At 64.4% G+C, this 57,028-nt stretch carries 47 protein-coding genes and 1 pseudogene (1 of these 48 cut by a window edge); 31 read left to right on the forward strand and 17 right to left on the reverse strand.

Annotated features, from left to right (window positions below; translation table 11 throughout):
- Positions 1-472 precede the first annotated feature (472 nt).
- On the forward strand, positions 473-1,348 hold the full coding sequence (locus CAG22_RS03520) for an AEC family transporter (protein ID WP_085588595.1): 876 nt from the start codon (positions 473-475) through the stop codon (positions 1,346-1,348).
- 117 nt (positions 1,349-1,465) lie between these two features.
- On the opposite strand, the gene CAG22_RS03525 is transcribed toward CAG22_RS03520, so the two are convergent.
- The 4 genes from CAG22_RS03525 to CAG22_RS03540 form a co-directional block, all read right to left on the reverse strand.
- Positions 1,466-2,059: a hypothetical protein gene (locus CAG22_RS03525; protein WP_085588598.1), complete on the reverse strand. Its 594-nt coding sequence runs from the start codon at positions 2,057-2,059 to the stop codon at positions 1,466-1,468.
- Positions 2,060-2,334: 275 nt separating this feature from the next.
- Positions 2,335-3,468 (reverse strand): HlyD family secretion protein, encoded by a 1,134-nt coding sequence (locus tag CAG22_RS03530; protein ID WP_085588600.1) that lies wholly within the window; start codon positions 3,466-3,468, stop codon positions 2,335-2,337.
- Positions 3,465-5,114, reverse strand: a complete 1,650-nt coding sequence (locus tag CAG22_RS03535) for an MFS transporter (RefSeq protein ID WP_085615552.1) — start codon at positions 5,112-5,114, stop codon at positions 3,465-3,467. The genes CAG22_RS03530 and CAG22_RS03535 overlap by 4 nt, the downstream gene beginning before the upstream one ends.
- 158 nt (positions 5,115-5,272) lie before the next feature.
- Positions 5,273-7,789 carry an excinuclease ABC subunit UvrA gene (locus tag CAG22_RS03540; RefSeq protein ID WP_085704413.1) on the reverse strand — a complete coding sequence of 839 codons (2,517 nt, stop codon included), beginning with the start codon at positions 7,787-7,789 and terminating at the stop codon, positions 5,273-5,275.
- 202 nt (positions 7,790-7,991) lie between these two features.
- On the opposite strand from CAG22_RS03540, the gene CAG22_RS03545 reads away from it, so the two are divergent.
- The 4 genes from CAG22_RS03545 to CAG22_RS03560 all read left to right on the forward strand — a co-directional run bounded on the left by CAG22_RS03545 (position 7,992) and on the right by CAG22_RS03560 (position 12,853).
- On the forward strand, positions 7,992-9,167 hold the full coding sequence (locus CAG22_RS03545) for a M20 aminoacylase family protein (RefSeq protein WP_085704415.1): 1,176 nt from the start codon (positions 7,992-7,994) through the stop codon (positions 9,165-9,167).
- An 82-nt stretch (positions 9,168-9,249) separates the two neighbouring features.
- Positions 9,250-10,560 carry a citrate-proton symporter gene (locus CAG22_RS03550; RefSeq protein ID WP_015270478.1) on the forward strand — a complete coding sequence of 437 codons (1,311 nt, stop codon included), beginning with the start codon at positions 9,250-9,252 and terminating at the stop codon, positions 10,558-10,560.
- Positions 10,560-12,014 (forward strand): amidase, encoded by a 1,455-nt coding sequence (locus CAG22_RS03555; protein WP_170929272.1) that lies wholly within the window; start codon positions 10,560-10,562, stop codon positions 12,012-12,014. The genes CAG22_RS03550 and CAG22_RS03555 overlap by 1 nt, the downstream gene beginning before the upstream one ends.
- A 65-nt stretch (positions 12,015-12,079) precedes the next feature.
- The gene (locus CAG22_RS03560) at positions 12,080-12,853 is read left to right on the forward strand and encodes an IclR family transcriptional regulator (RefSeq protein ID WP_025339264.1); all 774 of its coding nucleotides are present in this window, start codon (positions 12,080-12,082) and stop codon (positions 12,851-12,853) included.
- 147 nt (positions 12,854-13,000) lie between these two features.
- Here CAG22_RS03560 and CAG22_RS03565 read toward each other — a convergent pair whose 3' ends face one another.
- The 3 genes from CAG22_RS03565 to CAG22_RS03575 all read right to left on the reverse strand — a co-directional run bounded on the left by CAG22_RS03565 (position 13,001) and on the right by CAG22_RS03575 (position 15,313).
- Positions 13,001-13,912: a LysR substrate-binding domain-containing protein gene (locus CAG22_RS03565; RefSeq protein ID WP_085704419.1), complete on the reverse strand. Its 912-nt coding sequence runs from the start codon at positions 13,910-13,912 to the stop codon at positions 13,001-13,003.
- Between the two features lie 274 nt (positions 13,913-14,186).
- A complete protein-coding gene (locus CAG22_RS03570; RefSeq protein ID WP_085704421.1) occupies positions 14,187-14,843 on the reverse strand; it encodes an HAD family phosphatase in 657 nt (218 codons plus the stop codon).
- Positions 14,844-15,067: 224 nt separating this feature from the next.
- Entirely contained in the window at positions 15,068-15,313 is a 246-nt protein-coding gene (locus CAG22_RS03575; RefSeq protein ID WP_015270475.1) for a DUF2790 domain-containing protein, read from the reverse strand.
- A 219-nt stretch (positions 15,314-15,532) separates the two neighbouring features.
- Here CAG22_RS03575 and CAG22_RS03580 point away from each other — a divergent pair, with 219 nt between their 5' ends.
- From CAG22_RS03580 to CAG22_RS03600, 5 genes are all read left to right on the forward strand, one after another.
- Complete coding sequence (locus tag CAG22_RS03580) at positions 15,533-16,582, forward strand: alpha/beta fold hydrolase (RefSeq protein WP_085704423.1); 1,050 nt, start codon at positions 15,533-15,535, stop codon at positions 16,580-16,582.
- A gap of 269 nt (positions 16,583-16,851) precedes the next feature.
- A complete protein-coding gene (gene lexA, locus CAG22_RS03585) occupies positions 16,852-17,469 on the forward strand; it encodes a transcriptional repressor LexA (RefSeq protein WP_085704425.1) in 618 nt (205 codons plus the stop codon).
- A complete protein-coding gene (gene imuA, locus CAG22_RS03590) occupies positions 17,469-18,089 on the forward strand; it encodes a translesion DNA synthesis-associated protein ImuA (protein ID WP_085588732.1) in 621 nt (206 codons plus the stop codon). Before lexA ends, imuA begins: the two co-directional genes overlap by 1 nt.
- A 6-nt stretch (positions 18,090-18,095) precedes the next feature.
- The gene (locus CAG22_RS03595) at positions 18,096-19,514 is read left to right on the forward strand and encodes a DNA polymerase Y family protein (protein WP_085704427.1); all 1,419 of its coding nucleotides are present in this window, start codon (positions 18,096-18,098) and stop codon (positions 19,512-19,514) included.
- Positions 19,511-22,591 carry an error-prone DNA polymerase gene (locus CAG22_RS03600; protein ID WP_085704429.1) on the forward strand — a complete coding sequence of 1,027 codons (3,081 nt, stop codon included), beginning with the start codon at positions 19,511-19,513 and terminating at the stop codon, positions 22,589-22,591. The genes CAG22_RS03595 and CAG22_RS03600 overlap by 4 nt, the downstream gene beginning before the upstream one ends.
- A gap of 609 nt (positions 22,592-23,200) precedes the next feature.
- On the opposite strand, the gene CAG22_RS03605 is transcribed toward CAG22_RS03600, so the two are convergent.
- Positions 23,201-24,022 (reverse strand): aldo/keto reductase, encoded by an 822-nt coding sequence (locus CAG22_RS03605; RefSeq protein WP_085593473.1) that lies wholly within the window; start codon positions 24,020-24,022, stop codon positions 23,201-23,203.
- On the reverse strand, positions 24,010-24,915 hold the full coding sequence (locus tag CAG22_RS03610; RefSeq protein WP_025339255.1) for a LysR family transcriptional regulator: 906 nt from the start codon (positions 24,913-24,915) through the stop codon (positions 24,010-24,012). Before CAG22_RS03610 ends, CAG22_RS03605 begins: the two co-directional genes overlap by 13 nt.
- A 140-nt stretch (positions 24,916-25,055) precedes the next feature.
- On the opposite strand from CAG22_RS03610, the gene CAG22_RS03615 reads away from it, so the two are divergent.
- From CAG22_RS03615 to CAG22_RS03650, 9 genes are all read left to right on the forward strand, one after another.
- Positions 25,056-25,754 carry a CoA transferase subunit A gene (locus CAG22_RS03615; protein ID WP_015270421.1) on the forward strand — a complete coding sequence of 233 codons (699 nt, stop codon included), beginning with the start codon at positions 25,056-25,058 and terminating at the stop codon, positions 25,752-25,754.
- A gap of 35 nt (positions 25,755-25,789) precedes the next feature.
- Positions 25,790-26,446, forward strand: a complete 657-nt coding sequence (locus tag CAG22_RS03620) for a CoA transferase subunit B (protein WP_085693483.1) — start codon at positions 25,790-25,792, stop codon at positions 26,444-26,446.
- A 154-nt stretch (positions 26,447-26,600) separates the two neighbouring features.
- On the forward strand, positions 26,601-28,019 hold the full coding sequence (locus CAG22_RS03625) for a short-chain fatty acid transporter (protein ID WP_075045303.1): 1,419 nt from the start codon (positions 26,601-26,603) through the stop codon (positions 28,017-28,019).
- A 187-nt stretch (positions 28,020-28,206) separates the two neighbouring features.
- Positions 28,207-28,749, forward strand: a complete 543-nt coding sequence (locus tag CAG22_RS03630; protein WP_085704431.1) for a helix-turn-helix domain-containing protein — start codon at positions 28,207-28,209, stop codon at positions 28,747-28,749.
- Positions 28,750-29,001: 252 nt separating this feature from the next.
- Positions 29,002-29,178: an EPS-associated small membrane protein EppA gene (eppA, locus tag CAG22_RS28445; protein ID WP_075045301.1), complete on the forward strand. Its 177-nt coding sequence runs from the start codon at positions 29,002-29,004 to the stop codon at positions 29,176-29,178.
- Between the two features lie 243 nt (positions 29,179-29,421).
- On the forward strand, positions 29,422-29,979 hold the full coding sequence (locus CAG22_RS03635) for a polysaccharide biosynthesis/export family protein (protein WP_025339251.1): 558 nt from the start codon (positions 29,422-29,424) through the stop codon (positions 29,977-29,979).
- A 24-nt stretch (positions 29,980-30,003) separates the two neighbouring features.
- Entirely contained in the window at positions 30,004-31,119 is a 1,116-nt protein-coding gene (locus CAG22_RS03640) for a hypothetical protein (RefSeq protein ID WP_025339250.1), read from the forward strand.
- A gap of 19 nt (positions 31,120-31,138) precedes the next feature.
- Positions 31,139-32,701: a Wzz/FepE/Etk N-terminal domain-containing protein gene (locus CAG22_RS03645; RefSeq protein ID WP_085704433.1), complete on the forward strand. Its 1,563-nt coding sequence runs from the start codon at positions 31,139-31,141 to the stop codon at positions 32,699-32,701.
- 10 nt (positions 32,702-32,711) lie between these two features.
- Positions 32,712-33,518 (forward strand): CpsD/CapB family tyrosine-protein kinase, encoded by an 807-nt coding sequence (locus CAG22_RS03650; RefSeq protein WP_085593459.1) that lies wholly within the window; start codon positions 32,712-32,714, stop codon positions 33,516-33,518.
- 338 nt (positions 33,519-33,856) lie between these two features.
- Here CAG22_RS03650 and galE read toward each other — a convergent pair whose 3' ends face one another.
- The 3 genes from galE to CAG22_RS03665 all read right to left on the reverse strand — a co-directional run bounded on the left by galE (position 33,857) and on the right by CAG22_RS03665 (position 39,058).
- On the reverse strand, positions 33,857-34,831 hold the full coding sequence (galE, locus tag CAG22_RS03655) for a UDP-glucose 4-epimerase GalE (protein WP_085589534.1): 975 nt from the start codon (positions 34,829-34,831) through the stop codon (positions 33,857-33,859).
- A gap of 79 nt (positions 34,832-34,910) precedes the next feature.
- On the reverse strand, positions 34,911-37,526 hold the full coding sequence (locus CAG22_RS03660; RefSeq protein ID WP_085693223.1) for a cellulase family glycosylhydrolase: 2,616 nt from the start codon (positions 37,524-37,526) through the stop codon (positions 34,911-34,913).
- 5 nt (positions 37,527-37,531) lie between these two features.
- Positions 37,532-39,058, reverse strand: a complete 1,527-nt coding sequence (locus CAG22_RS03665; RefSeq protein WP_085693222.1) for an O-antigen ligase family protein — start codon at positions 39,056-39,058, stop codon at positions 37,532-37,534.
- A 373-nt stretch (positions 39,059-39,431) separates the two neighbouring features.
- On the opposite strand from CAG22_RS03665, the gene CAG22_RS03675 reads away from it, so the two are divergent.
- From CAG22_RS03675 to CAG22_RS03715, 9 genes are all read left to right on the forward strand, one after another.
- Complete coding sequence (locus tag CAG22_RS03675; protein WP_085704435.1) at positions 39,432-40,898, forward strand: FAD-dependent oxidoreductase; 1,467 nt, start codon at positions 39,432-39,434, stop codon at positions 40,896-40,898.
- A 55-nt stretch (positions 40,899-40,953) separates the two neighbouring features.
- Entirely contained in the window at positions 40,954-41,910 is a 957-nt protein-coding gene (locus CAG22_RS03680; protein ID WP_085589547.1) for a glycosyltransferase family 2 protein, read from the forward strand.
- Positions 41,911-41,918: 8 nt separating this feature from the next.
- Positions 41,919-42,443 carry a serine O-acetyltransferase gene (locus CAG22_RS03685; protein ID WP_085704437.1) on the forward strand — a complete coding sequence of 175 codons (525 nt, stop codon included), beginning with the start codon at positions 41,919-41,921 and terminating at the stop codon, positions 42,441-42,443.
- 5 nt (positions 42,444-42,448) lie between these two features.
- Positions 42,449-43,426: a glycosyltransferase family 2 protein gene (locus CAG22_RS03690; protein WP_085704439.1), complete on the forward strand. Its 978-nt coding sequence runs from the start codon at positions 42,449-42,451 to the stop codon at positions 43,424-43,426.
- A 70-nt stretch (positions 43,427-43,496) separates the two neighbouring features.
- Positions 43,497-44,501, forward strand: a complete 1,005-nt coding sequence (locus CAG22_RS03695; protein WP_085704441.1) for a VirK/YbjX family protein — start codon at positions 43,497-43,499, stop codon at positions 44,499-44,501.
- Between the two features lie 53 nt (positions 44,502-44,554).
- Positions 44,555-45,757, forward strand: a complete 1,203-nt coding sequence (locus CAG22_RS03700; protein WP_085589553.1) for a glycosyltransferase — start codon at positions 44,555-44,557, stop codon at positions 45,755-45,757.
- The gene (locus tag CAG22_RS03705; RefSeq protein ID WP_085589555.1) at positions 45,754-46,941 is read left to right on the forward strand and encodes a glycosyltransferase family 2 protein; all 1,188 of its coding nucleotides are present in this window, start codon (positions 45,754-45,756) and stop codon (positions 46,939-46,941) included. Before CAG22_RS03700 ends, CAG22_RS03705 begins: the two co-directional genes overlap by 4 nt.
- Positions 46,941-47,693, forward strand: a complete 753-nt coding sequence (locus CAG22_RS03710; RefSeq protein WP_085589557.1) for a WecB/TagA/CpsF family glycosyltransferase — start codon at positions 46,941-46,943, stop codon at positions 47,691-47,693. Before CAG22_RS03705 ends, CAG22_RS03710 begins: the two co-directional genes overlap by 1 nt.
- 157 nt (positions 47,694-47,850) lie before the next feature.
- Positions 47,851-49,272, forward strand: coding sequence for an undecaprenyl-phosphate glucose phosphotransferase (locus tag CAG22_RS03715; RefSeq protein ID WP_085704443.1), 1,422 nt, complete (start codon positions 47,851-47,853; stop codon positions 49,270-49,272).
- 170 nt (positions 49,273-49,442) lie between these two features.
- Here the strand turns inward: CAG22_RS03715 and CAG22_RS03720 are convergent, their stop codons facing one another.
- The gene (locus CAG22_RS03720) at positions 49,443-50,384 is read right to left on the reverse strand and encodes a LysR substrate-binding domain-containing protein (RefSeq protein WP_075046970.1); all 942 of its coding nucleotides are present in this window, start codon (positions 50,382-50,384) and stop codon (positions 49,443-49,445) included.
- A gap of 146 nt (positions 50,385-50,530) precedes the next feature.
- Between CAG22_RS03720 and CAG22_RS03725 the strand changes: the two genes are divergently transcribed.
- Complete coding sequence (locus CAG22_RS03725) at positions 50,531-51,907, forward strand: L-serine ammonia-lyase (protein WP_085589562.1); 1,377 nt, start codon at positions 50,531-50,533, stop codon at positions 51,905-51,907.
- A gap of 140 nt (positions 51,908-52,047) precedes the next feature.
- On the opposite strand, the gene CAG22_RS03730 is transcribed toward CAG22_RS03725, so the two are convergent.
- The gene (locus tag CAG22_RS03730) at positions 52,048-52,725 is read right to left on the reverse strand and encodes a DUF3313 domain-containing protein (protein ID WP_085704445.1); all 678 of its coding nucleotides are present in this window, start codon (positions 52,723-52,725) and stop codon (positions 52,048-52,050) included.
- 211 nt (positions 52,726-52,936) lie between these two features.
- On the opposite strand from CAG22_RS03730, the pseudogene CAG22_RS03735 reads away from it, so the two are divergent.
- Together CAG22_RS03735 and CAG22_RS03740 are read left to right on the forward strand one after the other, a co-directional pair.
- Positions 52,937-53,314 (forward strand): annotated as a pseudogene (locus tag CAG22_RS03735) (type II toxin-antitoxin system RelE/ParE family toxin); the annotation flags it as partial.
- Entirely contained in the window at positions 53,301-53,606 is a 306-nt protein-coding gene (locus CAG22_RS03740) for a DNA-binding transcriptional regulator (protein WP_085704447.1), read from the forward strand. The pseudogene CAG22_RS03735 and the gene CAG22_RS03740, both read left to right, overlap by 14 nt.
- A gap of 102 nt (positions 53,607-53,708) precedes the next feature.
- Here CAG22_RS03740 and CAG22_RS03745 read toward each other — a convergent pair whose 3' ends face one another.
- From CAG22_RS03745 to CAG22_RS03755, 3 genes are all read right to left on the reverse strand, one after another.
- The gene (locus CAG22_RS03745; RefSeq protein ID WP_085704449.1) at positions 53,709-55,004 is read right to left on the reverse strand and encodes an FAD-binding oxidoreductase; all 1,296 of its coding nucleotides are present in this window, start codon (positions 55,002-55,004) and stop codon (positions 53,709-53,711) included.
- A gap of 13 nt (positions 55,005-55,017) precedes the next feature.
- Positions 55,018-56,106: a polyamine ABC transporter substrate-binding protein gene (locus tag CAG22_RS03750; RefSeq protein ID WP_085589567.1), complete on the reverse strand. Its 1,089-nt coding sequence runs from the start codon at positions 56,104-56,106 to the stop codon at positions 55,018-55,020.
- Between the two features lie 181 nt (positions 56,107-56,287).
- Positions 56,288-57,028: the 3' portion of a glutamine synthetase family protein gene (locus tag CAG22_RS03755; RefSeq protein WP_085589569.1), read on the reverse strand. 618 nt of this gene lie beyond the right edge of the window; the window shows 741 of its 1,359 coding nt (coding positions 619-1,359); its start codon lies off the right edge, out of view; its stop codon occupies positions 56,288-56,290.

Below are 57,028 nucleotides of genomic sequence, written 5' to 3' on the forward strand. Positions count from 1 at the left end.
GTGAAGGGGTGGGGCGAGTTCTCCCACGGTCTGTACTGCTGTGAACAGTCAGATTCGGCTTTTTCGTCCCACCACCCCTTCGAGTATCACCATACAAGCCGGCTTGCCGGCGATGGGGCCAGAACAGACAACACAAGACTGTTACTCCTGCATGGTGGTGATACCTCAAGGCTTGGCGCTGTACCTGTGGGAGCCGGCTTGCCGGCGATGGGGCCAGAACAGGCAACACAAGACAGTTACTCCCGCATGGTGGTGATACCTCAAGGCTTGGCGCTGTACCTGTGGGAGCCGGCTTGCCGGCGATGAGGCCAGAACAGGCAACACAAGACAGTTACTCCCGCATGGTGGTGATACCTCAAGGCTTGGCGCTGTACCTGTGGGAGCCGGCTTGCCGGCGATTGGGCTGCAAAGCAGCCCCGGCAATCCCGCAGACTGCGGCATAATGCGGGGCCCACCCCCAAGGAAGGCCCCCATGTTCGCTTCGCTGTTCGCAGTCCTGGCCCCGGTTTTCATCGTCGCCGGCATCGGCTATGCCTGGGCCCGCAAGGGCCTGGACTACCCCACCGAATTCATCGCCCGGGTGGTGATGACCGTCGGCACCCCGTCGCTGGTGCTTTCCACGCTCAGCCGCACCGAACTGGACCCGACCGCCTTCACCAGCATGGCCATGGCCTGCCTGCTGTGCACCCTGGGCATGGCCCTGGCCGGCTTGCTGGTGTGCCGCGCTTCGGGCATGCACTGGCGTGTGCTGTTGCCGGCGTTCATGTTCCCCAACACCGGCAACATGGGCCTGCCGATCAGCTTGTACGCCTTTGGCGAACACGGCCTGGCCCTGGCAGTGGCGTTCTTCCTGACCCTGTCGATCGTGCAGTTCACCCTCGGCATGGCCATTTCCGGTACTGCGGCTTCGCTCAAGGCATTGCTGCGTAACCCCATCGTGATCAGCCTGGCCGGCGCCATGCCGATCATCTTTCTCGATTTCGAGTTGCCGCGCTGGCTGGCCAATACCGCAAACCTGCTGGGCGGCATGACCATCCCGCTGATGTTGCTGACACTGGGCGTGTCGCTGGCCAGCATTCGCCTGCGCCATGTGGGCAGCGGCATGCTGCTGGGCGGTTTGCGCATTGGCCTGGGGGCTGCCGTGGGCTGGGCGGTAGGTGCGGCGCTGGGCATGGGCAGCTTGGAGCGTGCGGTGCTGGTGGTGCAGTCGGCGATGCCGGTGGCGGTGTTCAACTACCTGATGGCGGTGCGCGCCAACCGCGAACCGGAGCAGGTGGCGAACCTGGTGATGTGTTCCACGGTGCTGTCGTTTGCCTGGTTGCCGGTGGTGCTGGCTTGGTGGATGTAAGTCTGTACCGGCTCTTTCGCGGGTAAACCCGCTCCCACAGGTACTGCGCAGGTCTCAAGGCCTGTGATGGACCTGTGGGAGCGGGTTTACCCGCGAAGAGGCCGGCACGGCAAACGGCTATTTCTCCTGCAACCGCCACCCCTGGCTGGTCAGCACCATCGCCCGGGTTTCCTTGAGCGGCGTGTCATTGCTGGCCACCGCCTTGCCCAGTTCGGCAATGCTGGCCTTGACCCCATCATCCCCGGCCCACGCCGGTAACCCAGTGATCTTGTAGGCATAGGTCACATTCGACATCTTCTGCCCAGTCACCTCGCTCGGCTCACTGAACTGCTCGATGGCGGTGACCTGCGCCTTGCCGAAGCACAGCCCGTTATCCGCCTTGTAGTACTTGCGGCCTTCGTCGGTGAGGTCATAGGCGTAGTAGATGTCCGTGCGTGCCGCTTGCCACAGGCGGGCGGGCACCTCGGTGCGCGAGATCTCCTTTTCGCTGACCACACCTACCTGGGCCAGGGCATGCAACGCCTTGTTGGTGCCATGGAGGTCGAAGTCCTGGGTCTTGGTCGGGAATGAAGTGATGACGAAGCAGTGCGGGTACTGGGTATCGAGGTAGGCCTGGGCGGCCTTCTGGAAACTGGCCTCGCTGGTGTCCTCGCTGTTCGAGCAACCGGCCAGGGTTGCCAACAGCGCCAGCGGCACGATCTTCCTGTACATGGTGACACTTCCTTGAGTGACAAAGGCAAACGGGTCGTGCGCGATTAGAACCTACGGGCTAGAGCGGCGCAATCATGGCAAGACGGCATCTCTGCATGATCTTCGCTGGCCCAATCGCCGGCAAGCCAGCTCCCACAGGTACACCACAGGCCTGAGAGCTGCACCGTAACTTTGGGAGCCGGCTTGCCAGCTCCCACAGGTACACCACAGGCCTTGAGAGCTGCACCGTAACTGTGGGAGCCGGCTTGCCGGCGATTGGGTCGGTAAAGGCAACATCACTGTTCGCCACGAGTATCGATACTGACCACCACCGACATCCCCGGCCGCAAGCGCCGAGCCTCCGGCTGGTCGGCATCCACGGTGATCCGCACCGGTATGCGCTGGGCAATCTTGACGAAGTTGCCGGTGGCATTGTCCGCCTGCAGCAAGGCGAACTCCGAGCCGGTGGCCGGTGAGATCTGCTGCACGTGCCCATGCAGCCTCAGGTGGTTCAGCGCATCCACGGTAAAACTCACCGGCTGGCCGATGCGCACATCGGCCATCTGGGTTTCCTTCATGTTGGCGATCACCCACAGGGTGTCGGGCACCAGCGCCATCAACTGTGCACCGGAATTGACATAGGCCCCCAGGCGCGTGCCGATCTGCCCCAGCTGGCCGTCGCGCGGGGCGGTGACGCGGGTGTTGTCGAGGTCGATGCGGGCCAGCTCCACGGCGGCTTTGGCGTTTTCCACCGAGGCCTCCAGCGCGGCCCGGTTGACTACCACGGTTTCGCGGTCCTGGCGGGCGATTTCCAGTGCCGCCTTGGCCTGGGCCAGGCTGGCGACCGCAGCGGCTTCGCTGGCCCGGGCCAGGTCCAGATCGCGCCGCGACACCGAGCCATCGCTGACCAGCGCCTGGTTGCGGCTGAGGTCGGCCCTGGCCTTGGTTGCCTGGGCAGCGGCATCGCCGATGGCCGCCTGGCGCTGGGCAATGGTGGCTTCGGCACTGTTGCGCTGCTGCAGGTTGTTGGCCAGGGCCGCCTGTTGCTGCTGCAGCTGGGCGATGGCCTGGGCCAGGCGTTGCTTGTAGATGCGGTCGTCCAGTTGCACCAGCAGGTCGCCGGCCTTGACGAACTGGAAGTCATGCACCGGCACATCGACGATATAGCCGCTCAGCTGCGGCCCGATGATGGTCACCTGGCCGCGCACCAGGGCGTTCTCGGTGCTTTCGATGGCACTGCTGAATGGCGGCAGGCGCCAGGCATACAGCACCAGCAGGATGCCGGCCAGGGCCACGCAGGCGAAGCTGATCGACGACAGGATCCGCACCCGCCGCGAACGCACCGGGCTGGTCGGCTCGCTGGGCGGCGTGGCGCCTTCCGGGGTTTCGGCGATGGCAGTGGTGGTCGTGGTGCGGGTGTCGTCGGTCATCGGGTGGGCGCGCCGGGAGTGGAGTCAGGGGAAATGGCCCGGCGTTTGGTGTGCCAGAGCCAGGTACTACGGATGCAGATCCAGATCATGGTCAGAATAGCGATGCTGCCGATCAGCACGAACACATCGTTGTAGGCCATGATGTTCGCCTCGCGGGTGGCGGCACTGGCCAGCAGGCGCATGCCGGCTTCGCTGCGCAGGGCCGGGTCGGCGATGATGCCGCCGTAGCCGGCACCGCCACTTTGCACGCGAGCCGTGACCAAGGGTTCCAGGTAGCTGAGGCGGTCCATCAGGTGGCTGGAGTGGAATTTTTCCCGCCAGGTCTGGAAGGTGCCCAGCAGCGCCGCGCCAATCAGGCCGCCGAGGTTGTTGCAGATGCCGAACAGCACCGAGAAACTCACCAGGTTGCGCGGGTTGGCGCGCACATGGCTGATGCCAAGGGCCATGGACGGGCCGAGGAAGAAGGTGCTGCCGAACGCCAGCAGGAACTGGCTGAGGTACATCTGTGCCGGGCGGGTGAGGTTGCTCGAACTGCTGTCCATGAAGGCGCCGGTGGCCATGGCCAGCAGCGAGATGAACAGCGGGATCACCAGGTGGTTGGGGTTGATGGTGAAGGCACTGCTGGCCAGGCCGGCCACCGCGCCCAGCAGCATGACCGCGTACAGCGTGCGCATCTGCTCGCTGCCCAGGTTCAGCGCCTGCAGGAAGCCGACCGCCCCGGTGGACTGCTCCGAGGTGACCATGCGGATCAGCACCACGCACAGGGCCAGGCGAATGATCGCGCCGCTGCCCAGCCAGCGGGTCATCAGCAGCGGGTTCTGGCGATTGTGCTCGATGGCCAGGCCGCTGAAGATCAGCGCGATCGAGGCCGCCAGGGCCATGCCGATCCAGGGCGCCTCCAGCCACCAGTCGATACGCCCGAGTGACAGCACGGCGCACAGCAGCGCGGTACCGCTGGCCATCAGCGAGAAGGTGAGAAAGTCCAGCGGCTCGAAGGTCTTGAAGCGGTCACCGGGGGGCAGTTTGAGCATCAGCACGCAGCCCAGCGCGGCCAGCGCCAGGCCCAGTTCGAACAGGTACAGGCCGCGCCATTCGGCGATCTGCAGCAGGTCTTCGGAAAATATCCGTGCCAGCGGCAACGCCAGCTGCGAGGCGCCCAGGCCAAGTACCATTGCCTTCAGCCGCCATTGCGCCGGGAACGCCTGGATCATGTAGTACAGCCCCAGCGAGCTGAGCGCGGCACCGACCATGCCGTGGGCCGCCCGCACGGCGATGGCCGAGTTGAGGTCGTTGACCAGCAGGTGGGCGAAGGTGACCAGGGCATAGAGCACCAGGAACACTTCGGTGAACGCGCGCAGGCCGAATTGCTGGCGGAACTTCACCAGCAGCAGGTTGATGGACACGTTGGTCATTACATAGGCGGCCGGCAGCCAGGCCATTTCCGCCGTGGTTGCGCCCAGCGCTCCTTGCAGGAACACAAGGTTGGCGGTGACCAGCGCGTTACCCAGGCCACCGGTGATCGCCACTAGCAGCCCGACCACGCCGTAGGCCAGACGTTTGGCGGGCGTGTGCAGGGGCGTGGAGGGGGAGCCCGGCAGGCTGGGTTTTTCGTGGGGGAGCCACTGGCGGGGGGCGTATTTGTCCATGGGGCAGACTGTACTTGAGGGTGCCGGGGGATGAAAACAGTCTATCTCCTGTGCCGGCCTCTTCGCGGGCTTGCCCGCTCCCACAGGTACTGCACAGCTTGCACGACTGTGGTGAACCTGTGGGAGCGGGCAAGCCCGCGAAGAGGCCGGAGCAGGCGCTACAAGGCCTTGGCCAGAAACTCCGCAGTGCGGCTTTCAGCACACCCGGCCACCACCTGCGGCGTGCCGCTGACCACTACCTGGCCCCCGGCATCGCCGGCCCCAGGCCCGATGTCGATCACCCAGTCGCTCTGCGCCACCACTCGCATGTCATGCTCGACCACCACCACGCTGTGCCCTCCATCGACCAGGCGGTTGAGCTGCACCAGCAGCCGGTCGATGTCCTGCGGGTGCAAGCCGTTGGTAGGTTCGTCCAGTACATATAGCGTCGCCCCGCGGGCCATGCGTTGCAGCTCGGTGGCCAGCTTGATGCGCTGCGCCTCGCCGCCGGACAGTTCGGTGGCCGGCTGGCCCAGGCGCAGATAGCCCAGGCCGATGTCCTGCAGCACCTGCAGGCAGCGCCGCGCCGCTGGCTGTTCGGCGAACACCAGCAAGGCCTGGTCGACCGTCAGCTGCAGCACCTGCGCAATGTTCATGCCCTGCCAGCTCACCGCCAGGGTTTCCGGGTTGTAGCGGGCGCCATGGCAGGTCGGGCAGGGCGCATAGACGCTGGGCATGAACAGCAACTCGACGCTGACGAAGCCTTCGCCCTCGCAGTTCTCGCAGCGCCCCTTGGCAACGTTGAAGGAGAAACGCCCGGCATCGAAGCCTTTTGCCTTGGCCTGTTCGGTGGCGGCGAACAGCTTGCGCACATGGTCGAACAGGCCGGTGTAGGTGGCCAGGTTGGAGCGGGGCGTACGGCCGATCGGCTTCTGGTCGACCTGCACCAGGCGCCTGATGCTGCCAAGGCCCGCGCTCACATGCCCGCCGCTGGCCTGTTCAGGTTCATCTTCCAGGCTCTGCTCTTCGGGCTCGTTGCGTTGGGCGGCATGGCCCAGGTGCGCACCCACCAGCTCCAGCAGCGCCTGGCTGACCAGGCTCGACTTGCCCGACCCGGAAATACCGGTAACGGCGGTAAAGCAGCCCAGCGGGAATTGTGCACTGAGGTTGTTCAGGTTGTTGCGGCTGATGCCTTCGAGCTTCAGCCAGTCGTGGGCCTGGCGGGGCGTGCGCGTGATCTGGGCCGGTGCACTGAACAGGTAGGCCCGGGTGCTCGACTGCTCGACCTGGGCCAGGCCCGTGGGCGGCCCGCTGTAGAGGATGGTACCGCCATGCTCGCCAGCGGCAGGCCCTACATCCACCAGCCAGTCGGCGCGGCGCATGGTGTCCAGGTCGTGTTCCACCACATAGACCGAGTTGCCCGCGTGCTTAAGGCGCTGCAGCGCCTCGAACAGGGCTTCGCTGTCGGCCGGGTGCAAACCGGCCGAAGGCTCGTCGAGCACGTAGATCACGCCAAACAACTGCGAGTTCAGCTGGGTGGCCAGGCGCAGGCGTTGCAGCTCGCCAGAGGACAGGGTCGGGGTGCTGCGTTCCAGGGCCAGGTAGCCCAGGCCCAGGTCGAGCAGGGTGTCGATGCGTTCGAGCAGTTCGTTGGCGATGCGTTGGGCAGCCAGGCGCTTTTCCAGGGTCAGGTCGTCCTGCTGTTGTGCCAGGTAATCTGCTGCCGCCACCTTGCGCAATACCTCGGCCAGCGACTGCAACGACAGGTGCGACAGCTCGGCGATATCCAGGCCGGCGAAGGTCACCCCCAGGGCCTCGCGCTTCAGGCGCTTGCCCTGGCACAGCGGGCACGGGCTGGGGCGCATGAACTGGGCAACGCGCTTGCGCATCTGCGCGCTTTGCGAGTGCATGAAGGTGTGCAGCACGTAACGCCGGGCACCCATGAACGTGCCCTGGTAGCTGGGCTCTAGCTTGCGCTTGAGGGCGGCGCGGGTCTGCGCCGGGGTCAGTCCGGCATACACCGGCGCGGTGGGTGTTTCTTCGGTGAACAGGATCCAGTCGCGCTGCGCCTGTGGCAGGTCGCGCCAGGGGGTATCGACGTCGTAGCCCAGCGTCACCAGGATGTCGCGCAGGTTCTGGCCCTGCCAGGCCATCGGCCAGGCCGCCACGGCGCGCTCGCGGATGGTCAGCGACGGGTCGGGGACCATGGTCGCTTCGTTCACTTCGTAGACCCGGCCCATGCCATGGCATTCCGGGCAGGCGCCCTGCGGCGTGTTGGGCGAAAAATCCTCGGCATACAGCATCGCCTGGCCGGCCGGGTAGTGGCCGGCGCGGGAGTAGAGCATGCGGATCGAACTGGACAGGGTGGTCACGCTGCCCACCGAGGAACGTGCACTCGGCGTGCCGCGTTGCTGCTGCAGGGCCACGGCCGGGGGCAGGCCTTCGATGGCGTCGACGTCCGGCACGCCGACCTGGTCGATCAGGCGCCGGGCATAGGGCGCGACCGATTCGAAGTAGCGGCGCTGGGCTTCGGCGTAGAGGGTGGAGAAGGCCAGCGAGGACTTGCCCGAGCCGGACACGCCGGTGAACACCACCAGAGCGTCACGGGGGATATCGACATCGATGTTCTTGAGGTTGTGTTCGCGGGCGCCACGGACGCGGATGAAACCGGTGGGGGTGGTGGGGCGTGGGGGCATGACGCAGTCCTTGGCTTTGGCTGAACAGTGCGTTCAAGGTAACAGCAAAGGCACGACTTTGTGTTCCACCGTGTGAAACCAGATTCGATTGTGCTCCCAGCTTCCTCGCGCTTATCTGTCAGCCAAGCACGACCTGCCTCACCCGTCGTGACCTCAAGGCGAACAACAAGAACGGGAAACCACCCGCGCGAGGAGACTCTACATGTCCCGACATCAGCACATCCTGGCCTGGCTGAACGATGTGGCCAGCGACCTGCACGCAATCCGTCACGATATCCACGCTCACCCGGAACTGGGCTTCGAAGAAAGCCGCACTTCGGCGCTGGTTGCCCGACTGCTCGAAGAATGGGGCTATGAAGTGCACACCGGTATCGGCAAGACCGGCGTGGTCGGCGTACTGCGCAATGGCAGCAGCCCACGCCGCCTGGGCCTGCGCGCCGACATGGACGCGCTGCCCATCCACGAGGCTACCGGCGCCGCGTACAGCAGCCAGCACCAGGGCTGCATGCACGCCTGCGGCCACGACGGGCATACCACCATGCTGCTTGGCGCCGCGCGCTACCTGGCGGCGACCCGGCAGTTCGACGGCACGCTGACGTTGATCTTCCAGCCGGCCGAGGAGGGCCAGGGTGGCGCCGAGGCGATGCTGGCTGACGGCCTGCTGGAGCGCTTCCCTTGCGATGCACTGTTCGGCATGCACAACATGCCCGGGCTGCCGGCGGGGCACCTGGGCTTCCGCGAAGGGCCGATGATGGCCTCGCAAGACCTGCTCACGGTGACCCTCGACGGGGTTGGCGGCCATGGCTCGATGCCGCACCTGACCGTCGACCCGCTGGTGGCGGCGGCCAGCGTGGTGATGGCCCTGCAAACCGTGGTGGCGCGCAATATCGATGCGCAGGAGGCGGCCGTGGTTACCGTCGGCGCCTTGCAGGCCGGCGAAGCGGCCAACGTGATCCCGCAGCAGGCGCTGCTGCGCCTGAGCCTGCGCGCGCTGAACGCCGAGGTGCGGGCGCAGACCCTGGAGCGGGTACGGGCCATTATCGTCAGCCAGGCCGAGAGCTTTGGCTGCCGCACCACCATCGAACACCGCCCGGCCTACCCGGTGTTGGTCAACCACGCCGCGGAAAACGCCTTCGCCCGGCAGGTGGGGGTGGAATTGCTCGGTGCCGAGGCAGTGGATGGCAACACCCGCAAGCTGATGGGCAGCGAAGACTTCGCCTGGATGCTGCAACGCTGCCCGGGCGCCTACCTGTTCATCGGCAATGGCGTATCGCGGCCGATGGTGCACAACCCGGCCTATGACTTCAACGACGACATCCTGCTGACCGGCGCCGCCTACTGGGGCGCGCTGGCAGAGCGCTGGCTCGCGCCCGCCTGACCTTTCCTTTTGACGACTGCCGCTGGAACCCGGGCGCGACCGCGCCTGGGCGATCACCCAATCATTGTGTGGAGTGTTTCCTATGCAGACTTCGAGCACCGGCGTGTCGCGTACCCGGCAAGTGGTCGCCGCCGTCATCGGCAACGCCCTGGAGTGGTATGACTTTATCGTGTACGGCTTTCTGGCCAGCATCATCGCCCGCCAGTTCTTCCCCTCCGACGACGAATACGCCTCGCTGCTGATGGCCCTGGCCACCTTCGGCGTCGGCTTTTTCATGCGCCCGGTGGGCGGCGTGCTGCTGGGCATGTATTCCGACCGCAAGGGCCGCAAGGCGGCGATGCAGATGATCATCCGGCTGATGACCGTGTCCATTGCCATGATCGCCTTTGCCCCCGACTACCTGGCCATCGGCATGGCCGCGCCGATGCTGATCGTGGTGGCGCGCATGCTGCAGGGTTTTGCCACCGGCGGCGAGTACGCCAGCGCCACGGCCTTCCTGGTGGAGAGCGCGCCGGCCCACCGCAAGGGCCTGTATGGCTCGTGGCAGCTGGTGGGGCAGTGCCTGGCGGTGTTCTCCGGGGCGGCGATGGTGGCCCTGGTCACCCACTTGTGCACGCCAGCGGCGCTGGACAGTTGGGGCTGGCGTATCCCGTTCGTGCTCGGCCTGCTGATCGGCCCGGTGGGGCTGTGGATTCGCAAGCACATGGAAGAACCCGAGGAATTCATCGAGGCGCGCCGCCAGGCCAAGGGCCAGTCGCCCAGCCTGTGGCAGGTGCTGCGTGAGCATCGGCGCAGCCTGTTGGTATCGATGGGCCTGGCCTGTGGCGCGACGGTGTCGTTCTACGTGGTGCTGGTGAACATGCCGACCTTCGCCCACAAGAACCTCGGCCTGCCGCTGGACCAGGTGCTGCTGGTGCAGATGCTTGCGGTTGGGCTGATGACCGTGGTGATTCCGCTGTCCGGGGCGTTGTCTGACCGGCTGGGGCGGCGCCCGGTGCTGATGGCCTTCACCCTGGCGTTCTTCGTCATGGTCTACCCGTTGTATGTGTGGGTGGCTGCCGCGCCGTCGCTGGAGCGCCTGCTGGTGATGCAACTGCTGCTGTGCACCGCCATTGGTGGCTTCTTCGGGCCGGCGCCCACGGCCCTGGCCGAACAGTTCCCGGTCGAGGTGCGTTCTACCGGTGTGTCGGTGGCCTATAACGTGGCGGTGATGGTGTTCGGCGGCTTCGCCCCGTTGATCGTCACCTGGCTGAGCAAGGTGCTCGGTACCCCGGTGGCGCCGTCGTTCTATGTGCTGTTCGCCTGCCTGCTGACACTGCTGGGCACCTATTGCCTGAAAGAAGCCCCACGCGCGGGCAAGCCTGCCGCTTTCAACCTTGGAGTGAAACCGTGATGCCGCTAGCCATCGACCCCATCGTTGCCCTCGATGCCGAGGCATTGTCCCGGGCCATCCATGCCCGCCAGATGTCGTGCCGGGAGGTGATGCAGGCTTATCTGGCGCATATCGAACGCTTCAACCCGCAGGTCAATGCGCTGGTGTCGCTGCGCCCGGCCGAGGCACTGCTGGCCGAGGCCGATGAGCGTGACCGCGAGCTGGCCCGTGGCCATTCGCGCGGCTGGATGCATGGCATGCCCCAGGCGATCAAGGACCTGGCCGCCACAGCCGGGCTGCGCACCACCCTGGGCTCGCCGCTGTTCGCCGAGCAGGTGCCCGAGCAAGACGCGATCAGTGTGGCGCGGGTGCGGGCCAGTGGTGCGCTGATCGTGGGCAAGAGCAATGTGCCGGAATTCGGCCTTGGTTCGCAGACCTACAACACCCTGTTCGGCACCACCACCAACGCCTACGACCCGGGCAAGGTGGCCGGGGGCAGCAGCGGCGGGGCGGCGGCGGCGCTGGCCATGCGCCTGCTGCCGGTCGCCGACGGCAGCGACATGATGGGCTCGCTGCGCAACCCGGCGGCGTTCAACAACGTGTATGGCCTGCGCCCGTCGCAGGGCCGCGTACCCCACGGGCCGGCGCCGGAACTGTTCTTGCAGCAGCTGGCCACCGAGGGGCCGATGGGCCGCAGCGTGGTGGATGTGGCGCGGCTGTTGTCGACCCAGGCGGGCTTCGATGCGCGGGCGCCGTTGTCGCTGGGCGAGGGCCGGCGCGATTTTGCCGCCGGGTTGCAGCGCGATTTCCGCGGCGTGCGGGTTGGCTGGCTGGGCGACTACGACGGCTACCTGGCGATGGATGACGGGGTGCTGAGCCTGTGCGAAGCGGCCCTGGCAGACTTCGCCGAACTGGGCTGCCGGGTCGAAGCCTGCCAACCGGCGTTCGACCTGGCGCGTTTGTGGCAATGCTGGCTGACCCATCGCCACTTCCTGGTGCACGGCAACCTCGCTGCGGCCTATGCCGACCCGGGCAAGCGCGCGCTGCTCAAGCCCGAGGCGCGGTGGGAGGTGGAGGGTGGCCTGCACCTGAGCGCGGCGGCGGTGTACCAGGCTTCGGTGGCCCGCAGCGACTGGTACCGCGCGCTGGGCAAGCTGTTCGAGCGTTACGATTACCTGCTGTTGCCATCGGCCCAGGTGTTCCCATTCGATGCACGGCAACCTTGGCCAACGGCGGTCGGAGGGCGGGCGATGGACACCTATCACCGCTGGATGGAAGTGGTGATAGGGCCGACCCTGGCCGGCTTGCCGAGCATCAGCGTACCGGTCGGCTTCAACGCTGCCGGGTTGCCCATGGGCCTGCAGATCATCGGCCCGGCCCAGGACGACCATGCGGTGTTGCAGCTGGCCCATGCCCATGAACAACTCACCCGTTGGGTAGCGCGGCGCCCACCCCGGAGTCTGCAAGCGCCATGAAACCGCTGGGCAGGCGCGGATCTTGCTGGCTATCCTGACCATCCAGCTACAGGGAGGTCACACTCATGGGCATCACGGCAGACAGTGGCGGCGTGCGTTCGGTGGAACGGGCGCTGGCCATCGTCGACCTGCTGGGCGAACACCAGGCGCTGGGCCTGGAAGAACTGCATTACCTGACGGCGCTGCCCAAGGCCACGGTGTCGCGCATGCTCGCCACCTTGCAGGAGCAGGGCTGGGTCTACCGCGGCCTCAGCGACCGGCGTTACCGGCTGTGCGCGCGGCGCCTGTTCGGTGACCGCCAGCTGCGTTTCAAGCGGCGCCTGGTGGAGCACGCCGCACCCATGTTGCTGGAGTTGAGCGAGCGCACCGGGTTGGTGGTTGACCTGTCATGTTTCGACGGCGAGCGGCTGGAGGTGATGGAAAGCGCCATCCCCCAGGTATTGCGCAAACGCTACCCGCACACCTGCCAGATCGTCGGCCATCATGCCAGCCTGTTCCACTCGGCGATGGGGCGGGCATGCCTGGGTGAGTTGGCGGTCGATGAAGTGCAGCGCCTGGCGGCCCATGCGCGGGTGGGCGACGAGACGGTGCTGCGCGACATCGAGGAGGAAGCGAACAAGGGCTTCGGCCAGCGCACCGAAGGGCACTGGGAGTACCCGGTGCGCTTGCCGTTCCTGATCCGCGCGATAGCCCTGCCGGTGCATGCCGAAGGGCGCCTGGCCGGGAGCATTGCCTTGCACTGGCCGCTGGACCAGGCGCCGGTGGAGCGGGTGTTGAACCTGCACCTGAACAGCCTGGCTACAACGGTGGGCGAGGTGCAGCGGGCCTTGGTGGTTTGAGTCAGCCTGCACCGGCCTCTTCGCGGGTAAACCCGCTCCCACAGGGTAAGTGCATTGCCCGAGGTTTGCTCGGTACCTGTGGGAGCGGGTTTACCCGCGAAGAGGCCAGTGCAGCAAACAACAAAAGAGGCTGTGTTCCGAGACCCCTCAGCGCTCCAGGCTGTACATCCGGCATTCTGCCAGCAACGCCAGCAGGTTCGGCTCCCGCTCCCGCGCCTTGAGGAACACCACGCCGATATGCTGCTGCAAGCGATATTGCGGCTTCAGGGCGATCAACCTGACCCGGTTTTCGTACACCGCCGCTATACGCCCGGGCAGCAGGGCAAAGCCCACGCCCGAGCTGACCATGCTCAGCAGGGTGAAGATATCGTTCACCTGCATGGCCACCTTGGGTTCGAAGCCGGCCTGCTGGAACACCCGGGCGCCATCGCGGTGGGTGGCAAAGCCCTGGGTCAGGGTGATGAAGGTGGAGTCGGCCAGGTCGGCCAGGTCCACTTCGGCCTGCTCGGCGAAGGGTGAATCGATGGGCACGGCAAGGAAGATGTCGTCGGAAAACAGCGGCAGCTGCTCGCAGGCCGGGTCGCTGACGCTTTCGTCGAGCGACACGAGGATGGCTTCCAGTTCGTGGTTCTTCAGGCGCTGCAGCAGGTCGACGTTGGAGCCCAGGGTCAGGTCGATGTTGAGTTCGCTGCGGCGCAGCTTGAGGCCCATGACCAGCTTGGGCACGGTTTTCACCGTCAGCGAGTAGAGCGCGCCCAGGCGGAAGCGTTCGGCATAGAAACCGGCGGCCTCGCGGGTCTGGCGGACCATCTGCTCGGCGTCCTGGATCAGCTGGCGGGCTTTCTTTTCCAGCACGTAGGCGCTTTCGAGCGGGATCAGCTGGCGGCCTTCGTGCTTGAACAGCGGGCAGCGCAGTGCGCTTTCCAGCGAGTGGATCGCACGGTGCACGCTGACGGCGCTGGTGGTCAGCTCGGCGGCGGCGCGGCCGAGGTTGCCGGTGCGCATGAAGGCGAGGAAGGTTTCCAGCTTCTTGAGGGTCAGTTCTTCGTCGATCAGCATGGGTTGACCTGGGTGTGCACAATGGCAGGGGCATGCATATTGCCTTGAAATCCTGGGGCCGCTTCGCAGCCCATCGCCGGCAAGCCAGCTCCCACAGGGATAGCGCATGGCTTGAGGCCGATACGATCGAGGAGGGAGCAACTGTCTTGTGCTGCCTGTTCTGGCCTGATCGCCGGCAAGCCAGCTCCCACAGGGATGGCGCATGGCTTGAGGTCGATGCGGTCGAGGTGGGAGCTGGCTTGCCGGCGATGGGGCGCGAAGCGGCCCCGTATGCTCATTGCATGGATCCGATCAAGGTCCACAACGCCGGGTCGTTGAAGTCACGGACAACCAGCTTCGCCCCCGCCGCCAGCAACCGCTCCGGCGTCTGGGTAGTGGCCACGCCCACGGTAAAGATCCCCGCGCCACTCGCTGCCGCCACCCCCGGCAGCGAATCCTCGAAGGCCAGTGCCTGCCCGGCCTCGGCACCCAGCCGCTGCAACCCGGTCAGGTAGGGCAGCGGGTCCGGCTTGGGCCGTGCCAGTTCCTCGGCCACCAGCACATGCGCGAAGCGCTGGCCCAGGCCCATGGCGTTCAACATGTGCTCGGCGTTCAGCCGCGGTGCGTTGGTCACCACGCACATGCCGATGTCACGAGCCCGGGCATGTTCCAGCAGGCGCACAAGGCCCGGCATCGGCTCGAGAGCCGGCGACATGTCGCGGAACAGCGCCTCCTTGCGGTCGGCCAGCTCCTGGCACTGCTCGGCACTGGCACCGGCAAACAGCTCGGCGAACAGCTCGCCGTTGGCGCGGCCGCTGACCTGGGCATCGAACTGCGCCTGGCTCAGCTCGCGGCCGTCATGCTCGCGCAGCAGTTGGCGAAAGGCCTGCAAGTGCAAGGTGTCAGTGTCGGTGAGGGTTCCGTCGAGGTCGAACAGCAGGGCAGTCAGCATTGGGTATCCAGGTCCAAAATCATGGGCGGGCCAGAAGGGAGATTCTTTGCCTTTGGAGTCACGTGAACTTCGCGACTCCCTGAGTGTACTGGAGTACGGCAGCCTTGGCAGAGCTGTGCTCGAACGCGAGGTTGGCGCCGGCGCGTCGAGTCAGCAACTGCCAAAGCTGGAAAGCCAACCGAGTAACCGGCCGTTGGCACGCTCCGGCTTTCGAAGTTTGGTCATCAGTTCTGGTTGGCGGAGGTGGCTGGGCGCAGGTAGCTGATCTTCTGCACCTTGCCGTCGCTGTCACGGTAGGTGAGGGTGGCGGTGTCGGCGTGGTCGGTGGCGTGGCCCGAGGCCTCCACCGCGATCACTTGGGCGATGTCCAGGTTCATGCCGTACTGGTACGGGGAGGCGGTCTGGGCGAAGGCGCCGACGCTGCTGCCGAAGGTCAGGGTGGTGATGGCGATTGCTTTGATGAAGGTCATGATCATGCTCCGTTAGCTTGGGTAGTGGGATCAGCGACTGCTTGCTGCTTGGGTTGAATATTGCGCGATAATATTTAGTGCACAAAATATATTTCCACTATCTGGTCTATTGGAGCGCTGCATCGCCGGAAAGATTGTGTGGGTCGCGGCGAGGGCTGATATGTTTCCCGCGTACCGGTTTGCATCTGATCGACGCTGACCTATCAAGGAAGAAAAACAATGAAAACAGTGCTCGGCTTGTTGCTTTTTATCTGCCTGGACATACCTGCATTCGCTGGCTACAAGACCATTGGCTTCAAGACCTCGACATTATCGGAGAGGCAAACAGACCGTCCGCTGGAGCTGGTCGTCTGGTACCCGAGTACGACTACTGCGCCACCACAGTTGATCGCTGATACCCCGGTTTTCAGCGGTGACCTCGCTGTGCGCGATGCACCTCCAACTGTAGGCACGTATCCATTGGTGGTGCTTTCCCACGGCTTTCGCGGCAATTGGGGAAACCAGTCGTGGCTGGCCAGTGCACTGGCTCACCAAGGCTACATCGTGGCGGCGGTCAACCACCCCGGCACTACTACCCGCGATCGCAACCCTGAAGCCGCGGCACAGTTGTGGCGGCGTCCCATTGACTTGCAGCGGGCCATCGATGCGGTCATGGCCCAGGCGGATCAGTTCGGGCGGGTGGCGAAGGGCCAAGTTGCAGTGGTCGGCCACTCACTGGGCGGCTGGACCGCGCTGGAAATTGCCGGCGCCCGCTTTGATTCCAAGCGTTTTGCCCAGGACTGTTCCATCCATCCGCAGCTGTCGAGTTGCAGCGTCTACAAGCAGATCAATGCCGACAGCGTCCCGGCATCGAAAGCTCGACTGGGTGGCGATTTGCGCGACAGTCGTGTCACCGCCATCGTTACCCTGGATCTTGGCCTGTCACGTGGCCTGACCGATGAAAGCCTTGCGGCTTTGCCAGTGCCGACGTTGGTGATTGCGGCTGGCGCGCCTTCTGAAGACCTTCCCGCGCAGCTGGAATCTGCTGACCTTGCCAAGCGTCTGCCCTCGGCGACGAGTCGTTATGTCGAGATCGAGGACGCCAGCCATTTCAGCTTCTTGTCGACGTGCAAACCAGGCGCGATGGCGTTGCTCGAAGACGATGCTCCAGGGGATGGTGTCATTTGCCGGGACGGCGATAACGCCCGGTCGCGGGGGGCGATCCAGTTGCAGATCGCCTCGCTGGTGACTGAGTTCCTGGAGCAGCATTTTGGTCGTTGGTCTATGTAACGACGCAGCGATGGGGCGGAACGGTCTGCTCCGACTGGCTGTTACCGACCCACAGCGGGCATCTGTAACCGGGGCCGCTTCGCGCCCCATCGCCGGCAAGCGCGGCTCCCACAGTGTCCCTGCTGATTCAATTCGCCATGTGCAGTCAGGTTTGCCGGACCAGCCATATAGCCTTCAGCATCATTGCGGTAGTTTCGCGGTCGCAATTGATCGCAGCCGCCAAGCCGTCGACGAAGGGGGCTGTTCAGCGTGCTCTGAAAAGAGTACAAATGTGCTCCATGGACAATCTTACCCCAAAACGCCGCGCCATCTTCGAGTTCATCCGTGAGCGCATCGCCGACCATGGCCAGCCGCCGAGCCTGGCCGATATCGCCACGCGCTTCGGTTTTGCCTCGCGCAGTGTCGCGCGCAAGCACATCACCGCCCTGTGCCAGGCCGGCTACATCGACGTCACGCCGAACCAGGCGCGGGGCATACGCCTGGCCGAACGGCTGCGCCGCCCGGAAATCCTCGAAGTGCCGGTGCTGGGCCAGGTGGCGGCAGGCGCCCCCATCGGCCCGGACCTCGACATTCACGAGCAGTTGCTGCTCGACCCCAGCCTGTTCCGCCGTACCCCCGACTACCTGCTGAAGGTGCGTGGCGACTCGATGATCGACGACGGCATTTTCGACGGTGACCTGGTCGGCATCCTCCAGCAGGCCGACGCCCGCGATGGCCAGATCGTGGTCGCCCGCCTGGACGGCGAGGTGACCATCAAGCGCCTGCAGCGCCAGGGTGGCAATTACCGGCTGTTGCCACGCAACCCGGCCTATACGCCTATCGATGTGCGGCCTGAACAGGAGTTCTTCATCGAAGGCGTGTTCTGCGGCTTGCTGAGGCGTGACTGATGGGCGCGGTGGTCGACCTCGACAGGTTGCTCGACCAGCGCCGGGTATGGCGCGGTCGGCAGGCCCAGGCGCGGCCGCTCGGCCTGCAGCCCACGGGCCATGCCGCCCTTGACCAATGCCTGCCGGAAGGTGGCTGGCCGGCGTCTGCGCTCAGCGAACTGTTGCTGGCCAGCCCCGGCTGTGGCGAATTGCAGCTGCTGTGGCCAACCCTGGCCCGCTTGAGCGCTGAAGCCAGCCGAATCGTGCTGGTGGCACCGCCATTCATTCCTTACGCCCCGGCCTGGCAGGCCGCGGGGGTGGACCTGCGCTGGCTGGTACAGGTGGACGCCGCACCTGCCGATGCCTTGTGGGCCGCCGAGCAGTGCCTGCGCTCCGGCAGTTGCGCGGCGGTGCTGTGCTGGCCGGAACGTGCCGATGACCGCGCCCTGCGGCGCTTGCAGGTGGCTGCCGAAACCGGCCAGGCGCTGGCCTTCGCCTGCCGGCCGCAACAGGCGGCGCACAACCCTTCACCCGCGGCGCTGCGTATTGCCGTCGACACCCGCCCGGCACAATGGCGCGTGCTGAAAAGCCGTGGCGGCATGCCACCGGCGCTGCCCATCGCCTGCCCGGGGCGGGGCTGATGCAACATGCTCTGGGCCTGCATCCTGCTCCCGCAGCTGGCGCTGGACACGGTCCTGCGCGAGCGTGACGACCCTGATACCCCTCTGGTGCTGCTTGGCGGGCCGACCCAGCGACGCGTGCTGCAGGCGGTCAACCCGGCGGCGGCCGCGCTCGGCCTGCGGGCCGGGCAAACCCTGACGGCGGCGCGTGCGCTGGCCGATGGCTTCAGCTGCGTCGAAGCCGACCCCAGGCGCATCGACCAGGTGCAGCAGTTGCTGGCAGCCTGGGCCTACCGCTTCAGTGCCCAGGTCAGCCTGCACTACCCACGGGCGCTGTTGCTGGAGGTGGGCTCCAGCCTGCAACTGTTCGGCCCCTGGCCGCTGTTCGAGGCACGCCTGCGCCAGGAACTGGCGGAACTGGGCTTGCGCCAACGCATCGTCCTGGCCAGCAACCCGGTGGCGGCGCGCATGCTCGCCAACGCTCACGATGGCCTGGCCGTGAGTGACGCCGATGCCACCCGTGCGGCGCTGCTGGGCATGCCCATCGAGCGTATCGGCCTGCCTGCGCAGGCTGCCGAGGCCTTTGCCCGCATGGGCCTGCGCCAGTTGAGCCAGGTGCTGGCCTTGCCCCGCGACAGCCTGGCCAGGCGCTTTCCGGCCCAGGTGCAGCTGCACCTTGACCAGTTGCTCGGCCTGCGCAACCTGGGGCTGGGCTTCTACCAGCCGCCGGACCGTTTCGAAGCCCGGCTGGAGCTGAACTTCGACGTCGAATCGCACCAGGCTCTGCTGTTCCCGCTGCGGCGCATGCTCAACGACCTTGCCGCGTTCCTCGCCGGGCGTGACTGTGGCGTGCAGCGTTTCTGCCTGCACCTGGAGCACGCCGAAGGGCCGGATACCTTGCTGAAGGTAGGCCTGCTGGCCGCCGAACGCGATGCGGCAATGTTGTTCGAACTGGCGCGCGGGCGCCTGGAGCCGCTACGCATTCCCGCACCGGTGCGCAACCTGCGGCTGGTTGCCGAGGACCTGCCACCCTTCGTGCCGCAACACCAGGCATTGTTCGACCCGCGTGCGCAACAGGCGCAACCTTGGGAACAATTGCGCGAACGGCTGCGCGCCCGCTTGGGGGATGAGGCGGTCAAGGGCCTGAGCGCGGCAGCCGATCATCGCCCCGAGTGTGCCTGGCAAGCGGTAGAGCAGGGTGCCCAGGGCAACATGCCGGTCGTTCCTGGCAGCCGCCCTGGCTGGCTGCTGTCGGCCCCCATGGCGCTGGACGAAGGCGGCTATCGCCTGCAAGGCCATGCCGAGCGCATCGAGTCGGGCTGGTGGGATGGCGGCGATGTGCGCCGCGACTATTACCGCATCGAAACCCGCGACGGCCTGCGCGGCTGGGCCTATCGCGACCTGGGCAAGGCCGGCCCGTTGTGGCTGCAGGGCTGGTTCGCATGAACACCCCGGGTTATGCCGAGCTGCACTGCCTGTCCAACTTCAGCTTCCAGCGCGGCGCGTCGAGCGCCGACGAGCTGTTCCGGCGCGCGCGTGAACAGGGCTACCAGGCGCTGGCGATCACCGACGAATGTACCCTGGCCGGTATCGTCCGTGCCTGGCAGGCGGCCAAGGAACACCAGCTGCGGCTGATCGTGGGCAGTGAAGTGCAGTTGCAGGACGGCCCCAGGCTGGTGCTGCTGGTGCAGGACCTGGTCGGCTACCAGAACCTGTGCGCGCTGATCACCCGGGCCCGGCGGCGGGCGCAGAAGGGCGAGTACCAACTGTTTCGCGATGACCTGCAGCAGCACCATCAGGGCCTGCTGGCATTGTGGGTAGCCGATGACAGCGGCGATGCCACCCCCGGGCAGTGGCTGCACGGCGTGTTCGGCGAGCGCCTGTGGCTGGCCGTGCACCTGCACCGCGGCAGTGACGATACCTTGCGCCTTGAACGCTTGCGTAGCCTGGCGGCCAGGGTCGGCATCCGCGCCGTGGCCTGTGGCGACGTGCACATGCACGTGCGCGGTCGTCGCGCCCTGCAAGATTGCATGACCGCCATTCGTCAGCATTGCCTGGTGGCCGAGGCCGGGCGCTTCCTGTTTGCCAATGGCGAGCGGCACCTGCGCAGCCAGGCGCAACTGGGCGAACTCTATCCCGCCGACTTGCTGGCCGAGACCTTGGCCATCGCAGCGCGCTGCCAGTTCGAACTGAGCGAATTGAAATACCAGTACCCACGCGAACTGGTGCCCCAGGGGCATAGCCCGGCGAGCTGGTTGCGCGAATTGTGCCAGCAGGGTTTGCCGTCGCGCTGGCCAAACGGGCCGAGCATCAAGGTGCGGGATGTGCTGGCCAAGGAGCTGGCGCTGATCGAGGAGCTGGGCTACGAAAGCTACTTCCTGACTGTGCACGACATCGTCGCCTTCGCCCGCAGCCAGCGCATTCTGTGCCAGGGGCGGGGCTCGGCTGCCAACTCGGTGGTGTGCTTCGTGCTGGGCATCACCGAGCTCGACCCCATGCAACACCACCTGTTGTTCGAGCGCTTCCTGTCGCGCGAGCGCAACGAGCCGCCGGACATCGACGTGGACTTCGAGCACGACCGGCGCGAGGAGGTGATCCAGTATGTATTTCGTCGCTATGGCCGGCACCGGGCGGCGCTCACTGCGGTGGTCAACACCTACCATGCTGCCGGTGCGGTGCGGGATGTGGCGCGGGTGCTGGGGCTGCCGGCCGACCAGGTGGACGCCCTGGCCAAATGCTGCGGCCGCTGGAGCGATCGCATACCCGATGACCAGCGCCTGGCCGAGGCCGGTTTCGAGGCGGGCAGCCCTTCGCTGCGCCGGGTGCTGGTACTGGCCGGCGAACTGATCGGCTTCCCCCGGCACCTGTCACAGCACCCGGGCGGCTTCGTTATCTCGCAGCAACCCCTGGACGAGCTGGTGCCGGTGGAGAATGCCGCGATGCCGGAGCGCACGGTGATCCAGTGGGACAAGGACGACCTGGACATGGTCGGCCTGCTCAAGGTCGACGTGCTGGCGCTGGGCATGCTCAGCGCCTTGCGCCGTTGCTTCGACCTGCTGCAACGCCACCGTGGCCGGCACCTGACCCTGGCGACCATCCCCGCCGAAGACCCGGCCACCTACGCGATGATCAGCCGTGCCGAGACCATGGGCGTGTTCCAGATCGAGTCCCGCGCGCAAATGGCCATGTTGCCGCGGCTGCGGCCGAAAAAGTTCTACGACCTGGTCATCGAGGTGGCCATCGTCCGCCCCGGGCCGATCCAGGGCGACATGGTCCACCCTTACCTGCGCCGGCGGCTGAAGCAGGAGCCGGTGACGTACCCCTCGCCGCAACTGAAGGCAGTGTTCGAGCGCACCCTGGGCGTGCCGCTGTTCCAGGAGCAGGTGATGGAACTGGCGATGGTCGCGGCCGACTACACCCCGGGCGAGGCCGACCAGTTGCGCCGCAGCATGGCCGCCTGGAAGCGCCACGGCGGCCTGGAGCCGCACCGCGAGCGGCTGGTGCAGGGCATGTTGCGCAATGGTTATGACTTGGCGTTTGCCGAGCGCATCTTCGAGCAGATCAAGGGCTTTGGCAGCTATGGCTTTCCGGAGTCGCACGCGGCCAGCTTTGCCTTGTTGTGCTATGCCAGCAGCTGGCTCAAGTGCCATGAACCGGCGATTTTCACCTGCGCGCTGGTCAACAGCTGGCCCATGGGCTTCTACAGCCCCGACCAGTTGCTGCAAGAGGCCCGGCGCCAGGGTATCGAGGTGAGGCCGGTGGATGTGTGCCACAGTGACTGGGACTGCACGCTCGAGCCTGAGCCTGGAGAGGTGCTGGCCATTCGCATGGGCTTGCGCCTGGTGCGCGGCCTTGCCGAGGCCGATGCCAGGCGCCTGGAGCAGGCGAGGGCGCAGCGGCCATGGCGCGATGTCGAAGACCTGTGCCTGCGTGCCGGGCTCGATCCGCGAGCCCGCTCCCACCTGGCCGATGCCGGCGCGTTGCGCGCCTTGGCCAGCGACCGGCACCAGGCGCGCTGGCAGGTGGCGGCGGTGCAGCCGCAGTTGCCTTTGTTCGCCGATATCGAAGCCTTGCCGGAAAGCACCGTCGAACTGCCCGTCCCCAGTGTGGCAGAGGACCTGATGGCCGATTACCAGACCCTGGGTACCACGCTTGGGCCGCATCCCCTGACCTTGTTGCGCTCACGCCTGCGGGCGCTGGGCTGTCGCAGTTCGCGCGAGCTGCAAGATGTCGGGCATGGTGACAACATTGCCGTGGCCGGGTTGGTGGTGGGCCGCCAGCGGCCCCAGACCGCCAGTGGCGTGACCTTCGTCACCCTGGAGGACGAGCACGGCATGGTCAATGTGGTGGTGTGGCGGGCGCTTGCCGAACGGCAGCGGCGGGCGCTGGTGGGGTCGCAGTTGCTCAAGGTCAGCGGGCGGCTGGAGCAGGAGAATGGCGTGCGCCACCTGATAGCACGGCGACTGGAGGATGTGAGCCCGCTGTTGCAAGGGCTGGACGTACGCAGCCGGGATTTTCACTGAATCCCCATCTTTGCGCGGGCCCTTGTGGGAGCGGGCACTGCGGTGTATGGCATCGGCTTTGCCGGTGTTCGCGGGCGCGCCCGCTCCCACAGGAGGCTCGCCATAGTCTGGATTGCGCTGACCTGTAGGAGCGGCCTTGCGTCGCGAAAGGGCTGCGTAGCAGCCCCAGGATTTCGGCGTCACTGCAGATAATGCTGGGGCCGCTTTGCGGCCCTTTCGCGACGCAAGGCCGCTCCTACAAAAAAGCGATTCCGTGCCAGTCGCTACATGCGCGTCGGTGCCGGGAACGCGCTGATGGAAGTGAGCCCGCTGTTAAATGGCCTTGCACGAATCCCGACCCTTGCGCGGTCCCCTGTGGGAGCGGGCAAGCCCGCGAAGCAGGCACTGCGGTGTATGGCATCGGCTTTGCCGGTGTTCGCGGGCGCGCCCGCTCCCACAGGAGGCTCGCCATAGTCTGGATTGCGCTGACCTGTAGGAGCGGCCTTGCGTCGCGAAAGGGCTGCGTAGCAGCCCCAGGATTTCGGCGTCACTGCAGATAATGCTGGGGCCGCTTTGCGGCCCTTTCGCGACGCAAGGCCGCTCCTACAAAAAACGATTCCGTGCCAGTCGCTACACCATCGCCAACCGCTGCTTGCGCGTCGGTGCCGGGAACGCCCGGTCGATCGCCCGCAGGTCTTCGCTGGTCAAGGTCAGCATACCCGCAGCCGCATTCAACCGCACATGCTCGGGCGTCACGGCCTTGGGGATGGCTATCACCCCGTCATCACGGGTCACCCAGGCCAGGCTGACCTGGGCCGCCGTGGCACCATGGCGTTCGGCAATTTCCGCCAGCACCGGGTGCTGCAGCAGGCGCCCGGCCTGGGCCAGCGGGCAGTAGGCCATGGTCGGCAGCGCGCGCTTTTCGCACCACGGCAACAGGTCGAACTCGATGCCACGCTGGGCCGGGTTGTACAGCACCTGGTTGGTGGCGCAATCGGGGTTGTGCAGTTCGCGCAGGTCGTCGACGTCGAAATTGGAAACACCCCAGCGCTTGATCTTGCCTTGCTCGCGCAAGCGCTCGAAGGCCTCGACGGTTTCCTCCAGTGGGTGCTGGCCACGCCAGTGCAGCAGGTACAGGTCGATGCAGTCGGTGCCCAGGCGCGTGAGGCTGCGCTCGCAGGCCGCTGCCATACCGCGCCGGCTGGCATTGTGCGGGTACACCTTGCTGACCAGGAACACCTGGTCGCGGCGCCCGGCAATGGCCTGGCCAACCACTTCTTCCGCACCACCTTCGGCATACATCTCGGCGGTATCGATCAAGTTCAGGCCAAGTTCGATACCCTGTTGCAGGGCCGCCACCTCGGCCGCCTTGCGGGCCGGATCTTCACCCATGTACCAGGTGCCCTGGCCGATGGCCGGAACGCTCGAACCTGCCAGTTTCACGTAACGCATGTCACCTCCGGGATGCGGGTATTGGAAAGCAGTACCTCGAGCAGCGCTTGCGCGGCCGTGGAAAGCTTGTGTTCGCTGAGGGCAATCACGCCGATGCGGCGCTCGACCGTGGGCTCGACCAGGGTGACGCAGCGGGCGCCAAGCTCCTGCATCTGGTTGATGCACAGTGCCGGTACGGCACTGACCCCCAGGCCACTGGCAACCATGCGGCCGATGGTCGACAGCTGGTGGCTCTCGAAAGCCACCGCCAGTTTGCCGTGCTGGGCGGCCACGTTCTGTTCCATCAGCAGGCGCACCGCCGAAGGGCGTTGCAGGGCCACGAAGTCTTCGGCCAGCAACTGTGCCCAGCTGACCTGGGGCAGCTGCGCCAAGGGCGAATCGGCGGGCACCACGGCGACGAAGCGGTCCATGTACAACGGGTGGAAATCCAGGCCATCGATGTTGTCCGGTTCGAAGCCGATGCCCAGTTCGACGCGGCGATGGCGCACCAGTTCCTGCACCTGTTCGTTGATCACATCGTGCACCGTGACGTTGACCTTCGGGTATCGCTGGCGAAATACCTTCAGCGAGTAGGGCAGCAGGTTGCCGGCAAAGGCCGGCATGGCCGCCACCGAAACCCGGCCCAGTTGCAGGGTGAAACGCTGGCGCAGCATTTCTTCGGTGTCGTCCCAGTCGGCCAGCAGGCGCCGCGCCAGTGGCAGCAGTACCTCGCCCTCGGCAGTCAGGCTGACGCTGCGTGTTGTGCGGCTCAGCAGGGCGCCGCCAAGGTTTTCTTCCAGGGCCTTGATGGTCAGGCTCAGGGCCGGTTGCGAGACATGCAGGTGTTCACCGGCCTGGGCGAAGCTCTGGTACTTGGCCACAGCGACAAAGGCGCGCAGTTGCTTGACGTTCATGACAGGCCTTTTGGTTGTTTTGCAAAAGTTATCAATCGATGATGAAAACAAAATTAACAAATCAGTCGCTTGCGGTGAAGATGTCCCCACACGCTCACCGACAGCCTCGTCGGTTCAACAACTACAAAAGGCGGATCAGCATGGCCGGACTGGACAAGCGCGTTGCAACCTATGAACAGGCCCTCGAAGGCCTGACCGACAATATGACGGTACTGGCTGGTGGTTTCGGCCTGTGCGGCATCCCGGAAAACCTTATCAGCGAAATCAAGCGCCGTGGCGTCAAGGGCCTGACCGTGGTCTCCAACAACTGCGGTGTCGATGGCTTTGGCCTGGGCGTGCTGCTGGAAGACCGGCAGATCCGCAAGATGGTCGCTTCCTACGTGGGCGAGAACGCCGAGTTCGAACGCCAGCTGCTGAGCGGCGAGCTGGAAGTGGAACTGACCCCGCAAGGCACCCTCGCCGAGAAAATGCGCGCCGGTGGCGCCGGCATCCCGGCCTTCTACACGGCCACCGGCTACGGCACCCCGGTTGCCGATGGCAAGGAAGTGCGCGAGTTCAACGGCCGCAAGTACATCCTCGAAGAATCCATCACCGGCGACTTCGCCATCGTCAAGGGCTGGAAGGCCGACCACTACGGCAACGTGGTGTACCGCAACACCGCGCAAAACTTCAACCCGCTGGCGGCCACCGCCGGCAAGATCACCGTGGTCGAAGTGGAGGAGATCGTCGAACCTGGCGTGCTGCTGCCCAGCGAGATCCACACCCCGGGCATCTACGTGGACCGCGTCATCGTCGGCACCTTCGAAAAGCGTATCGAAAAGCGCACCGTCAAGGCCTGAGCGCCATCCACCAGAACAACAAAGAGATCCTGACCATGGCACTGACCCGCGAACAGATGGCGCAACGCGTCGCCCGTGAACTGAAGGACGGCTACTACGTCAACCTGGGCATCGGTATTCCGACCCTGGTGGCCAACTACGTACCCGCCGACATGGATGTGATGCTGCAATCGGAAAACGGCCTGCTCGGCATGGGCGAATTCCCCACCGAAGGCACCCTCGATGCCGACATGATCAACGCCGGCAAGCAGACCGTCACCGCCCGCCGCGGTGCCTCGATCTTCGATTCGGCGCAGTCGTTCGCCATGATCCGTGGCGGCCATGTCGACCTGACCGTGCTCGGCGCTTTCGAGGTGGATGTGCAAGGCAACATCGCCTCGTGGATGATCCCGGGCAAGCTGGTGAAGGGCATGGGCGGCGCCATGGACCTGGTGGCCGGTGCCGAGAACATCATCGTCACCATGACCCACGCTTCCAAGGACGGCGAGTCCAAGCTGCTGCCGCAGTGCAGCCTGCCGTTGACCGGTGCTGGCTGCATCCGCAAGGTGCTGACCGACCTGGCCTACCTGGAAATCGAAGACGGCGCCTTCATCCTGCGCGAGACCGCGCCCGGGGTGAGCGTTGAGGAAATCATCGAGAAAACCGCCGGCAAGCTGATCGTGCCGGATGATGTGAAGGAAATGACCTTCTAACGCATCATGCGATCCTACCCTGTGGGAGCGGGCGTGCCCGCGAATGCTGCGGTGAATTTACCGACGCATTCGCGGGCACGCCCGCTCCCACAGGGTTTTTGCGTTGTCTGGCAATACTGCTTCACCTCATAAAACCAATAAAAGGAATTGAACTGTGGCCGCTGAAATCCAAGACAGCCGTTCCGCGCGCTTTGCCTTGCGCTGCTCCAACTGGGCCGAACGCTGGTTCCCCGATTCCTGGGTGTTTGCCGCCCTGGCGGTGCTGCTGGTGTGCATCGGCGCCCTGGCCATGGGCGCCAAGCCGACCGACACCGCCAAGGCCTTTGGCGATGGCTTCTGGAGCCTGATCCCGTTCACCATGCAGATGGCCTTCGTGGTCATCGGCGGCTATGTGGTGGCCAGCTCGCCGCCCGCCGCGCGGCTGATCGACCGCCTGGCGCGCATCCCCGGCAATGGCCGTTCGGCAGTGTGCTGGGTGGCGCTGATCTCGATGCTGGCATCGCTGCTCAACTGGGGCCTGTCGCTGGTGTTCGGCGGCCTGCTGGTGCGCGCCCTGGCCCGGCGCACCGAACTGAAGATGGACTACCGCGCCGCCGGTGCAGCCGCCTACCTGGGCCTGGGCGCCGTGTGGGCGCTGGGCCTGTCCTCGTCGGCGGCGCAACTGCAGGCCAACCCGGCCAGCCTGCCACCGTCGATCCTGTCGATTACCGGGGTAATCCCGTTCACCGAAACCATCTTCCTCTGGCAGTCCGGCGTGATGCTGGCGGCGTTGGTGGTGGTCTCGCTGGTGATCGCCTACGCCACGGCCCCGGGCCCGAACAGTGCGCGCAGCGCCCAGGACTGTGGGGTCGACCCCAGCTTCACCGCGCCACCGGCACCCCAGCGCACCCGCCCGGGCGAGTGGCTGGAACACAGCCCCATCCTGATCCTGCTGCTGGTGGCCCTGGCTGCCGGCTGGCTGTACCAGGAGTTCGCCACCAAGCCGGCGATTACCGCCATTTCCGGGCTGAACACCTACAACCTGTTGTTCATCATGCTCGGTGCCTTGCTGCACTGGCGCCCGCGCAGCTTCCTCGATGCGGTGGCGCGTGCGGTGCCGACCACCACCGGGGTGCTGATCCAGTTCCCGCTGTATGGTTCGATCGCGGCCATCCTCACCCAGGTGAAGGGCCTCGACGAGCAGACTTTGGCCCACCACATTTCGCTGTTCTTCACCCAGATCGCCACGCATGACACCTATGCCGTGCTGATGGGCGTGTATTCGGCGGTGCTGGGCTTCTTCATCCCATCGGGTGGTGGCAAGTGGATCATCGAGGCACCTTACGTGATGCTGGTGGCCAATGACCTGCAGTACCACCTGGGCTGGGCAGTGCAGATCTACAACGCCGCCGAAGCCTTGCCGAACCTGATCAACCCGTTCTACATGCTGCCGCTGCTGGGGGTACTGGGGCTCAAGGCACGCGACCTGATCGGCTTCTCGTTCGTGCAGTTGCTGGTGCACGTGCCGCTGGTACTGGTGTTGCTGTGGGCATTGGGTACGACGTTGCAGTACCTGCCGCCGGTGATGCCGTAAAGTCGGGGCCGCTGCGCGGCCCATCGCCGGCAAGCCAGGCTCCCACATCGACTGCATTGGCCCCAAGCCATGCGCAGTACCTGTGGGAGCCTGGCTTGCCGGCGATGGGCTGCACAGCAGCCCCAGCATTTCCCTGGCAGTCCACGTATGATGGCCAGGCTGCCTTCGCCTGGGAAACCCGCGTCACATGTCTATCCGATTGAAACTGCTGCGAAAGAAACTGGGGATGACCCTGGAGCTGCTGGCCGACAAGACCGGCATGACCAAGAGCTACCTGTCCAAGGTCGAACGTGGCCTGAACACCCCCTCGATCGCCGCTGCGCTGAAGCTGGCGCGGGCACTGAATGTCAATGTCGAAGAACTGTTCGCCGAAGAGCAGGCCGGCCAGAGCCGTTACAGCCTGGTGCGCCATGGCGAGCGCCAGGCCCTGGTGGGTGAGGGGGCAGGGCCGGGGTACGCGGCCCTCACCAGCCAGGTCGGGCAGCGCAGCCTGCTGCCGTTCCTGATCCAGCCGCCGACCGAGTTCAGCGACCCCACGTTCAAGGAACACCTGGGCGAGGAATTTCTGTTCGTCCACGCCGGCCAGGTGGAGGTGGACTTCATGAACGAGCGGGTGCTGCTGGAGCAAGGCGATGCCCTGCATTTCAATGCCCAGACACCCCACCGGCTAAGGTCGGTGGGGCCGCTGCCGGCGCAGTTGCTGGTCGTGGTACACCACGCAGACGAGTAATACGCTGGGGCGCCAAAGTGCCCCACGGCCTTGCCTTTCTCAGCGATGAAACTCTGGCGCCACCAATGCAGCGGCCTGTGCTCAACTTGCGCGTCGATATTTTGACTGTATTGTCCGGCGCCCATTGAATTTTATTATAGTGTCGAATCGTTGACGCAATGTCATTGTGTTCATAAGCTCAATTCAACAGTGAAACAACTCCCGAACACCACGCCAACAAATAGTTGATTTTCCTCTTTACAGGAGGGGCGTATGCGCACGGCTCTGATTATCAAATCGATGTCTTTGCTGGCGCTGATGAGTGGCGCGGCGCGTGCGGCGGATATGTATATCAATCAGAACAGTATCATCCCTGTTTCAACCGCAGGGTGGTTCTTTGCATTTGCTGTCGTTGGCTTTGTGGCAGTCGCCAACAGGAAACAGATCTGAGTCCGCCAGCCTGGGTTTAACCCTTGACACCAGCGGCCCGGGGCCTGGCTTGTCAATTCCCCAGCCGTTGCTATATTGCCAGTAGCCCGTGCAGGTCCACGGTTGCAGGCACACAGCGTCAAGGCAAGGCCTCTGGAAGATCGAGGCCATCGCGGTTGGTGTATGCCGCGAAGCGGAGCGAGAGTTGGTGTGTTGTTCTCATTCAGTGCTCTTTGTCGGGCCTTTTCGGCCGGAGGGACCCTCATGGTGCGTTCAATGTTTGCCGCGTTCTGCATGCTGATGGTGTGGTCTGGTGCCGGTAAGGCCGACCCGCACAGTGCTACCTACCTGCTCAGCCCCGGCGATGTGGTGATGGTTTCGGTATGGCAGGAAGACAGCCTGCGCCAGGAAGCCACCGTACTTCCCGATGGCAGTATCACGTTCCCCTTGGCCGGGCGCATCGATGTTGCCGGGCTGGATGTGACGACCGTTGAAAAACAAGTGGCTGCCAAACTCGAGAAGTTTCTCCCCGACCCGAATGTCAGCGTTGTCGTCAAGAGCATCGCCGGCAACCTGGTCTATGTACAAGGCAAAGTGATCAAGCCCGGGCCGGTACAAATGGCAGGCCCTACGGCAGTGCTGCAGGCTTTGAGCATGTCGGGCGGCCTGGACAAGTTTGCAGATGAAAGCGAAATCAAAGTGGTGCGTGGCACCGGCGCTTCCCAAAAAATTCTGCCCGTGCGATATAGAGACCTGGTGTCTGGCCGGGATATGTCCACCAACATCCAACTGCAGGCTGGCGATACGCTGGTCGTTCCTTGATCTTGCCTTTAATAAGAACACTTAATGCCTCTTCTCAGAACAACTAGCATTGCAACGGCAATCTTGGTGTTGCCGTTTACGGACACAGTCCTGGCAGCAAATTGGCAGTCTACGGTGGTGGTACCGACATCCGTCGAACATGACAGCAACCCTTTGCTGCTGTCGTCGGGTGAAAAGGGCATAACGCGCACGATCATCGCGCCGGATTACACCCTGATCGGCACCTTCGACCGTGACGAACTGAGGTTGGGGCTGGGCGTGCATGTATTGCGCTCGTCCGACACGGCGGTGGTCGACAACCGTGAGGACCCCGACGTTAGCCTGGGCTGGCAGCGCCAGACCGAGCGCGGGCGGTTTGGCCTGCTGGCGCGTTACAACGAAAGTTCGACGCTGTCGGGAACGGTGCTGGATACCGGCGTGGTCACCACCGATGGCACGCAAAAGCTGTATACGCTGGCCGGCAACTGGAGCCAGGCGGTTACCGAACGCAGCACCTTGAGCAACGAAACCACGTACAACCGTGCCCGTTATGACATCAGTACGCTGACGGGTTACGAAGAACTGGGCAACGTGTTCACCTGGACCTACGCCTGGAGCGAGCGGGCTGATCTGTACAGCCGCTTTGGCGCCCGGCGCTATGAGCCCGAGCAGGACCAGACGGCGACGGCGTCCAACAGCTACAGCCCGGCGGTCGGGGTCAAGTACCAGTTCTCCGAACGCCTCAGCGCCGATGCTCATGTGGGGGTCACCGAGGTTTCCGGTGACGAAGGTGGCCGACGCGGGGAGGGTGGGGTAGCGCTGCTGTATACCGGTGCGCGCGCCGTCGCCAGCTTCACCGCCGAACGCAGCACGGTGGCCAGCGCCGAAGGCGGCTTCGCCGAGCTGGACCAGGTGCGCGGTGTGTGGAGTTACGCCGTCAGCGAATTGACCCGGGTGGGTGCGGACGCTGCCTGGCAAGACAGCAAAGGGCAGACCCCCAACACCCTGCAGACCTACAGCGTGTGGGCCAGCCGCGAGTTTTCGCCGTACTGGGACCTGCGCCTGTCGCTGATGTACAAGGATCGGCAGCAGGATCACGAAGCTGATGCGAACGCTACGATCGTGGGTTTGACGTTGACGTACAGGTACCCCGACATCTGAACTTCAGGCAGGTGGCCCCATGAAGTCCGACTACGAGCTCTCCCTCAGAGATTACATCGCCATAATCAAGGACCGGGCCCTGTTGTTGGGGGTGAGCATCGTAGTCATCCTGGCCGCGACCGTCGCTTTCGCAGTGATGGTGCCGCCGATCTACCAGTCGACCGGCACCATCCTGGTGGAGTCGCAGCAGATTTCACCCGAGCTGGTATCGACCAACAACACCAGTTTCGCCGATGAACGCATCGAAGTGATTCGCCAGCGGGTGATGACCCGAGAGAACCTGCTGCGCATCATCGACAAGTACAACCTGTTCCCCGACAAGCGCTTCAGCGATAGCGACAAGATTGACCACATGCGCAGTGCCATCGTGGTCGAAACCCTCACCACCTATGTACGCGGGCGTGGCGAAGCGACCGTGGCGTTCAATGTGTCCTTCGAGCACAAGCAGCCGGAGGTGGCCAAGGAAGTTGCCGACGAGTTGGTCACGCTGTTCCTCAACGAGAACCTCAAGCAGCGTACCGAGCGGGCCAACGAAACCACCGAGTTCCTCACCCAGGAGGCGAACAAGCTGGGTGCCGAGCTGGCCAGCCTGGAAAACCAGCTGGCGGATTTCAAGCAGGCCCACGCCAATGCCTTGCCCGAGCACCAGACCTTGCGCATGAACATGCTGTCACGCTCGGAGCTGGAGTTCCGCGAGGTCGACCGTGATTACAAGGCCGCCCAGGAAGAGCTGCGTTACCTTGAGCTGGAACTGTCCGCGGCCAGTGCCGGGCTGGCTACCAAGGTCGGCGAAGGCCCCAGGGTGGCCAGTGCCGAGCAGCCCCAGGACCTGCCCAGCCTGAAAGCCGAGTATGCCCGGCTGCTGAGCCGCTACAAGGAAGCCCACCCCGATGTGGTGGCGGTCAAGCGCAGGATCCAGGCGCTCGAAGCCAGTGGCAATCGCACGGCTGCGGCCTCCACGGTCGGCCTCGATGTCGCCCGCGTGCGCGCCAAGATGAGCGCGGCACAGGTGCGCATTGCTTCGCTGGCCGAGCAGAAGCGCGAGCTGACCCGCAAGATGGAAGGCTACGAGGCCGAGATCCTCGAGGCGCCGCAGGTCGAGCGTGGCCTGGTGACCTTGATGCGTGACCACGACAACGCGCGCAAGAAGTACGAGGAAATCCGCGCCAAGGAAATGGGCGCGAAGATCACCGAAAGCCTCGAGCAGGAGAACAAGGCCGAGCGCTTTGTGCTGCTGGAGCCACCGCTGATGCCCGAGAAACCGATCAAGCCCAACCGCAAGAAAATCGCCGCGCTGGGCCTGGTGCTGGCACCGGCAGGTGGCGGTGCGCTGGTGATGTTGCTGGAAATGCTCAACCAGCGCATTCGCGGCGTCGGTGCCTTGGAAAACCTGCTGGGCAGGCGGGTGCTGGTGGCGCTGCCATACATCGATACCAAGGCCGATGTGGCCAGGCGCAAGCGTTGGCGCAACTGGCTGATCCTGGCTGCACTGGTGCTGGCGGCTATCATGGTGGTGCTGGTGCACGTGTTCTACATGCCACTGGATGTGCTGTTGTTCAAAGTCATGTCTCGGTTTGCATAGGAAAGCAGTGATGGACAGGACCAAGCCGGCTGTTGGCAATAATCTTCACCAGGTTACCCCAGGTACCCCGCAGGCCTTGTCACCCGCCCCAGGTACGGCGCTGGTGGAAGTGCCTGGCCAGTTCGATTACGTGAACACCAAGGTGGTGCCGCTGCGCGCGGAGCACCTGGAGCGTCACCGTATCGTCGCCTACAACAAGAACTCCAACATGAACGGGCCGATCGACCTGCTGCGCACGCAAGTGCTCAGGACCATGGACGAGAATGGCTGGCGAACCTTGGCCATCACCTCGCCAACCCCTGAAGCAGGCAAGACGGTGCTGTCGATCAACCTGGCCATGAGCATCGCCCACCACACCACCAAGACTGCGTTGCTGGTGGACTTCGACCTGCGTCGGCCCAAGGTCGGCAGCAGCCTGGGCCTGCCCATGGACCAGGCGTTGAACGAGTTTCTGACGGACAAGGCCGAGCTGCAGGATTGCCTGGTTAACCCGACCTTGCCTCGATTCGTGGTACTGCCCACGCGGGTACCGGTGCCGTTGTCTACCGAAATGCTGTCGTCGCCCAAAGTGAACAACCTGATCAGCGAACTGCGCAACCGCTACGAGTCGCGCATCTGCATTTTCGATTTGCCGCCGTTGCTCAGCTCTGACGATGCGATCACCGTGATCCCCAAGTTCGACTGTGTGCTGCTGGTGGTGGCCAACGGTATGAACAACAGGAAGGAAATCGAAGATTGCCTGCATCACCTGGCCAGGGTGAACCTGGTGGGGACGGTATTGAACAAGGCTGACGAGCAGCCTCGGACCTATTATTGAGGCACAGGATTCTGGGGCTGCGTCGCAGCCCATCGCGACACAAGGCCGCTCCTACAGGTACAGCGCATACCCTCAGTTGACGGGGTTTCCTGTGGGAGCGGGCATGCCCGCGAAGCAGGCGACGCGGTGGCTGGCACCGGCTACGCCGGTGTTCGCGGGTAAACCCGCTCCCACAGGTATAGCGCATTCTTTCGGCTGATGGGGTCCCTGTGGGAGCGGGCATGCCCGCGAAGCAGGCGACGCGGTGGCTGGCACCGGCTGCGCCGGTGTTCGCGGGCGCGCCCGCTCCCACAGGTATGGCGCTTGCCTTCAGTTGGTGGGTAGCGAGCCCCACAATCTCAGCTTTGGCGCTGAACCCAGGGATACTGCAACTCCCATTGCCACGCATGCCGCACAATCGGCTCCAATGCGGCAAACTCCGGCCGCCAGCCCAGCATGCGCATGGCCTTGCCAGCATCCGCCACCAACCGGGGCGGGTCGCCGGGGCGGCGGGGCGCGTCGAGGGTGCGGATCTGCCGGCCAGTCACCGCCCTGGCCATATCGATCACCTGCTGCACCGAAAAGCCCAGCCCATTGCCCAGGTTGAACGCGGTTCGCTCGCCACCCGCCAGCAGGTAATCCACCGCCAGTGCATGGGCCGCCACCAGGTCGGCCACATGCACATAGTCGCGTATGCAGGTACCATCCGGCGTGTCGTAGTCGCGGCCAAATACCGTTACCGCATCACGCCGGCCCGAAGCGGCCTGCAGGATCAACGGAATCAGGTGGGTTTCCGGGTCATGGCGCTCTCCCAGCTGGCCTTCCGGGTCTGCGCCGGCTGCGTTGAAGTAACGCAGGCATACCGACTTCAAGCCGTAGGCTCGGTCGAAGTCCTCGAGAATCTGCTCGACCATCCATTTGCTCAGCCCATACGGGTTGATCGGCCCCTTGGCATGCGCTTCGTCGATCGGCACATACTGCGGGTTGCCGTAAACGGCTGCACTGGAAGAAAAAACCAGGTGCCTGATACCAGCATTCACCATGGCCTGCAGGAGGGAAAGGGTAGCCGAGACATTGTTCTGGTAATACTTGCCGGGCACGCTGACCGACTCGCCCACCTGGATGAACGAGGCAAAGTGGAACACAGCGTCGAAACGGCAAACCCCGAACAGCACATCCAGCGCGGGTTCGTCGGCGATGTCCAGTTTCGCCCACTGGACGCCGGGGCCGGGCGAGACCAGGTCCGCCACCACCACCTCATGGCCCGCGCCGAGCAAGTGCTTGACCATGTGCGAGCCAATGTAGCCTGCGCCACCGACAACCAGAAACTTCATCCATGCCTCCAGGACTCTGCTGTTGTACAGCCGCGCTTTTCAGCTACAGGTCTGTGGTGAGGGTAGATGGCCATATACCCTATTTCAAGAACAGCCAGTTGGACATGTACTTGCCATCGAACGTGATGCTGTAGCGCCCATCCTGGTAAGCCATCGGCAACGGTTTCAACTGCGCCTGCGCGTCCCGGGCGAACAGTTTCAGGCCAGCAGGCGCCTTGATGCTCAAGGTGCCGGCAAGCGGCTCGACGTTGAACGGCGTCTTGTAATCGGCCTTGGGCACGGCACGGGTACCCAGCGACAGCAGCAGTTCGCGTGACTGGCCCAGGGGCTTGCCGTCCAGGCTTTGCACCACGACGCTGGCGTACGGCGTTCGTGCTTGCACCTGGATGGCGCCCAGGCTGATCGAGCGACCTCCCAGCCAGCCGGTGGCGGCCTGGGTCAGCGGTGTGTCGATGGTATAGATGCCCTGTTGCCAGTTGCGCTTGAGCTCGCCCGTGTCGCTGAGCGCTTGCGTGGCGTCGGCTGGCAGCAAGGACTGCCCCGGGTCCTGCAGTACCTGCGCACCGGCAGGGATGGCGGCGGGCTTCAGCCAGGGCAACTCCGGCGTCTGTGGCAGGGCGATCTGCAGTTGGCCCTTTTCCATGGCCGTGCGCAGCAGCGCTGAAGTGCGCGGGGTGATCTCCTGGTTGTACAGGGTGGCGGGCGTCGGCGCGAACACATAGCGGGTAGTGGCCGGCTTCACGTCCGCGCGGCGATAGAGCAGGGCGGCAGCGGGCAGGGTGGCGATCATCGCCGGGTCGTTGTACGCGTGCCAGTTGTCCGCCGTGCGCCAGCCTGGGTTGAAGGCCTGCTGGCTGTAGGCGTACTGCAGCATGGCGTCCCAGCCCTGGTGGGCGGCGGTGCCGGCCACGTACAGCGGCAGCGAGTGGCGGTCGGGCAGCGGGAAGGGTTCGGCGTTCCACTCGGAGACGGTCAGCGGCTTGCCGACTACCTGGGCGGCGGCGAGCCAGTCGATCATGCCGTCGCTGGTCAACGGGTTCTTCTCCAGTTGCCCATTGGCACCGTAGGCATGGGCATCGATGACATCGCCTGCGGTCAGTGCCGGCAGCGCGCTCAGGCCATTGCCGCCCCAGGTACTGGTGGTGGCAATCGGTACTTTCACGCCGAGGCCGCGCAGGTGGGCGATCATGTCGGCGTTGAAGCGCTGTTCCAGGTCGTTGAGAAACAGCTTCGAAGGGCCATGCTCCCAGGCGCGCCAGGTGAGGTCGGTGGGCAGGTCGTATTGTTTGGCGAAGGCTTTGGCCGCTTCCATGTAGCGCTCGCTGTGGTGCGGCACATCCTTGTTCGGCATCAGGGCGTTGCCATAATGCTGGGTGAGGTCGTTCTCATTGGTGAGCAGTACGGCAGCGATGGCCGGGTCGTCCTTGTAGGCCAGGCCGGTGTATTCGTTCACATGGGTCAGGTACTGCTCGGCAAAGCGTTTCATCGCTTGTTGGATACTGCGGTTTACATAGGCGTAACCCTTCAGGTCGACGTGGTTCTCGCCCTTGGCCAGTTCCTTGAAGTCATCGATGTTGTCATTGGCGGTAAGCGCCCGCTGCACGTGCAGGTCCAGCCAGATATAGATGCCTTCATCCTTGAGCGCCTTGATCCACAGGTCCAGCTTGCGCAGCGATTCGGCACTGAGCTGCTGGGTATCGCGCACCAGGGTGCCGTCGCCAAACACGTTCGGGCTGACCCAGGGCGAGTCGTGGTGGTGCAAACGCACCAGGTTGAAACCCAGTGCCGACAGGCGTTTGGCCTGTTGGCGGATTTCTTCGTCGGGGCTCTTGAACAGTGAATAGGCGGACAGGTTGGTGCCCCAGAAGCGCACCGGGGTGTTGTTTTCGAACATCAATTGCTCGCCAACGGCCTTGACGAAGCCGTGCTTGCCGGCAGGCTTTTCCGCAGCGTTAAGGAATGAAAGGTCCACTGGCGAGGTGCGCCAGTCCAGTTGGTCGTCGGGCCAACCGGCGGGGTCGGCCAGGCCGAAGCGTTCGCTGGGCGTGGGCCCCAGCTCAATGTCGCCGGTAATGTTCAGCATCGCCTTGATCTGCTGCCGACCTGCGCTGATCGGGTCGCTGTAGATGAATGCACGCAGTTCGGACGGGTTGCCGCGCTCGAAATACACCTTGGCCAGTGGTGGATCGAAGCGCATTTCGATGCGCCGGCCCTGGTCAGCCTTGCCCCACGACCAGCCACGGTTGCCGGGCAGCAGCTGCGGGGCGCCCATCTCGCCGGCAATTTGCGCAGGGTCGAACTCGAACACCATGCCGCCGCCCATCACCCCGGCCTGGCGGCTATGGGCGTCGAGGTCGAAGGCCCAGCTCAGGGTTTGCGCCTGCTCCTTGCGGATATCCGCCGCCAGGTCGAAGTCCAGCTCCTTGTTCTTGCCCTGCAGCGTGTAGTGGTAGGGGCCATTGACCTTGAACGTGGTGGAGAAACCGGTCCAGCTCCAGTTGGCCGCCCAGAAGTCGAACTTGGCTTTCATCACCGGCCCACCGCCGCGGGTCACCATGGGCAGGCCGTTCTGTTCATCGACACTGACTTGCCACGCTGATGCCCAGCCGGTGAGCGGCAGCAAGGCCAGGCCGGCAATGGCCGAAACCCGCAGCAGGGTTTGAAAACCCCGGCTGCGCAGGGGGAGCAAGCTCATAAGTGTCACCTTGGTTGAAGGCCGGGGTCGGCCAGCGCGATGGCCTGGCTGTTGTGCAGCCTGCGGACCATCTGGATGTAGGCCACGCCCAGCCCGGCGACAGTCCAGTACACCACCGGGATGAAGGTGATGCTGCTGACGGTGAAGATGATCACCAGGATGCCGATCAGTGTCGCCAGCAATGCCCGGCCGAGCTGGCGTTGTTCGTCGTCCTTGTCGGGGAAACTGCGCATGGCCTTGCGGATGCCGTGCAGTACGGCGGCGAAGAACGCCACGAACAGGCCAAGCCCGACCAGCCCTACCCGCAGCGCCAGGTTGATGTAGGTGTTGACGATGTCGATGATGCCTTCACCCTGGATCATCGATTGCATTTCCGGGGTGTTGCGGAAGTCGAACGAGCCGAACAGCGGGTTGCGCTGGATGACGATCCACGAGTTGTCCATCAGCCTTGCGCGGTAGGTGATGTTCTCTTTCTCGAGGTTGCCAATGAACGGCAGCATGTCCAGTACCTTGTCGCCACCGGGCACGATGGTCAGCAAGGGCAGGGCCAGCACGCCGGCCGCGGCGAGCAGCGCCAGGCGCCTGGCCGCACCTTTGCCCAGGGCGATGAACACCACCACGATGACCACGGCGCCGATCCACGGGCCACGGGACAGTGGCGCGAACAGCCCGGCGGCCAGCAGCAGGGCGCCCAGCGCCCGCTGCAGGGGGCGGCGCACGTAACCCTGGACGAACAGGAACAGGCCGATGGCCACGCTCATCACATAGCCCAGGGCAATCGCCTGCCCGGTGGTGACGCTGGCGCGCAGCGAACCGCCACGGCTCAGGTAGCCGGACATGCTCCACGGCACGCCCATGGCGTCGACCAGGGCGCTGTACAGCAGCCAGTGGCGCACGTACTCGGCCACGCCGATCAGGGCCAGGACGAAGGAGGCAAGCACGAAGGCCAGCAGGGTGTCCTTGAAGTCGCTGATCTGGCGCAGGCCACGGCTGGCCACGTAATACGGCAGTAGCACGTCGACATACAGGTACAGCGTCTGGCGCAGGGTGTCGGTCAGGGTGGTTTCGCGCAGGTACAGCACGCTCATCAGCAGCAGGCCGGCCGCCAACAGCCTGTCGGGCCAGGTGCGGCCGAAGCGCAGGGTGTCGCCCTGCCGGCGCAGGGCCAGTGCCGCCGGCAGCAGCACGCACAGGGTCAGCAGGCGGATATGGTTGAGGTCGACCAGGTAATTGACCACGCCAAACCCGGGCACCTGCACCGAAGCCGGCGGGACCAGGAACAGCAGCATGTAGAACAGCGCCATGGGGTTGTGTTCGCGGCGCCCGGCGATGTACAGGATGACGGCGCCAGCACCCAGGTACAGCCAGAAGCTGTGCGAGAAGAACGCCAGCAGGGTAAGCAGGAACCACAGGTTGCGCCGGCGCTTGAAGTCGCTGAGCGGGATCAGGTCGGTGGCAGGCCGCCGCGCCAGCAGGAAGACCACGCTCGCCAGAAACAGGATGACGATCAACGCACGAAAATGTTCAGGCATTGGCTATGTGCACCTTTGCGTCGGTGGGCAACGGCTAGCATCGTGGCTGATTGAAACTATAGTGACCTTTTAGCCAATCGGTCAGAGATCGACGCCATGCCGTCGATTGTGAAGCTGGCCCCGGGGACTGGCGGTAATGCGGCTTGTCGGGTAAATCTTTCAAAGGTGCAGGTCACTGTGTCATGGGGAAGCTTACTTTTTGTACTGCGCAAACGGGTCGTAGAGGGTTTCTCCAGAGTTGCGTGTTGCTGGGGGTTGGTGGTTTGGTGTTCGCTGCTTCGCCAGCCGCTGCCAGCCAACCTGCCGGCAGGCCCGGGTTCGTGGTGATCAACGGCTGGGTATTGCCGTCTCGCTACTTCCGGAACGAACACCCATGATCAAGGATTATCAACAGCAGAAGGCCCTGCGCGACAGTTACGATGTCTGCATCATCGGTGCCGGCCCCGCGGGCATCACCTTGGGCCTGCGCCTGGCCGCCGCGGGCTGGAGCGTACTGCTTGCCGAGGGTGGCGGGCGTGAATATTCGGCGAACTCGCAAGCTTTGTACGCCTGTGCATCCACTGGCCTGGAGCTGTACGCCGGGGAGGCTCGCCTGCGTTACCTGGGCGGCACATCCAACCATTGGGCCGGCCGTTGCCGGCCGTTCAGCCCCTCGGACTTCGCCGTTCCCCCTATTGGCGACCTGCCTGGCTGGCCCATTCCGTATTCGGAGATAGCAGGCTACCTGCCTGTTGCAATGGATATCGTCGACCTGCCGCCCGGGTCGGATTTTCACGCGTTGAATGCTGGCCTCGACGGCGGAGAATTCGAGCCAGACCGCTTTCTGCTCAGCCCGCCCACGCGTTTTGCGCAAAAGTACGCCACAGCCCTGGAACAGACCCAAGGCCTGGACGTGTTCATCAACTGCAATTGCGTGAACCTGGAGTTCGACCAGGCCTCCGGCCACCTGGCCGCAGTCGTACTGTCCGATTACGCGTGCAATCGCCAGCGCCTGGTTGCGAGAAACTTCGTGCTGGCCACCGGTGCCATCGAGAATGCCCGGCAACTGCTCAACAGCGAGTCGTTGCTGGCGGCGGGGGTCGTGAGCAAGGACGGGCTGGTCGGCCGGTGTTTCATGGAGCATCTGAACATTGACCTTGGCTCCTTCATCCTCAAGTCGGGGCTGGACCCCGAGCCGCGCGAGTACTACACCACCGATGCCTTCGTTGACGAATACAAGGCAGGTAAAGGCAATGTCAGGGCCGCCTTGCTGGCCGATGTACAAACCTATGGACGTACTGCCGAGGTGAAGCATTTTCTGGAGAACCTGGCCTGCGACATGGGGGTAGCCGGCAAGATCGCCTTCGTGACCAAGTTCAGTTGCCCCGGTGACGGTGTCATCAGCACCATGATCGAGCAGTTCCCCAACCTGCGCAGCCGCATTTCGCTGCTGGACGAGAAGGACGCACTGGGCGTGGCCAAGGTCAATGTCAACTGGGCCCTGAGCGCTGATGACCGGCACACCATCAAGTGCATTGGCAGCGAACTGGCCAAGCAGTGGGCGGACATGAACCTGGGCTTCATCAAGCTCAATGACTTCGTTTATGACACCTCGATACCGCTGAAGCTGTCGCCACATGCCCACCACATGGGTACCACGCGCATGGCGTCGTCGGCGCAGTTCGGTGTTGTCGATACCAACTGCAGGGTGTTCGGTACCGAAAACCTTTACATCGCCGGCAGCAGCATCTTTGCCACGGGCGGTGCCTCCAACCCGACCATGCCGCTGCTGCAGTTTGCGCTACGCCTGGCCGACCACCTCGATGCCAGGATGAGCGCGGCCAGGGAAGCCGTGGTGTGACGAATGTTGTGCTGATGCTGCAAAGGCGCGGGGACTTCTTCGAGGGATGGCAACAATGGCTAGCAAACCTGTGGACGTCATGGTGGTCAACTTCAACACGGCCAGGCTGCTGCAGCCGATGTTCGATGCGCTGCGCCGGGCCGACAGCGAACGGCTGGCCAGCTACCTGGTGGTGGACAATGCCTCGGTCGATGACTCGCTGCAGCGCATGGCCGAGGTGTGCCCGCAGGCACTGCTGCTGAGCAACAGGCAGAACGTGGGGTTCGGCCGGGCCAACAACCAGCTGCTGGAGCACCTGAAGGGCAAGTACGCCTTGCTGCTGAACACCGACGCCTTCGTCGCCGCCGATTCCCTGCAGAAAACCCTCGACTACATGGAAGCCCACCCGGAGTGCGGGGTGTTGGGGGTGCGCCTGGAGGGCCGCGACGGCGACCTGCAGCCCAGTTGCCGCTACTTCCCCACACCGCTCAACGTGTTCGTCGGGCGTACCGGGCTGGGGCGCTTTTTCCCCGGCCTGAAGATGGTCGACGAAATGAACTGGGACCACGCCTCGGTCCGCGAGTGCGACTGGCTGCCTGGCTGCTTCTACCTGGTGCGCCGCGAAGTGCTAGACCAGGTGGGCCTGTTCGACCCGCGCTACTTTCTTTATTACGAAGAGGTCGACCACTGCAAGCGGGTGAAGGCGGCCGGCTGGAAGGTAGTGTTCTACCCGCATACCACGGTGGTGCACATCGGTGGGGAAAGCTCCAGATCGGTGGCTGAACTGGAGGCGGCCAGCCGGCAGATCTCGTCATACCAGATCGAAAGCGAGCTGCTGTACTTCCGCAAGCATCACGGGCTGGCGGGCCTGGCCCTGCACATGCTGCTGGTCACCTTGGGCGACCTGGTGCTGGCACTCAAGGCGCTGTTGAAACGACGCGGCCGGGGCGCGATACAGGCCTGCTGGCGTCATTGCCGGGCGACCTGGTCTCTGTTGTTCAAGACCCGGTACGCCAGCCAACCGACAAGGTAGGTGGAGCCATGTTCGAGAATATACGTGCCGACCTGCGTGCCCACGGTGGCGACTGGGGCGCCCAAGGCTTCTGGGTACTGCTGGTGTACCGCTTCGGCCGCTGGCGCTATGGGGTGCGCCCGGCACTGCTGCGCAAGCTGTTTTCGTTCATCTACAAGGTCCTGTTCAAGTTCGTGCAGATCATCACGGGTGTGGAGTTGCCGTGCGAAGTGGTGATCGGCCGCAACTTCGTCATCGACCATTTTGGCGGCATCGTCATCAGCGGCTATGCCCGTTTTGGCGATGACTGCCGCATCCGCAATGGGGTGGTGGTGGGCCTGAAGAACGTCAACGAGCCGATTGCACCGGTGTTCGGCAACAACGTCGATATCGGCAGCGGGGCCAAGGTGCTGGGTAGCATCCGTATCGGCAACGACGTGATCATCGGTGCCAATGCCGTTGTGCTGGTGGATGTGCCGGACAATTCGCTGGCGGTAGGGGTGCCGGCCATCATCAAGGCCAGGCAACCGGCCGCCACGGCGCCCGTCGAGTGAGGCCCATGGCGAGCGGGGTCGGTGTGGTGGTGATTGGCCGCAACGAAGGCCAGCGCCTGGAACGTTGCCTGATTTCGCTGCAGCAGGGGGCGGACAAGGTCATGTACGTCGACTCGGGCTCCACCGATGGTTCACTGCACTTGGCCCGCAGACTGGGGGTAGAGGTACTGGCGCTGGACCTGGGCACCCCGTTTACTGCCGCGCGCGCCCGTAACGAAGGCTTTTTCGCCTTGCAGCGGCGGCTGCCGTCGATGCAACTGGTGCAGTTCGTCGATGGCGATTGCGAGGTGGATAGCGGCTGGCTGCCCGCGGCGCAGGCGTTTCTCGACGACCATCCCGACGTGGCAGTGGTGTGTGGCCGCCGACGCGAGCGCTTCCCGCAGCGGTCGGTGTACAACCTGTTGTGCGACCTGGAGTGGGACACCCCCATCGGCGAGGCCAAGGCGTGTGGTGGCGATGCCTTGATGCGGGTAGATGCCTTTGCCGCAGTCGGCGGCTTTCGACCCGAGCTGATCGCCGGAGAAGAGCCCGAACTGTGCGTGCGCCTGCGGGCAAAGGGCTGGAAAGTCTGGCGCCTGGACGCCGAGATGACCCTGCACGACGCCGCCATGACCCGTTTCAGCCAATGGTGGCGGCGTAGCCTGCGCGCTGGCCACGCCTATGCCGAAGGGGCATACCTGCATGGTCAGCCGCCCGAGCGGCACTGGCTACGCGAATCGCGCCGGGCCTGGCTGTGGGGCCTGGGCATCCCCGTGGTGACCGTGCTGGCCTGCCTGCTGCTGGGCGGCTGGAGCCTGCTGTTGCTGCTGGTCTACCCGCTGCAGGCCGTACGCCTGGCTCGGCGTGGGGGCAAGTCGGTGCGGGAGAACTGGCTACAGGCGGTGTTCCTGGTATTGGGCAAGTTCCCGGAAATGCTTGGGCAACTGAAGTTCTTGCGCCACCGCATCGCGGCCGGCAAATCGACGTTGATCGAGTACAAGTGACAAGGAGTCCGCCCCCAAAGGGCCCCTGCTAATTCAATAAGTTATGTGCAGTTCTATGAGAAAGAGGCCCATGATGCTCGGCATGATCGTGAAAAGCGTGTTTACCTTGCAACCGGGCTACTCGTTGCGGGCGCTGAACAACAAGCGCAAGTTGACGCTGCAGATTGCCAGGCAATGGCCTGAGCTGAATGCGTTCCTGCAGCGCATGACGGCGACGCTGGGCCCGCAAGGTTTGCAGCGGCTGGGGGTGGATTGCATCGGTGTCGTGCAGTGGCCTTACCTCAGCAAATGCTGGGAAGCCCCGCAGCGCCTGGAGGTGCTGGCTTCGCACTTCGAAGTGCTGGCCGGGCAGTTTCCGGCGCTGTTGCTGCTGGGGCGGGACGAAAGCCTGACGCTGTGCGAGCTGTCCAGCCATTCGCCGGGCTGCCGCCTGGTGCTGGACCGGCCGATCTGGTTCAAGCGCGAAGGCGAGTTGGTATTGAACCTGTTCCAGGGCGACCTGCGCGTGGCATCCCTGGCGTTCAGCCTGTGCCGCAGCCAGGGCGAGCTTTGCCTGTTCATCGGTGCCGTGCAGGGCATCCACAAGGGTGTCGACAGCGAAACCTCATTGGCCATCTACCGCGACCTGACCAAGGACTTCGAAGGGTTGCGCCCACGCAGCCTGCTGCTCGAGGCATTGAAGTGCCTGGCCAGGACCCTGGGCGTGGCGCACCTGTATGCCGTCAGTGACGCCTGCCGCCACCATCGGCACGCGTATTTTGGCAACGACAAAGGCCAGGACCTGGCGGCCAATTATGACGTGATCTGGCTGGAACACGGCGCTACTGCGTCGAACCATGCGGATTTCTTCGCCCTCCCGCTGGCCGTGTTACAGCGGGCGGAACAGGACATCCCGGCGAAGAAACGGGCGATGTACCGCCGCCGCCAGGCGTTGCTCGACGATGTTTTCACCCGCTTGCAGGCCACGTTGCCAGGCAGCGGTCACAACCTTGGACTACAAGGGAAACAGGAGGATGCACCTGACGAGGTGGCATCGGCGGGGCGCCGGCCGCCGGTAATCGACAGCCTGAAGTAACGGCCGGCCCTGCCACGGCAGGCCTCATTACGCGGGTCTTGATCTGGATTCCTATGCGCATTGCTTATTTCATAAACCAGTACCCGAAGGTCAGCCACAGTTTCATCCGCCGCGAGATCCTGGCGCTGGAGCGCCAGGGGGTAGAGGTGCAGCGTATTGCCCTGCGCGGGTGGGACGCCGAGTTGCAGGATGCCGAGGACTCGAGCGAACAGGCCAGGACCCGCTATGTGCTGCAACGTGGCGTCAAGGGCTTGCTGGCACCGTCCTGGCAAGTGCTGCGCGCACAGCCGCGCCGGTTCTTCCAGGCGCTTTGGCTGGCCATGCGCCTTGGCCTGCGGGCCGACCGCGCCTGGCCCTACCACCTGGTCTACCTGGCCGAGGCCTGCCAGGTACTGCAGTGGTTGCAGGCTGGCGAAGCAAAACATGTGCATGCGCATTTCGGCACCAACTCCACCGAGGTGGTGATGCTGGCCAACGTGCTGGGCGGGCCAGCCTACAGCTTTACCGTGCACGGGCCGGAAGAGTTCGACAAACCGCAGTTCCTGCACATGGGCGAGAAGGTGCGGCGTGCCGCATTTGTCGCGGCGGTCAGCTCGTACGGGCGCAGCCAGTTGTTTCGCTGGGTGGCGCACGACCACTGGGCCAAGGTGAAGGTGGTGCATTGCGGCCTCGAGCGCAGCTTCCATGAGGTGGCGCCGGTCGGCGTGCCCACGGCGCCACGCCTGGTGTGCGTCGGCCGCCTGTGCGAACAGAAAGGCCAGCTGCTGTTGCTCGAGGCCGCGCGGGTACTGGCCGCCCGGTCGATCGCCTTCGAGCTGGTGCTGGCCGGCGACGGTGAAATGCGTGGGCAGATCGAGGCGTTGATTGCCCGGCATGGCTTGCAGCAGCAGGTGCGCATCACTGGCTGGATCAGCAGCGCACAGGTGCGCGAGGAAATCCTTGCGGCGCGTGCGCTGGTGCTGCCCAGCTTTGCCGAGGGGTTGCCGGTGGTGATCATGGAAGCCATGGCCTTGCGCCGGCCAGTACTGACCACCTATGTGGCAGGTATTCCCGAGCTGGTGCGGCCGGGCGAGAACGGCTGGTTGTTCCCTGCCGGCGCCGTGGACGAGCTGGCGGCGGCCATGGCCGACTGCCTGGCGCAACCTGCCGAAGCGCTGCAGCGCATGGGCGAGGCAGCCCGCCAGCGTGTGCTGCAACGGCATGACATCGATACCGAAGCGGCCAGGCTGGCCAGCTATTTCAAGGCATCCGCATGATGAGTGTATTGGCTTGGTTACTGGGCACGCTGGCGGCCATCGCCCTGTTGCCGGTGCTGCTGCTGTTGGTGCAGGTGCTGATGGCTTGCCTGCCAGCGCGCGCGCAGCCGTTGGGCAACAACGCTCGTCCGCAGGTGGCAGTGCTGGTGCCAGCCCATGACGAGGCCTCGATGATTCGTGCCACGCTGGCAAGCATTGCCCCGCAGTTGCGGCCTGGCGACCGCTTGCTGGTGGTGGCGGACAACTGCACTGACGACACCGCGCAACTGGCGCGCGAGGCCGGTGCCGAAGTGGTGGAGCGCCGCGATGCGCGGTTGCGCGGCAAGGGCTACGCCCTGGACGTTGGCGTGCGCCACCTGGCCAGCCAGCCGCCCGAGGTGGTGATCGTGGTGGATGCCGACTGCCAGGTGGATGAGGGGGCGATCGAGCACCTGGCGCGGCGCTACCGCGAGGTCGCTCGCCCGGTGCAGGCGCTGTACCTGATGCACGCATCGGCAGGGGCCGGGCTGGCAGTGCAGGTTGCCGAGTTCGCCTGGCGGGTCAAGAACCTGGTGCGCCCGCGTGGTTGGGCACGGCTGGGCCTGCCTTGCCAGTTGATGGGCGCCGGCATGGCGTTCGGCTGGCGTGACCTGGCCTTGATCGACCTGGCCAACGGGCATCTGGTGGAGGATGTGAAACTGGGCCTGGACCTGTGCCAGCAGGGCAAGCCGCCAGTGTTCTGCCCCGAGGCCGTGGTCAGCAGCCAGTTCCCTGCCAGCCAGCAAGGCCTGGGTAGCCAGCGCACCCGCTGGGAGCATGGGCACCTGAGCCTGATGCTGGCCGATGCGCCCAGGCGTGCGCTGGCCGCAGTCACCCAGCGTAACGGCAGCTTGCTGGCCATGACCCTGGACCTGCTGGTGCCGCCCCTGGCGTTGCTGGTGCTGAGCCTGCTCGGGCTCAACCTGGTGGCCTGGCTGGCGTACCTGCTGTTCGGCCTGGCGGCACCTGCCTGGATCGCCCTTTGCGCGCTGGCATTGCTCGGCCTTGCCGTCGCACTGGCCTGGGCGCGCTTCTGTCGCGAACTGATCCCGTTTTCCGTGCTGCTGTACGCGCCGTTTTACGCCGCAAGGAAGGTCCCCTTGTATCTGGGGTTCCTGATCAAGCGCCAGGTTGAATGGGTACGTTCGAAACGGGATGAAGACTGATGGCTGAATGGCAGAAACGTTGGAACACCCTTGTCGGCAAGCTGGAAGTGGTGGTGGATACCACTGCCGCGCAGCGCCTGCTGGACAGGCTGAGCGCCCCGGAAGCCGCGACCGTGCTGGGCTTCGTCAATGCCCATGCAATGAACCTGGTGGTGCGCGATGGCGCCTGCCACCAGGCATTGTCGGCGGCCGACGTGCTGCTGCGCGACGGTTCCGGCATGGCGATCCTGTATCGCCGGCTGGGGCTTGAACCGGGGCTCAACATGAATGGCACCGACTTCATTCCTCGGCTCCTGGCCGCCTACCGTGGGCGGCGGGTCGCGTTCTGGGGCACCCGGCAACCTTACCTGGACCAGGCCGTGCAGCGCAGCGCAGCCGTGTTCGGGGTGGTGCCGGTGTCGGTCCACGATGGCTTTGCCAGCGTCGATACCTACCTGCAACTGGCCAGGGAGCAACAACCGGAGCTGATCGTGCTGGGCATGGGCATGCCCAGGCAGGAGGTTGTGGCGGCAAGGCTGGCAGCAACTGGCGGGCCGTGCCTGATCGTGTGCGGCGGCGCGATCCTGGATTTTCTCGGCGGCAAGGTCAGCCGGGCGCCCGAGTGGTTGCGGCGGTTGGGCGGGGAGTGGCTGTACCGACTGTTGCGCGAGCCGAAGCGTTTGTTCATGCGTTATGTGGTGGGTAACCCGTTGTTCCTGCTGCGTACCTTGCTGTACCGCCGCGACGGAGGGGCGGCCAGACACCCCGTATGAGCGGCACAATCCGCGCACACTGATGGCGGGTGGCTGCTACAGTGAGATCAATGGGTTGGGGCTGCAGGATTTCGCTTCACGGGCTTTGCATGAGCCGTTGTCAAGTCTTGCTGGTTTGTGGAAGGCACTTGCTGCGCGCAAATTGATGAGGTCTGAAATGGTTCTAGAGCCCAGAAGCAGTCGTTCCTTATTGCAGAGAAGAAGCAGCGTAAGTAACGCCATTCAGGCCGGCCTCGATGGAATTGCAGTCACCGGCATTGCCTGGTACCTGATCTACGACCAGTTTGGCTACATCACCTCCGATTACGTGATCATGCTGCTGTTGCTGGTTGGCGCCCTGGCAGTCATCTACGATCATTATGCGATCTACCGTACCAACGTTGGCCTTTCCATCAAGGCTTTCCGGCTGTTCAAGGCCTGGTCGGCAACCTTTTGCTTCCTGGTGGTCATGGCCTTCCTGGCCAAGCAGAGCGAAACCTATTCGCGGCTGCTGGTGGTGCAGTTGTTCATCATTGGCTACATCGCCCAGTTGTTCCTGCACTTTGCCGTGCGTGAATTGCAAAAGCGCTTCACCGCCCATGCACGCCTGGACAACGCCCTGATCATTGGCGCCGGTGACCTGGCCAACTTCCTGTACCAGAAAATCAGCAACAACCCCTGGTTCGGCGAGCGTGTGCTGGGCTGCGTGCTGATCGACAGCGCCGATGAGCCGGGGCGCGAAAGCGCCGACGGCAAGCAGCGCATGCCAGTACTCGGGCATGTTGCCGAGCTCGACGATGTCGTGGCCCGTCACGGCATCCGCACGGTGTACCTGGTGACTCCACTGGGTGGTTCCGAGGTCATCAATGATGTGTATTTCAAGTTGCTCGACAAGTGCATTGCGGTGAACTGGGTGCCGGATATCTTCTCGTTGCGCCTGATCAACCACAGCGTGCGGGAAATTGCCGGCATTCCCGTGCTGACCTTGTCGGAAACACCGCTGACGGGCATGAGCCTGTTCCTGAAGAACCTCGAGGACAGGGTGTTGGCGGCGCTGATCCTGCTACTGGCATCGCCGGTGTTGCTGGCCGTTGCGCTGGCCATCAAGCTCGATAGCCGCGGCCCGGTGTTCTTCCGCCAGGAACGCACCGGCTGGACCGGGGAAGCGTTCCGCATCTGGAAGTTCAGGAGCATGCATGTCCATCAGCCGGAAGAGGGCGTGGTCAGGCAGGCGCAGAGGAATGACCCGCGGCTGACCCGGGTCGGCGCCTTCATCCGCCGCACCAGCCTGGATGAACTGCCGCAGTTGTTCAATGTGCTGACCGGGGAGATGTCGCTGGTCGGGCCACGGCCGCATGCCTTGCAGCATGACACGCTGTATTCGCAGGACATCGTCGACTACTTTGCCCGCCACAATATCAAGCCTGGCATGACCGGCCTGGCGCAGGTGCGTGGGTTCAGGGGCGAGACCAGGGATATCGAGCAGATGATCCAGCGGGTGGACTCGGACATCGAGTACATCAACAATTGGTCGCTGTGGCTGGATTTCGTGATTCTGGTGCGCACGTTGAATGCGTTTACCGGCAAGCAGGCCTACTGACGCACAAATCTCGCAAGCGCTCTGCGCACCCTGTGGGAGCGGGTTTACCCGCGAAGAGTCCAACGCGGTGCATGGCACCGGCTGCGCCGGTGTTCGCGGGCACGCCCGCTCCTACAGGGGCCCTGCCAATTCAATGAGTCATTTGCAGTGTGCAAGCGCAATTGGCTGGCCTAGTCCTTGTTCAGCGGGTGCAACTCCCTGAACCCCCGCGCTTCCTCCACCAGCCAGTCATGCACCGCCCGCGCCCCCGGCTGGTTCAGCCCGCCCGGCGGGTAATGCACCACATAGCGCTTGTGATTGGCGATCGGCACCCCGAACGGCACGATCAGCGCCCCGCGCTCCAGTTCGTCGTTGAGCAGCGTGCGCCGGGCAATCGCCACGCCAATGCCGGCAATCGCCGCCTCGATGGTCAGGTGGTTGCGGTTGAAGGTATGCCCGCGCCGCACATCCAGGCCGGCGGCGCCGATGCCCTCCAGGTAGAACTCCCATTCGGCATATTCCGAACTGCCGCGCCAGGCCGTGATGTCGTGCAGCAGCGGGTAGTGCGCAAGGTCTGCCGGCCCGTGCAGCGGCGGGCGCCCGCGCAGCAAGGTGGGGGAGCAGACGGGGAAGATCTGCTCGTCCAGCAGCGGCGTCGAGAGCATGCCGGGGTAGCTGCCATCGTTCAGGTCGATGGCCAGGTCGAAATCGCCCGGGGTCAACGCCTGGGCACTGTCTTCGGCCACCAGGCGCAGCTCGATGTCCGGGTAGCGTTGTTGAAAGCGCGGCAGGCGAGGCGTGAGCCATTTGGCCAGGAACGACGGGATCGAGCGCAGGCGCAAGGTGCCGCGGATTTCCCCTGCGTCCAGACGCAGCAGTTCGGCTTCGATGCTGCCGTAGGCTTCGGTCACCGTCTGCGCCAGGCGTTGCCCTTCGGCGCTCAGTTCCACACCGCGCGCCCGGCGCAGGAACAGCCGATAGCCCAGGCGTTCCTCCAGCTGGCGCATCTGTTGGCTGACCGCGCCCGGGGTGATGTGCAGCTCTTCGGCACAGCGGGTGAAGGACAAGTGCCGGGCCGCACAGGCGAACACGTGTAGCCAGACGAACGTCTGGCCGTTGAGTTGTCGTCGCATCGTTTAGTACCACTAAAGCCTTGCTTAGGAAGTTTCGTTGGTCATCCATGAGCCAGCGCGGCAGTATCGCGCAAAATCGCAATACCGCTCAATTTCTCCAGATAACCGTGCTGCGGCTTCATACCCGGGCACGGTCAGGCATTAGCATGGCTATCAGTGTTTTCGACCTTTTCAAAATCGGCATCGGGCCGTCCAGTTCCCACACCGTCGGTCCGATGCGGGCGGCGGCTACCTTTGCCCAGGCCCTGCGCGAACAGGGGCTGCTGGCCCGGGCAAGCCGTGTCGAGGTGCGGCTATACGGGTCGCTGTCGGCCACCGGGGTTGGTCACGCCACCGATCGTGCCTGCCTGCTCGGCCTGATGGGGCAGTGGCCGGACCGTATCGACCCGGCCACCATCGAGTCGCGCATTCGCCAGGTGATGCAGGAGCACTGCCTGATGCTCGATGGCAGCCACCCGCTGGCGTTCGACTACAGCCGCGACATGCTGCTGCTCGACGAGAACCTGCCGTACCACCCCAATGCCATGAGCCTGGAAGCCATGGACGGGCAGGGCAGCCTGTTGCGCCAGACCTACTATTCAGTGGGCGGTGGCTTTATCGTCGAGCAAGCCGAGATCGATGCGCCAGCTGTCGAAGCGAATGCGCTGGTGCTGCCGTACGAGTTCGACAGTGCCGCGCAGTTGCTGGCCTTGTGCAAGGCCCATGGGTTGAGCGTGGCGCAGTTGATGATGGCCAACGAATGTGCCTGGCGCCCGGAGGCCGAGGTCCGCGAGGGCTTGCTGCGGATTTGGGGCGCCATGCGTGAATGCGTCGACAACGGCCTGCGCAACGAAGGCATCCTGCCGGGCGGGTTGCACGTCAAGCGCCGAGCGGCGCGGCTGCATCGCAGCCTGCAGGAACTGGGCAAGCCCAACGTGATCGGTTCCACCCTCAGCGCCATGGAATGGGTCAACCTGTTCGCCCTGGCGGTGAATGAAGAGAACGCCGCCGGCGGGCGCATGGTCACGGCGCCTACCAATGGTGCGGCTGGCATCATCCCGGCGGTGCTGCACTACTACATGAAGTTCAACCCGGGCGCGTGCGACGCGGACGTGGTGGACTTCCTGCTGGCGGCAGCGGCGGTCGGCATCCTGTGCAAGAAGAACGCTTCGATTTCCGGGGCTGAGGTTGGTTGCCAGGGCGAGGTGGGCTCAGCCTGTTCGATGGCCGCTGCCGGCCTGGCCCAGGTGCTGGGCGCTACGCCGCCGCAATTGGAAAATGCCGCCGAGATTGCCCTGGAACACAACCTTGGGCTGACCTGCGACCCAGTTGGTGGCCTGGTGCAGGTGCCGTGCATCGAGCGCAACGCGATTGCTGCGGTGAAAGCGATCAACGCCGTGCAGATGGCGTTGCGGGGGGATGGCGAGCACTTCATCTCGCTCGACCGGGTGATCCGCACCATGCGTGATACCGGGGCGGACATGCATGCCAACTACAAGGAGACTTCGCGCGGCGGCCTGGCCGTTGCCTTCGTCGAATGCTGACGCGGTCAGCTGTAGGAGCGGCCTTGTGTCGCGAAAGGGCTGCGAAGCAGCCCCAGCGATTTCAGCTTGTATACGTGGATCTGGGGCCGCTCCGCACCCCATCGCGACACAAGGCCGCTCCTACATGGACCAGTTAGGCTTTAGCGGGCTTTCTGCTTCGCTTCCAGGAAGCTCGCGCGCATGTCCTTGGCCCAGCCATCCAGCACCGGCTTGACGTCATTCAGGGTCAGCTGCGTGGTCTTGTTCTCCAGATCCTGCCCCGTGCCCTTGCGCACGACCTGAGCCAGCACTTTCTGGCTGGCACCATCGAGGAACGCAGCTTCCACGCCGACATCCACCTCCTGGTCACGGCCGCCCATGGCCGTGTTCACACCGGCTGAAATCAGCGCGATAGGGATGACCTCATAGGGCTTGAGGCCCTCGTTGCTGGTGGACACCGCAGTAATGGCCGGGCGCACCACGATCACGCCCGGGCCGGGGCCCTTGGCCAGCGGTACCACGCTGCCCATTTCACGGCGCAGCGCTTCGTTGAAGTAGCGGGTGATTTCCTGCAGCGTCTGCGCCGAGATGACCGCCGTCGGCTGCGGCCTGGGGTAGAACTGGCTGGGCTCGATGAACACCTGGCTGTACTGGTTGACGTTGACCTTGGGGTCGATCCAGCGCATCACCGGGTCACCCGACGGGCTCTTGGCTTCCTGCAGCCGGCTGTAATCCTTGAGGAAGCCGGAGTAGTCCTTCGGGTCCACGCGATTGCTGGAGCAGGCGGCCATGGTAAGCAGTGCGGCGCACAACAGGGTGATGCGGGGCAATGATTTCATGATGAAGATGCATCCATGATAGGTCGGCCAGAACAACGCTAGCAGGTGCGCGACAGTTGGCCAGTGGGCTGGTTCAATCTGTAGTGGGAATTGGCTGCGGTAATGTTTCCAGGCGCGCAAATTCCTACAGTGTCTTGGGACCTCGCTGGCTTTTCAGTTTCTGCCGCCCTTGGAAAACTATGCCCGTTAAGGGTATGGTTGGGGTCCGGTGATGGAAATTTTCAAGCGCAAGGATTTCGCGCGTTGGCAAGCCGCTCACAGGCTCAGCGACGAAGTGCTGTGCAAAGCAGTGGACGAGATGTGCAGGGGCCTGGTCGATGCGAGCCTGGGTGGTGAGTTGTTCAAAAAACGCGTGGCAGCGCATGGTGCGGGAAAGCGCGGCGGTTATCGAACTCTTCTTTCCGCCCGCATCGGCAATCGATGTGTTTTCCTGCATGGCTTTGCCAAAAGTGACAAGGCAAATATCACCTTGGAGGAACAGAAAGCGCTGCGATTCGCTGGCAAAGTCTTTCTGGATTTATCACCGCTAGCGCTCTGCCGGGCGTTGCAGGCGGGTGTGCTGATGGAGGTATGTTGTGAGCAGCAAACTGATTCAATCGTTACGCGAGGACCTTGTCGCCCTGCACGAGGCCGGAGCGATCGGCAAGGTCACGCTTCGGGATTACGAAGCGCTATGCCCTGCACCGGTGCGAGATTTCAGCGCACTGGACATACGCCGTTTGCGCGAGGCACTCAACTTCAGTCAGCCGGTCTTTGCGATGCATTTGCACACGAGCGCATCGACAGTGCGCAAATGGGAGCAGGGCGAGACACGCCCATCGGGACCGGCTTTGAAGCTGCTGAATATCATTAAAAACAAAGGGTTACAGGTTCTTCTTTGAGTCCTTTGTCTGATTTTTTGAAAGTCCTTTAGAAACAGTGAATTACGGTTTTTTTGAAAATTTTCCTTTAACTTCCGATTCGCAGGCAAGCCTGCTGCCACGTCAACCCAACACCTCCCGCAATCGATACCACAACATCCCCAGCGCCAGCAGCGGCGAGCGCAGTGCCTTGCCGCCGGGGAAGGTCAGGTGTGGCACGGCGCTGAACACGTCCAGCCCCTGGCTGTGGCCGAGGGCGATGCTTTCGGCCAGCAGTTTCGCCGTCCAGTGCGTCACGTTCAGCCCATGCCCGGAATAGCCCTGGGCGTAGTAAACGTTGGGGTGCTGGCTGAGGCGCCCGACCTGGGGGAAGCGGTTGGCGGTGATGCCGATCATGCCGCCCCACTGGTAGTCGATACGCACGTTGGCCAGCTGCGGGAACACCTTCAGCACCTTGGGCCGCATGTAGGCGGCGATGTCCTTGGGGTCGCGGCCGGAATAGTGGCAGGCACCGCCGAACAGCAGGCGCCGGTCTGCCGTCAGGCGGTAGTAGTCCAGGCCGACTTTCTGGTCGCACAGCGCCATGTTCTGCGGGATCAGGCTGCTGGCTAGTGACTCGGGCAATGGCTCGGTAGCCACCACGTAGCTGCCGGCCGGCAGCACCTTGCCGCTCAGGCGTGGTTCCAGTTCATCGAGGTGGGCGTTGCAGCCCAGCACCAGGCTGCTTGCCCGCACCTTGCCACGGGCTGTGTGCAGGGTCACGCGGGGGCCGTGCTCGATGCGCAGCACCGGGCTCTGCTCGAAGATGCGTACGCCCAGGCCGTGGGCGGCGCGGGCTTCGCCCTGGACCAGGTCAAGCGGGTGCAGGTGGCCCGAGCCCATGTCCACCAGGCCGCCGGCGTACTGGTCGCTGGCGACGATTTCATGCAGCTGGTCGGCACTGACCAGGCGGGTTTCAGGGCGATAGCCGAGTGCGGCCAGGTCGTCCTGTTCGTCCTTGAATGCGGCGAACTGCGCAGGGGTGTTGGCCAGTTCGCAGAAGCCCCAGCGCAGGTCGCAGGCAATGCCGTACCGGGCGATGCGGCTGGCCACCAGCGCTACCGAATCGATGCCGGCCTGTTTCAGGTAGTGCACGCCGTCCTGGCCGACATGCCGGGCAAAGCCGCTGACGTCATGGCCGATGCCGCGAATCAGCTGGCCGCCGTTGCGGCCGCTGGCGCCCCAGCCGATACGCCGGGCTTCAAGCAGCACCACCGAGAGCCCGCGTTCGGCCAGTTCCAGGGCGGTATTGACCCCGGTCAGCCCGCCGCCGACCACGCACACATCGGCGGTCAGTTCGCCGTCCAGGCTGGGATAGGGCGCTGCATCGCGTGCCGTGGCGGCATAGTACGAAGCGGTGTGTTGGGTAGTGAAAGACATGGGCGTTCTCGACTCAGCGGTTGGACTTGATCTTGCTCCAGGAGCGGGTCATGACGCGCATGATCTTCGGGCTCGGCGTGCTGGAGATGTACAGCTTGTCCAGCACGTCCTGGGGTGGGTAGATCTCGGGGTTTTTCACCAGCGACGCGTCCATGTAGGCCTGGGCATCGGGGTTGGCGTTGGCATATCCGACCGTGGCGCTGACCTTGGCGATCACCTTGGGATCGAGCAGGTAGTTGATGAACGCCAGGGCCTGTTCGGGGTTGTTGGCGTCCTTGGGGATGGCCAGCAGGTCGAACCACAGGTTGCTGCCTTCCTTGGGAATGCTGTAGGCGACTTTCACGCCGTTTTTTGCCTCCACGGCGCGGTTGGCGGCCTGGAACACGTCGCCGGAGTAGCCGAAGGCCACGCAGACATCGCCATTGGCCAGGTCGGAAACGTACTTGGAGGAGTGGAAGTAGGTGATATAGGGGCGCAGTTCGAGCAGGCGGGCTTCCGCCTTGGCGTAGTCGGCCGGTTTTTCGCTGCGCGGGTCCATGCCCAGGTAGTTGAGCACGGCCGGGAACAGTTCGTCGGGCGAGTCCATGAACGCCACGCCGCACTGCTTGAGCTTTTTCAGGTTCTCGGGCTCGAACAGCACCGCCCATGAATCGATATGGTCGACGCCCAGGGCCGCCTTGACCTTGTCGATGTTGTAGCCGATGCCGTTGGTACCCCACAGGTAGGGTACGGCGTACTGGTTGCCAGGGTCGTTCTGCTCAAGCTGCTTGAGCAGCTTGGGGTCCAGGTGCTGCCAGTTGGGCAGCTTGCTGCGGTCCAGCGGCAGGAAGGCACCGGCCTGGGCCTGGCGTGCGAGGAAGTGGTTGGATGGCACCACCACGTCATAGCCGGTGCGCCCGGCCAGCAGCTTGCCTTCCAGGGTTTCGTTGGAGTCGAACACGTCATAGACCACCTTGATCCCGCTGCTGGCCTGGAAGTCGGCCACGGTGGTGTCGCCGATGTAGTCGGTCCAGTTGTAAACGCTGACCGAGGGGGTGGCCTGGGTGGTGGTGGCGAACAGCAGGGCGAATGCGGTGGGGATCAGGGTTTGCAGATGACGCATGGGGACACCTCGTTGGTCTTGTTCTTGGCGTTCGGTGTGTTGGGGCTGCTTTGCAGCCCATCGCCGGCAAGCCGGCTCCCACAGGTACAGCACAGGCTTCAGGTTCATGGAGAACCTGTGGGAGCCGGCTTGTCGTGGCGACGAACCGCGGCGATGGGGTGCAAAGCACCCCTTGGGTGGATCAGACGCTCAGCATCAGGAATTCACGCTCCCACGAGCTGATCACGCGCTTGTAGTTCTCGTGCTCGGCGCGCTTGACCGCTACGTAACCCTGGACGAACTGCTTGCCCAGGTACTGCTGCACGGTCTCGCAGTCTTCCATGTGCTGCAGGGCGTCCTCGATGGTGATCGGCAGGCGCAGGTTGCGCCGCTCGTAGGCACGGCCCTGCACCGGTGCGCTGGGCTCGATGCGCTCGATCATGCCCAGGTAGCCGCACAGCAGGCTGGCGGCGATGGCCAGGTACGGGTTGGCATCGGCGCCCGGCAGGCGGTTTTCCACGCGCATCGCCTCGGGGCTGGAGGTGGGCACGCGCAGGCCGGCGGTGCGGTTTTCTTCACCCCACTCGACGTTCACCGGTGCCGAGGTGTCCGGCAGGAAGCGGCGGAACGAGTTGACGTTGGGCGCAAACATCGGCAGCAGCTTGGGGATGTACTTCTGCAAACCGCCGATGTGGTACAGGAACAGCTGGCTCATGCTGCCGTCTTCATTGGCGAAGATCGGCTTGCCGGTTGCGATGTCGACCACGCTCTGGTGCAGGTGCATGGCACTGCCGGGCTCGTCGGTGATCGGCTTGGCCATGAAGGTGGCGGCCACGTTGTGCTTGAGCGCGGCTTCACGCATGGTGCGCTTGAACACGGTGATCTGGTCGGCCAGGTCCAGGGCGTCGCCGTGGCGGAAGTTGATCTCCATCTGCGCCGGGCC

This window comes from Pseudomonas sp. B8(2017) (assembly GCF_002113575.1).
Lineage (GTDB): Bacteria > Pseudomonadota > Gammaproteobacteria > Pseudomonadales > Pseudomonadaceae > Aquipseudomonas > Aquipseudomonas putida_Z.

Bases quoted from the DNA above. Each gene is read 5' to 3' on its own strand.
- CAG22_RS03525 (WP_085588598.1), bottom strand. From the start codon at position 2,059: ATGTACAGGAAGATCGTGCCGCTGGCGCTGTTGGCAACCCTGGCCGGT.
- CAG22_RS03595 (WP_085704427.1), top strand. From the start codon at position 18,096: ATGCTCTGGGCCTGCATCCTGCTCCCGCAGCTGGCGCTGGACACGGTC.
- CAG22_RS03560 (WP_025339264.1), top strand. From the start codon at position 12,080: ATGGGCATCACGGCAGACAGTGGCGGCGTGCGTTCGGTGGAACGGGCG.
- CAG22_RS03530 (WP_085588600.1), bottom strand. From the start codon at position 3,468: ATGACCGACGACACCCGCACCACGACCACCACTGCCATCGCCGAAACC.
- CAG22_RS03605 (WP_085593473.1), bottom strand. From the start codon at position 24,022: ATGCGTTACGTGAAACTGGCAGGTTCGAGCGTTCCGGCCATCGGCCAG.
- CAG22_RS03710 (WP_085589557.1), top strand. From the start codon at position 46,941: ATGGCTGAATGGCAGAAACGTTGGAACACCCTTGTCGGCAAGCTGGAA.
- CAG22_RS03555 (WP_170929272.1), top strand. From the start codon at position 10,560: ATGCCGCTAGCCATCGACCCCATCGTTGCCCTCGATGCCGAGGCATTG.
- CAG22_RS03745 (WP_085704449.1), bottom strand. From the start codon at position 55,004: ATGTCTTTCACTACCCAACACACCGCTTCGTACTATGCCGCCACGGCA.
- CAG22_RS03580 (WP_085704423.1), top strand. From the start codon at position 15,533: ATGAAAACAGTGCTCGGCTTGTTGCTTTTTATCTGCCTGGACATACCT.
- CAG22_RS03700 (WP_085589553.1), top strand. From the start codon at position 44,555: ATGCGCATTGCTTATTTCATAAACCAGTACCCGAAGGTCAGCCACAGT.
- CAG22_RS03640 (WP_025339250.1), top strand. From the start codon at position 30,004: ATGCCTCTTCTCAGAACAACTAGCATTGCAACGGCAATCTTGGTGTTG.
- CAG22_RS03570 (WP_085704421.1), bottom strand. From the start codon at position 14,843: ATGCTGACTGCCCTGCTGTTCGACCTCGACGGAACCCTCACCGACACT.
- CAG22_RS03715 (WP_085704443.1), top strand. From the start codon at position 47,851: ATGGTTCTAGAGCCCAGAAGCAGTCGTTCCTTATTGCAGAGAAGAAGC.
- CAG22_RS03690 (WP_085704439.1), top strand. From the start codon at position 42,449: ATGGCGAGCGGGGTCGGTGTGGTGGTGATTGGCCGCAACGAAGGCCAG.
- CAG22_RS03550 (WP_015270478.1), top strand. From the start codon at position 9,250: ATGCAGACTTCGAGCACCGGCGTGTCGCGTACCCGGCAAGTGGTCGCC.
- CAG22_RS03620 (WP_085693483.1), top strand. From the start codon at position 25,790: ATGGCACTGACCCGCGAACAGATGGCGCAACGCGTCGCCCGTGAACTG.
- CAG22_RS03630 (WP_085704431.1), top strand. From the start codon at position 28,207: ATGTCTATCCGATTGAAACTGCTGCGAAAGAAACTGGGGATGACCCTG.
- CAG22_RS03565 (WP_085704419.1), bottom strand. From the start codon at position 13,912: ATGCTGATCGACGAAGAACTGACCCTCAAGAAGCTGGAAACCTTCCTC.
- CAG22_RS03610 (WP_025339255.1), bottom strand. From the start codon at position 24,915: ATGAACGTCAAGCAACTGCGCGCCTTTGTCGCTGTGGCCAAGTACCAG.
- CAG22_RS03750 (WP_085589567.1), bottom strand. From the start codon at position 56,106: ATGCGTCATCTGCAAACCCTGATCCCCACCGCATTCGCCCTGCTGTTC.
- CAG22_RS03635 (WP_025339251.1), top strand. From the start codon at position 29,422: ATGGTGCGTTCAATGTTTGCCGCGTTCTGCATGCTGATGGTGTGGTCT.
- CAG22_RS03645 (WP_085704433.1), top strand. From the start codon at position 31,139: ATGAAGTCCGACTACGAGCTCTCCCTCAGAGATTACATCGCCATAATC.
- CAG22_RS03720 (WP_075046970.1), bottom strand. From the start codon at position 50,384: ATGCGACGACAACTCAACGGCCAGACGTTCGTCTGGCTACACGTGTTC.
- CAG22_RS03615 (WP_015270421.1), top strand. From the start codon at position 25,056: ATGGCCGGACTGGACAAGCGCGTTGCAACCTATGAACAGGCCCTCGAA.
- CAG22_RS03680 (WP_085589547.1), top strand. From the start codon at position 40,954: ATGGCTAGCAAACCTGTGGACGTCATGGTGGTCAACTTCAACACGGCC.
- CAG22_RS03685 (WP_085704437.1), top strand. From the start codon at position 41,919: ATGTTCGAGAATATACGTGCCGACCTGCGTGCCCACGGTGGCGACTGG.
- CAG22_RS03575 (WP_015270475.1), bottom strand. From the start codon at position 15,313: ATGACCTTCATCAAAGCAATCGCCATCACCACCCTGACCTTCGGCAGC.
- eppA (WP_075045301.1), top strand. From the start codon at position 29,002: ATGCGCACGGCTCTGATTATCAAATCGATGTCTTTGCTGGCGCTGATG.
- CAG22_RS03535 (WP_085615552.1), bottom strand. From the start codon at position 5,114: ATGGACAAATACGCCCCCCGCCAGTGGCTCCCCCACGAAAAACCCAGC.
- CAG22_RS03725 (WP_085589562.1), top strand. From the start codon at position 50,531: ATGGCTATCAGTGTTTTCGACCTTTTCAAAATCGGCATCGGGCCGTCC.
- CAG22_RS03660 (WP_085693223.1), bottom strand. From the start codon at position 37,526: ATGAGCTTGCTCCCCCTGCGCAGCCGGGGTTTTCAAACCCTGCTGCGG.
- CAG22_RS03675 (WP_085704435.1), top strand. From the start codon at position 39,432: ATGATCAAGGATTATCAACAGCAGAAGGCCCTGCGCGACAGTTACGAT.
- CAG22_RS03695 (WP_085704441.1), top strand. From the start codon at position 43,497: ATGATGCTCGGCATGATCGTGAAAAGCGTGTTTACCTTGCAACCGGGC.
- CAG22_RS03545 (WP_085704415.1), top strand. From the start codon at position 7,992: ATGTCCCGACATCAGCACATCCTGGCCTGGCTGAACGATGTGGCCAGC.
- CAG22_RS03650 (WP_085593459.1), top strand. From the start codon at position 32,712: ATGGACAGGACCAAGCCGGCTGTTGGCAATAATCTTCACCAGGTTACC.
- CAG22_RS03520 (WP_085588595.1), top strand. From the start codon at position 473: ATGTTCGCTTCGCTGTTCGCAGTCCTGGCCCCGGTTTTCATCGTCGCC.
- CAG22_RS03600 (WP_085704429.1), top strand. From the start codon at position 19,511: ATGAACACCCCGGGTTATGCCGAGCTGCACTGCCTGTCCAACTTCAGC.
- imuA (WP_085588732.1), top strand. From the start codon at position 17,469: ATGGGCGCGGTGGTCGACCTCGACAGGTTGCTCGACCAGCGCCGGGTA.
- CAG22_RS03540 (WP_085704413.1), bottom strand. From the start codon at position 7,789: ATGCCCCCACGCCCCACCACCCCCACCGGTTTCATCCGCGTCCGTGGC.
- CAG22_RS03705 (WP_085589555.1), top strand. From the start codon at position 45,754: ATGATGAGTGTATTGGCTTGGTTACTGGGCACGCTGGCGGCCATCGCC.
- lexA (WP_085704425.1), top strand. From the start codon at position 16,852: ATGTGCTCCATGGACAATCTTACCCCAAAACGCCGCGCCATCTTCGAG.
- CAG22_RS03665 (WP_085693222.1), bottom strand. From the start codon at position 39,058: ATGCCTGAACATTTTCGTGCGTTGATCGTCATCCTGTTTCTGGCGAGC.
- galE (WP_085589534.1), bottom strand. From the start codon at position 34,831: ATGAAGTTTCTGGTTGTCGGTGGCGCAGGCTACATTGGCTCGCACATG.
- CAG22_RS03730 (WP_085704445.1), bottom strand. From the start codon at position 52,725: ATGAAATCATTGCCCCGCATCACCCTGTTGTGCGCCGCACTGCTTACC.